The sequence below is a fragment of the Pseudomonas sp. FSL R10-2189 genome (genome assembly GCF_009600325.1).
GTDB classification, from domain to species: Bacteria; Pseudomonadota; Gammaproteobacteria; order Pseudomonadales; family Pseudomonadaceae; genus Aquipseudomonas; species Aquipseudomonas helleri.
This window is the reverse complement of sequence record NZ_WIVZ01000012.1, coordinates 1-57,671: the sequence shown is the minus strand read 5'-3', so window position 1 is coordinate 57,671 and position 57,671 is coordinate 1. Positions and strand designations below refer to the sequence as shown.

50 protein-coding genes (1 of these 50 running past the window's edge) are annotated in these 57,671 nt (G+C 60.7%); 16 read left to right on the top strand and 34 right to left on the bottom strand.

Going from position 1 to position 57,671, the window contains the following annotated elements; all coding sequences use genetic code 11:
• The 3 genes from GHO32_RS11280 to GHO32_RS11270 form a co-directional block, all read left to right on the top strand.
• Nucleotides 1-107 carry the end of an APC family permease gene (locus GHO32_RS11280; protein WP_048369132.1) on the top strand. It extends 1,576 nt beyond the left edge of the window, so only the last 107 of its 1,683 coding nucleotides appear in the window; its start codon lies beyond the left edge, outside the window; its stop codon occupies nt 105-107.
• 33 nt (nt 108-140) lie between these two features.
• Entirely contained in the window at nt 141-1,091 is a 951-nt protein-coding gene (gene folD / locus GHO32_RS11275; RefSeq protein WP_153336456.1) for a bifunctional methylenetetrahydrofolate dehydrogenase/methenyltetrahydrofolate cyclohydrolase FolD, read from the top strand.
• Between the two features lie 257 nt (nt 1,092-1,348).
• The gene (locus GHO32_RS11270) at nt 1,349-1,627 is read left to right on the top strand and encodes a hypothetical protein (protein WP_153336457.1); all 279 of its coding nucleotides are present in this window, start codon (nt 1,349-1,351) and stop codon (nt 1,625-1,627) included.
• Here GHO32_RS11270 and GHO32_RS11265 read toward each other — a convergent pair.
• Nucleotides 1,624-3,984, bottom strand: a complete 2,361-nt coding sequence (locus GHO32_RS11265; protein WP_371924532.1) for a DNA polymerase II — start codon at nt 3,982-3,984, stop codon at nt 1,624-1,626. The two genes, GHO32_RS11270 and GHO32_RS11265, sit on opposite strands and share 4 nt — an antisense overlap.
• A gap of 13 nt (nt 3,985-3,997) precedes the next feature.
• Nucleotides 3,998-4,351, bottom strand: coding sequence for a hypothetical protein (locus tag GHO32_RS11260; protein ID WP_153336459.1), 354 nt, complete (start codon nt 4,349-4,351; stop codon nt 3,998-4,000).
• Between the two features lie 295 nt (nt 4,352-4,646).
• Between GHO32_RS11260 and gudD the strand changes: the two genes are divergently transcribed.
• Nucleotides 4,647-5,996, top strand: a complete 1,350-nt coding sequence (gene gudD / locus GHO32_RS11255; protein WP_153336460.1) for a glucarate dehydratase — start codon at nt 4,647-4,649, stop codon at nt 5,994-5,996.
• Nucleotides 5,997-6,036: 40 nt separating this feature from the next.
• Nucleotides 6,037-7,620, top strand: a complete 1,584-nt coding sequence (locus tag GHO32_RS11250) for an aldehyde dehydrogenase (NADP(+)) (protein WP_153336461.1) — start codon at nt 6,037-6,039, stop codon at nt 7,618-7,620.
• Nucleotides 7,621-7,883: 263 nt separating this feature from the next.
• Here the strand turns inward: GHO32_RS11250 and GHO32_RS11245 are convergent, their stop codons facing one another.
• The 10 genes from GHO32_RS11245 to GHO32_RS11200 form a co-directional block, all read right to left on the bottom strand.
• Nucleotides 7,884-8,717, bottom strand: coding sequence for an amidohydrolase (locus GHO32_RS11245; RefSeq protein ID WP_153336462.1), 834 nt, complete (start codon nt 8,715-8,717; stop codon nt 7,884-7,886).
• 28 nt (nt 8,718-8,745) lie between these two features.
• Nucleotides 8,746-10,035: an MFS transporter gene (locus tag GHO32_RS11240; protein WP_153336463.1), complete on the bottom strand. Its 1,290-nt coding sequence runs from the start codon at nt 10,033-10,035 to the stop codon at nt 8,746-8,748.
• Nucleotides 10,036-10,157: 122 nt separating this feature from the next.
• The gene (locus GHO32_RS11235) at nt 10,158-10,889 is read right to left on the bottom strand and encodes a GntR family transcriptional regulator (protein WP_153336464.1); all 732 of its coding nucleotides are present in this window, start codon (nt 10,887-10,889) and stop codon (nt 10,158-10,160) included.
• 129 nt (nt 10,890-11,018) lie between these two features.
• Complete coding sequence (locus tag GHO32_RS11230) at nt 11,019-11,324, bottom strand: NIPSNAP family protein (RefSeq protein WP_048369143.1); 306 nt, start codon at nt 11,322-11,324, stop codon at nt 11,019-11,021.
• A gap of 1 nt (nt 11,325) precedes the next feature.
• Nucleotides 11,326-11,538: a hypothetical protein gene (locus tag GHO32_RS11225; RefSeq protein WP_153336465.1), complete on the bottom strand. Its 213-nt coding sequence runs from the start codon at nt 11,536-11,538 to the stop codon at nt 11,326-11,328.
• Nucleotides 11,539-11,709: 171 nt separating this feature from the next.
• The gene (locus tag GHO32_RS11220; RefSeq protein ID WP_153336466.1) at nt 11,710-12,042 is read right to left on the bottom strand and encodes a copper-binding protein; all 333 of its coding nucleotides are present in this window, start codon (nt 12,040-12,042) and stop codon (nt 11,710-11,712) included.
• Nucleotides 12,039-15,197 (bottom strand): efflux RND transporter permease subunit, encoded by a 3,159-nt coding sequence (locus GHO32_RS11215; protein WP_153336467.1) that lies wholly within the window; start codon nt 15,195-15,197, stop codon nt 12,039-12,041. The genes GHO32_RS11220 and GHO32_RS11215 overlap by 4 nt, the downstream gene beginning before the upstream one ends.
• The gene (locus GHO32_RS11210) at nt 15,194-16,432 is read right to left on the bottom strand and encodes an efflux RND transporter periplasmic adaptor subunit (protein WP_153336468.1); all 1,239 of its coding nucleotides are present in this window, start codon (nt 16,430-16,432) and stop codon (nt 15,194-15,196) included. Before GHO32_RS11210 ends, GHO32_RS11215 begins: the two co-directional genes overlap by 4 nt.
• Nucleotides 16,422-17,684 (bottom strand): TolC family protein, encoded by a 1,263-nt coding sequence (locus GHO32_RS11205; protein ID WP_153336469.1) that lies wholly within the window; start codon nt 17,682-17,684, stop codon nt 16,422-16,424. Before GHO32_RS11205 ends, GHO32_RS11210 begins: the two co-directional genes overlap by 11 nt.
• A gap of 96 nt (nt 17,685-17,780) precedes the next feature.
• On the bottom strand, nt 17,781-18,122 hold the full coding sequence (locus tag GHO32_RS11200; protein ID WP_153336470.1) for a hypothetical protein: 342 nt from the start codon (nt 18,120-18,122) through the stop codon (nt 17,781-17,783).
• A gap of 208 nt (nt 18,123-18,330) precedes the next feature.
• Between GHO32_RS11200 and GHO32_RS11195 the strand changes: the two genes are divergently transcribed.
• Nucleotides 18,331-20,043: an amidase gene (locus tag GHO32_RS11195; protein WP_153338222.1), complete on the top strand. Its 1,713-nt coding sequence runs from the start codon at nt 18,331-18,333 to the stop codon at nt 20,041-20,043.
• A 65-nt stretch (nt 20,044-20,108) separates the two neighbouring features.
• Here GHO32_RS11195 and GHO32_RS11190 read toward each other — a convergent pair whose 3' ends face one another.
• The 5 genes from GHO32_RS11190 to glnT form a co-directional block, all read right to left on the bottom strand.
• Entirely contained in the window at nt 20,109-21,434 is a 1,326-nt protein-coding gene (locus tag GHO32_RS11190; RefSeq protein WP_153335701.1) for an ammonium transporter, read from the bottom strand.
• Nucleotides 21,435-21,546: 112 nt separating this feature from the next.
• The gene (locus tag GHO32_RS11185) at nt 21,547-22,884 is read right to left on the bottom strand and encodes an FMN-binding glutamate synthase family protein (protein WP_048369151.1); all 1,338 of its coding nucleotides are present in this window, start codon (nt 22,882-22,884) and stop codon (nt 21,547-21,549) included.
• A 19-nt stretch (nt 22,885-22,903) separates the two neighbouring features.
• Complete coding sequence (locus tag GHO32_RS11180; protein WP_153335702.1) at nt 22,904-23,587, bottom strand: protein glxC; 684 nt, start codon at nt 23,585-23,587, stop codon at nt 22,904-22,906.
• 11 nt (nt 23,588-23,598) lie between these two features.
• Nucleotides 23,599-24,504 carry a glutamine amidotransferase family protein gene (locus GHO32_RS11175; RefSeq protein ID WP_123749477.1) on the bottom strand — a complete coding sequence of 302 codons (906 nt, stop codon included), beginning with the start codon at nt 24,502-24,504 and terminating at the stop codon, nt 23,599-23,601.
• A 48-nt stretch (nt 24,505-24,552) separates the two neighbouring features.
• Nucleotides 24,553-25,887, bottom strand: coding sequence for a type III glutamate--ammonia ligase (gene glnT / locus GHO32_RS11170; RefSeq protein WP_153335703.1), 1,335 nt, complete (start codon nt 25,885-25,887; stop codon nt 24,553-24,555).
• Between the two features lie 283 nt (nt 25,888-26,170).
• On the opposite strand from glnT, the gene GHO32_RS11165 reads away from it, so the two are divergent.
• From GHO32_RS11165 to GHO32_RS11135, 7 genes are all read left to right on the top strand, one after another.
• Complete coding sequence (locus GHO32_RS11165) at nt 26,171-26,770, top strand: helix-turn-helix domain-containing protein (protein WP_048369155.1); 600 nt, start codon at nt 26,171-26,173, stop codon at nt 26,768-26,770.
• Between the two features lie 270 nt (nt 26,771-27,040).
• Nucleotides 27,041-27,907, top strand: coding sequence for a formyltetrahydrofolate deformylase (purU, locus tag GHO32_RS11160; RefSeq protein ID WP_153442833.1), 867 nt, complete (start codon nt 27,041-27,043; stop codon nt 27,905-27,907).
• On the top strand, nt 27,904-28,809 hold the full coding sequence (folD, locus tag GHO32_RS11155) for a bifunctional methylenetetrahydrofolate dehydrogenase/methenyltetrahydrofolate cyclohydrolase FolD (protein ID WP_368668448.1): 906 nt from the start codon (nt 27,904-27,906) through the stop codon (nt 28,807-28,809). Before purU ends, folD (GHO32_RS11155) begins: the two co-directional genes overlap by 4 nt.
• Nucleotides 28,791-30,032 carry an FAD-dependent oxidoreductase gene (locus tag GHO32_RS11150; protein ID WP_048387478.1) on the top strand — a complete coding sequence of 414 codons (1,242 nt, stop codon included), beginning with the start codon at nt 28,791-28,793 and terminating at the stop codon, nt 30,030-30,032. The genes folD (GHO32_RS11155) and GHO32_RS11150 overlap by 19 nt, the downstream gene beginning before the upstream one ends.
• Before the next feature lie 13 nt (nt 30,033-30,045).
• Entirely contained in the window at nt 30,046-30,348 is a 303-nt protein-coding gene (locus GHO32_RS11145; RefSeq protein ID WP_048369159.1) for a sarcosine oxidase subunit delta, read from the top strand.
• On the top strand, nt 30,345-33,242 hold the full coding sequence (locus GHO32_RS11140; RefSeq protein ID WP_153335705.1) for a 2Fe-2S iron-sulfur cluster-binding protein: 2,898 nt from the start codon (nt 30,345-30,347) through the stop codon (nt 33,240-33,242). Before GHO32_RS11145 ends, GHO32_RS11140 begins: the two co-directional genes overlap by 4 nt.
• 3 nt (nt 33,243-33,245) lie before the next feature.
• Complete coding sequence (locus GHO32_RS11135) at nt 33,246-33,797, top strand: sarcosine oxidase subunit gamma (protein ID WP_153335706.1); 552 nt, start codon at nt 33,246-33,248, stop codon at nt 33,795-33,797.
• Nucleotides 33,798-33,984: 187 nt separating this feature from the next.
• Here GHO32_RS11135 and GHO32_RS11130 read toward each other — a convergent pair whose 3' ends face one another.
• The 10 genes from GHO32_RS11130 to GHO32_RS11085 form a co-directional block, all read right to left on the bottom strand.
• Nucleotides 33,985-35,583 carry a GMC family oxidoreductase gene (locus tag GHO32_RS11130; RefSeq protein WP_153335707.1) on the bottom strand — a complete coding sequence of 533 codons (1,599 nt, stop codon included), beginning with the start codon at nt 35,581-35,583 and terminating at the stop codon, nt 33,985-33,987.
• Complete coding sequence (locus GHO32_RS11125; RefSeq protein ID WP_153326407.1) at nt 35,570-36,400, bottom strand: shikimate dehydrogenase; 831 nt, start codon at nt 36,398-36,400, stop codon at nt 35,570-35,572. Before GHO32_RS11125 ends, GHO32_RS11130 begins: the two co-directional genes overlap by 14 nt.
• Nucleotides 36,401-36,404: 4 nt before the next feature.
• A complete protein-coding gene (locus GHO32_RS11120) occupies nt 36,405-37,889 on the bottom strand; it encodes an aldehyde dehydrogenase family protein (RefSeq protein WP_153335708.1) in 1,485 nt (494 codons plus the stop codon).
• Between the two features lie 369 nt (nt 37,890-38,258).
• Nucleotides 38,259-38,987: a UTRA domain-containing protein gene (locus tag GHO32_RS11115; RefSeq protein ID WP_153335709.1), complete on the bottom strand. Its 729-nt coding sequence runs from the start codon at nt 38,985-38,987 to the stop codon at nt 38,259-38,261.
• On the bottom strand, nt 38,977-39,576 hold the full coding sequence (pnuC, locus tag GHO32_RS11110) for a nicotinamide riboside transporter PnuC (protein WP_048369167.1): 600 nt from the start codon (nt 39,574-39,576) through the stop codon (nt 38,977-38,979). Before pnuC ends, GHO32_RS11115 begins: the two co-directional genes overlap by 11 nt.
• A gap of 48 nt (nt 39,577-39,624) precedes the next feature.
• Complete coding sequence (locus tag GHO32_RS11105; RefSeq protein WP_153335710.1) at nt 39,625-41,847, bottom strand: TonB-dependent siderophore receptor; 2,223 nt, start codon at nt 41,845-41,847, stop codon at nt 39,625-39,627.
• Between the two features lie 127 nt (nt 41,848-41,974).
• Entirely contained in the window at nt 41,975-42,853 is an 879-nt protein-coding gene (locus GHO32_RS11100) for a sulfurtransferase (protein ID WP_153335711.1), read from the bottom strand.
• A complete protein-coding gene (locus tag GHO32_RS11095; RefSeq protein ID WP_153335712.1) occupies nt 42,850-44,016 on the bottom strand; it encodes a phosphotransferase enzyme family protein in 1,167 nt (388 codons plus the stop codon). Before GHO32_RS11095 ends, GHO32_RS11100 begins: the two co-directional genes overlap by 4 nt.
• Nucleotides 44,016-44,933: an ABC transporter substrate-binding protein gene (locus tag GHO32_RS11090; RefSeq protein ID WP_048387459.1), complete on the bottom strand. Its 918-nt coding sequence runs from the start codon at nt 44,931-44,933 to the stop codon at nt 44,016-44,018. The genes GHO32_RS11095 and GHO32_RS11090 overlap by 1 nt, the downstream gene beginning before the upstream one ends.
• A gap of 400 nt (nt 44,934-45,333) precedes the next feature.
• Nucleotides 45,334-46,248, bottom strand: coding sequence for a LysR family transcriptional regulator (locus GHO32_RS11085; RefSeq protein WP_123749491.1), 915 nt, complete (start codon nt 46,246-46,248; stop codon nt 45,334-45,336).
• Between the two features lie 119 nt (nt 46,249-46,367).
• Between GHO32_RS11085 and GHO32_RS11080 the strand changes: the two genes are divergently transcribed.
• Nucleotides 46,368-47,789 carry an MFS transporter gene (locus tag GHO32_RS11080; protein ID WP_153335713.1) on the top strand — a complete coding sequence of 474 codons (1,422 nt, stop codon included), beginning with the start codon at nt 46,368-46,370 and terminating at the stop codon, nt 47,787-47,789.
• A gap of 5 nt (nt 47,790-47,794) precedes the next feature.
• Here GHO32_RS11080 and GHO32_RS11075 read toward each other — a convergent pair whose 3' ends face one another.
• Complete coding sequence (locus tag GHO32_RS11075; protein ID WP_153335714.1) at nt 47,795-48,670, bottom strand: LysR substrate-binding domain-containing protein; 876 nt, start codon at nt 48,668-48,670, stop codon at nt 47,795-47,797.
• Nucleotides 48,671-48,773: 103 nt separating this feature from the next.
• On the opposite strand from GHO32_RS11075, the gene GHO32_RS11070 reads away from it, so the two are divergent.
• On the top strand, nt 48,774-49,967 hold the full coding sequence (locus tag GHO32_RS11070; protein WP_153335715.1) for an MFS transporter: 1,194 nt from the start codon (nt 48,774-48,776) through the stop codon (nt 49,965-49,967).
• Here GHO32_RS11070 and GHO32_RS11065 read toward each other — a convergent pair.
• Both GHO32_RS11065 and GHO32_RS11060 read right to left on the bottom strand, forming a co-directional pair.
• Complete coding sequence (locus tag GHO32_RS11065) at nt 49,944-51,215, bottom strand: cell wall metabolism sensor histidine kinase WalK (RefSeq protein ID WP_153335720.1); 1,272 nt, start codon at nt 51,213-51,215, stop codon at nt 49,944-49,946. The genes GHO32_RS11070 and GHO32_RS11065 overlap by 24 nt on opposite strands.
• A 77-nt stretch (nt 51,216-51,292) precedes the next feature.
• Nucleotides 51,293-52,003 carry a response regulator gene (locus GHO32_RS11060; protein WP_123749495.1) on the bottom strand — a complete coding sequence of 237 codons (711 nt, stop codon included), beginning with the start codon at nt 52,001-52,003 and terminating at the stop codon, nt 51,293-51,295.
• A gap of 145 nt (nt 52,004-52,148) precedes the next feature.
• Between GHO32_RS11060 and GHO32_RS11055 the strand changes: the two genes are divergently transcribed.
• Complete coding sequence (locus tag GHO32_RS11055) at nt 52,149-52,409, top strand: hypothetical protein (RefSeq protein WP_153335716.1); 261 nt, start codon at nt 52,149-52,151, stop codon at nt 52,407-52,409.
• Here the strand turns inward: GHO32_RS11055 and GHO32_RS11050 are convergent.
• The 4 genes from GHO32_RS11050 to GHO32_RS26460 all read right to left on the bottom strand — a co-directional run.
• Nucleotides 52,406-53,056: a DUF6708 domain-containing protein gene (locus GHO32_RS11050; protein WP_371924570.1), complete on the bottom strand. Its 651-nt coding sequence runs from the start codon at nt 53,054-53,056 to the stop codon at nt 52,406-52,408. The two genes, GHO32_RS11055 and GHO32_RS11050, sit on opposite strands and share 4 nt — an antisense overlap.
• Nucleotides 53,057-53,277: 221 nt before the next feature.
• Nucleotides 53,278-53,928, bottom strand: a complete 651-nt coding sequence (locus GHO32_RS11045; protein WP_323368910.1) for a DUF6708 domain-containing protein — start codon at nt 53,926-53,928, stop codon at nt 53,278-53,280.
• A gap of 221 nt (nt 53,929-54,149) precedes the next feature.
• Nucleotides 54,150-54,965, bottom strand: coding sequence for a DUF6708 domain-containing protein (locus GHO32_RS27195; RefSeq protein WP_368668451.1), 816 nt, complete (start codon nt 54,963-54,965; stop codon nt 54,150-54,152).
• Between the two features lie 156 nt (nt 54,966-55,121).
• A partial coding sequence (locus GHO32_RS26460) for a T6SS effector BTH_I2691 family protein (protein ID WP_178113873.1) occupies nt 55,122-57,671 on the bottom strand: 2,550 nt, incomplete at its 5' end.

Below are 57,671 nucleotides of genomic sequence, written 5' to 3'. Positions count from 1 at the left end.
ATATCGAGGCCGACTCGGGGCAAAAACGCGCGGGCTGGTTGCCCTACGCCACGTTGATCGCGGGTGTGCTCGTGGTCTATGGCTGCCATCAACTGGCGGTGATCTGACGTTTACGGCTGAAGCATCGGGGCACGTCCCTGATGCTCCAGCCCCTTTTAAACCTCAAGACAACGGTGATTCGATTGAACCCTTCAGCCCAGACACACGCCCGCATCATCGACGGCAAAGCGCTGTCGGCGCAGGTCCTCGACGAGGTTCGCGAAGACGTCCGCGCCCTCGCCGCGCAACAGATTTACCCGGCGTTGGCGGTCCTGCTGATCGGCCAGGACCCGGCCAGCGAAGTCTACGTGCGCAACAAACTGCTGCGGGCCAAAGACGTCGGCATCCGCTCACTGGAGCACCGCCTGCCCGACAACGTCAGCCAGCAGCAGGTGCTGCAACTGATCCAGCGCCTCAACGCCGACCCGGGCGTGAACGGCATTCTGGTGCAACTGCCATTGCCTGCGCACATCAATGAACAAGCGGTGATACAGGCCATTGCGCCGATCAAGGACGTGGACGGGTTTCATCGTGAAAACGTCGGCGGGCTGGTGCAAGGCGACGAGGTCCTCACACCTTGCACACCCAGCGGATGCATGCGCCTGCTGCACGAAACCCTCGGTGACCTGAGCGGCCTGCACGCCGTGGTGGTGGGTCGCTCCAACATCGTCGGCAAGCCCATGGCGACCTTGCTGTTGCAGGCTAATTGCAGCGTCAGCGTGGTGCATTCGCGCAGCGTCGATGCTGCGGCGCTGTGCCGTCTGGCGGATATCGTGGTCGCGGCCGTGGGCAGGCCGCAGATGATCGATGCCCGCTGGCTCAAGCCGGGCGCAGTGGTGATTGATGTCGGCATCAACCGCATCGACACCAGCAGCGGGCCCCGACTGGTGGGCGACGTGGATTTTGAGAGCGCGAGTCGCGTTGCCAGCGCCATCACCCCGGTGCCGGGCGGTGTGGGGCCGATGACGATTGCCTATCTACTGAAAAACACCCTGATCGCCAGTGAACTGCAACGCGCAGAGCGCCCGATCAGCTACCCGGCTGTCGGCTGAAACACTCATTTGTAGCCGCTGCCGAAGGCTGCGATCGGCGACACAGTCGTCGTAAATCAGCCAACGCGCTCATCCAGACAGATTCGGGCCACAGGTTTCGCGATCGCTGCGCAATCGATCGCAGCCTCGCGGTGCTCGTCAGCGACTACAACCCCGTGGGAGCCGCCTCTTATCACCCCGGTCGTTTAAATAAAGGGGTTTGTGGCGAAAAGGAGTACCCTGCCGTCCGGCTTTTACTTTCCACCCCAGGACCCTCTATGTTTCCCAACGCTGAACGCTATAACCCTTCCACTGAATACGCCAACAAGCTGGTAGACCGCATCGGCCAGACCCCGGCCTGGATTGCCCAGCGCATCGGTGTCACAGAAAAACGCATGCGCTACATTCTCGCCGGTTCGCGCACGATCAAAGGCGATACTACCGAGATCCTGATGAGTTACGCCGAGCAGTTTTGTCTGGAAAGTCTGGCCGCTGAAGCCAAAGCCGCGAAAGACCGTGCCCGTTCCAAAGCCGCGACGCCTGCCAGCGACGCTTAAAACAACCCCATCTGCCCGCCCACCAGCGCGCTGAAGTCATCGTCGACAAACACCAGAATCGCATCGGCCACGGGCTGCAATTGCCGGGTCAGGTAGTGATCGTAGTCGACCTCGGCGGTGCGGTTTTCCAGCGGCTGCGGACCCGCCACAGTGATGACGTAGCTGATATAGCCGCCATTCTGGTATTGCCGGGGTCGGCCTTGCTGGTCGTTATATTCGTCTGCCAGCCGCGCCGCGCGCACGTGCGGCGGGACGTTGCGCTCGTAGTCGCTCAACGGCCGGCGCAAGCGTTTGCGGTAGATCAGCCATTCGTCATGCTGGCCCGCCAGGGTGCGCTGCACAAAATCGCGCACATAATCCTGATACGGCTGGCGGTTGAAGATGCGCAGGTACAACGCCTGCTGAAATTGTTGCGCCAGCGGCGACCAGTCGCTGCGTACGGCTTCAAGGCCCTTGTAGACCATTTCTGCCTGCCCCTCAGGGCGCATCACCAGCCCGGCATAGCGTTTTTTGCTGCCCTCTTCGGCCCCGCGAATGGTCGGCATCAAGAACCGGCTGTAGTGCGTTTCGAATTGCAGTTCCAGCGCACTGACCAGCCCGTACTCATCACGCACATGGGTTTGCCACCATTGGTTGACGTGCTGCACCAGTTCACGGCCGATGCGTGCGGCATCGGCTTCGCTGTGTTCGCTGCGCAGCCAGACAAAGGTCGAATCGGTGTCACCGTAGATCACGCTGTAACCTTGCGCTTCGATCAGGGCGCGGGTCTTGAGCATGATTTCATGGCCACGCAGGGTGATTGACGACGCCAGCCGGGTGTCGAAAAAGCGGCAGCCACTGGAGCCCAGCACCCCATAAAACGAGTTCATTATGATTTTCAGCGCTTGTGACAGCGGTGCGTTTTTCTCGCGTTTGGCCACTTCCCGGCCATTGGCTATCTGCTCGATGATCGCGGGTAAACAATGCCGCGTACGGGAGAAACGCGCGCCACGAAAGCCCGGAACCGAGTGTTCATCGTCAGGCTCTCGCAGCCCTTCGATCAGCCCCAGCGGGTCGATCAAGAACGTGCGGATGATCGACGGATACAGGCTCTTGTAGTCTAGCACCAGCACCGACTCATACAACCCCGGCTGCGACTCCATGACAAAGCCGCCGGGGCTGGCCTGCGGCGGGTTATCGCCAAGGTTCGGGGCAACATAGCCCTGGCGGTGCATCAGCGGCATATATAAGTGGTAAAACGCTGCCACCGAACCACCGCTGCGGTCGGCTTCCAGCCCGGTGACCGAGGCACGTTCCAACAAAAAGGTCAGCAGCTCGGTCTTGTGGAAGATGCGCGTCACCAGCTCGCAGTCCTTGAGGTTGTAGCGCGCCAGAGCGGGCTTGTCCTCGGCAAACATGCGGTTGATTTCGTCCATGCGCTGGTATGGGGTGCTGATGTCTTTGCCTTCACCCAACAAGGTTTGCGCGACGTTTTCCAGGCTGAACGAGGTAAACGACCAGGTCGCCGAACGCAGCGATTCGATACCGTCGATGATCAAGCGCCCCGCCGCGCTGGCGAAGTAATGATTGTTGCGCGAGCCGTGCTCACGCCACTGCATTTCGCTGCCCCCACGCCCCAACAGCAACGGGATGCCCAGGCGTCGGGCATGCTCGTGCAATATGCGCATATCGAATTGCACTACGTTCCAGCCAATGATCGCGTCAGGATCGTGCAGCGCCATCCAGTGGTTCAGGCGCAGCAACAGGTCGCCACGGGTCGCGCAAAACTCAAGATCGAAATCCACCGGTGTGTCGGCGTCCGTCGCCTTGCCCAGCATGTACACCTGGCGCTGACCACAACCTTCGAGGGCAATCGAATACAGGTCGCCCTGGGCGCTGGTTTCAATGTCCAGCGAGACCAGTTTTAAACGCGGCCGATAATCCGGGTGCGGTTTCATCCGCGTATCCAGCAGCGGGCCATCCGTTTGGGTCTGACCGCTAAAGCTCACCGGGGCGGTGATAAAACGCTCCATCAAATAGCGTTCAGGTGGCCGAATATCGGCCTCGAACACCTCAACCCCGGCGCGGCGCAGGCGCTGGGCGATGTCGATCAATTGCCCATGCTGCTGGCTGTAAAGGCCCAGCACCGGCCGCGAGTGGAAGTCGCGCAGGGCCAGCTCACGCAACTCGATATTGCGCTCATCCTGCACCAGCGCTTCGACCTGAGCACGTTGCGCCTGCGGCACAAACGCGACAGACGTCTGCACCGGCAGGCGCACGTGCTGCGGCCCCTCATCGGTGGCCAGCCAGAACTCCACTTCAACCCCTGACGGCGTATCACGCCAATGCCGGGTCAGTACAAAGCCATGTCTCAGCACAACAAGGTGCGCCTTACAAACACGTGGCAACCATGGCCAAACGGCGCAACGCAGCGCTGTCGTTTGGCTGCTTGGCGTAATAGCTCAAGGCGGTGCCGGTGCCCTGCGGCTGCAGGTCGACAAACGACTCGGCGCCACGGGTATAAACCGTCAAACGACCGGGTTTGTCTTTGTCGATATAGGCACTGGCGTCCACCCCGAATACACCCTCGTCTTCCCAGGTGAACTTGATGCACTCGGCCACCTTCGGCGCCTCTTTGTCAGAGATCAGGGTCCGCGTGGGGGCCTGGTTGCGGGCTTCATTCATCGCCGGTGAGACACACCCCGCCAGCAAGGCCAGGCCTACAGCGCCAATCAGCATTCGCATTGAATATCCCCTCAAAAAAAGTCGCCCACGATAGCACGCGGGTACAACGGATTCATTGACTGACAGCCAAGCCACAACACATACGATGACTTGATAGCATTTTTTAAAACCGTGCGTTTATCTACGGGCTCACGCGGACGTAAAAAAGGCGATCCGCTTATAGAAATCACCGTTTCCAGGTCTTTTTATAACTGATTGGTTTGATTGAGGCATTGCGAGGTGAAAACTCAAGTCATATGATGTCTGTCAACTTGATTCGCCCAGCCCTGACTCTAATTCTAATAAGGACCCTGCCATGACTGCCGAACACCCTCATCACGCCAGCAAAACGCCCGTGGTCACCAGCCTCCAGGTCATCCCGGTGGCCGGCCACGACAGCATGCTGCTCAACCTCAGCGGTGCCCACGGGCCTTTCTTTACCCGCAACATCGTGATCCTCAAGGACAGCAGTGGCAATGTCGGCGTGGGTGAGGTGCCGGGCGGTGAACGCATTCGGGAAACCCTGGAGGACGCCCGCAGTCTTGTGGTCGGCCAGGCCATCGGCAACTACCAGCGGGTGCTCAACAGCATGCGCAGCACCTTCGCCGCCCGTGATGCTGGTGGCCGTGGCCTGCAAACCTTTGACCTGCGCATCACCATTCACGCCGTGACGGCCATGGAGTCTGCCCTGCTCGATCTGCTTGGCCAGTTCCTTGAGGTGCCGGTGGCGGCTTTGCTCGGCGAAGGCCAGCAGCGGGATGCGGTGAAGATGCTCGGCTACCTGTTTTATATCGGCGACCGCCAGCAAACCGATCTGGGATACCGCACTGAAGACCGCGCCGATGACTGGTTTCGCCTGCGCAATGAACACGCCATGACCCCCGAGGCCGTGGTACGACTGGCTGAAGCCGCGCAGGCCAAATATGGCTTTAACGACTTCAAGCTCAAGGGCGGCGTGCAGCGCGGCGCTGAAGAAATCGAAGCCGTAACCGCCCTGGCCGAGCGCTTCCCCAACGCACGTATCACCCTGGACCCCAATGGCGCGTGGTCGCTCAAGGAAGCCATCGCCCTGTGCCGCGACCAGCATAAAGTGCTGGCCTATGCCGAAGACCCGTGCGGCGCCGAAAACGGCTTTTCCGGGCGCGAAGTGATGGCCGAGTTCCGCCGCGCCACCGGCCTGCCGACCGCCACCAACATGATCGCCACCGACTGGCGCGAAATGGGCCATGCGATCCAGTTGCAATCGGTCGACATCCCGCTGGCCGACCCGCATTTCTGGACCATGCAAGGCTCGGTGCGGGTCGCGCAAATGTGCCACGAATGGGGCCTGACCTGGGGCTCGCACTCCAACAACCACTTTGATATTTCGCTGGCCATGTTCACCCAGGTCGCTGCCGCCGCGCCCGGCGAGATCACCGCCATTGATACCCACTGGATCTGGCAGGACGGCCAGCACCTGACCCGCGACCCGCTGCAGATCATTGACGGGGAGATCCAGGTGCCGGCCAGACCCGGCCTGGGCGTGGACATCGACATGGACGCCGTGGCCAAGGCCCACGAGCTGTACAAAGGCATGGGTCTCGGCGCACGGGACGACAGCATCGCCATGCAATACATGATTCCCGGCTGGAAATTCGATAACAAAAAACCGTGTCTGGTGCGCTGAGCCGCGCTGCACGCACGCCTAATGAGTAAGGATTGAACACATGTCGACAGTTGCAGGCCACAACTTTATCGCCGGTCGCCGCAGCGCCACAGGCACCACCCTCCTTCAAAGCCTTGATGCGACCACGGGCGAAGCTCTGCCTTATCACTTTTATCAAGCTACCGCCGAAGAAGTCGACCTCGCCGCCCAGGCCGCCGATGAAGCTTTTGCGAGCTTCCGCCAACTGAGCCCCGAGCGCCGCGCCGAATTCCTCGACGCCGTCGCCGATGAAATCGACCAGTTGGGTGACGATTTTGTCGCGCTGGTCTGCCGCGAAACTGCGCTGCCGGCCGGGCGCATTCAAGGGGAGCGTGGCCGCACTAGCGGGCAGATGCGCCTGTTTGCCAAGGTGTTGCGTCGTGGTGACTTTTTAGGCGCACGCATTGACTTGCCGCTGCCGGATCGTAAGCCGCTGCCCCGCGTAGATCTGCGCCAATACCGGATTGGTGTAGGGCCGATTGCGGTGTTCGGCGCGAGCAACTTTCCGCTGGCGTTTTCAACGGCGGGTGGCGATACCGCCGCGGCCTTTGCCGCAGGCTGCCCGGTAGTGTTCAAGGCCCACAGCGGGCACATGGCAACGGCTGATCAGGTCGGTTGCGCGATTATCCGCGCCGCCGAAAAAACCGGCATGCCCGAAGGCGTGTTCAACATGATTTTTGGCGCAGGCGTCGGCGAGCCGCTGGTCAAGCACCCCGCTATCCAGGCCGTGGGCTTTACCGGGTCGCTGCATGGCGGCAATGCCCTGAGCAAAATGGCCGCCGAGCGCGAACAGCCGATCCCGGTGTTTGCCGAGATGTCGAGCATCAACCCGGTCATCCTCCTGCCTCAAGCCCTGGCCGCACGCGCGGCAAGCATCGCCAAAGACCTGGCCGCTTCGGTGACCTTGGGCGGCGGCCAGTTCTGCACCAACCCGGGCCTGGTCATCGGTGTGCGCTCACCTGAATTCACCGCATTTGTGCAACAACTGACCCAACACATGAGCGAACAGGCGCCGCACACCTTGCTCAATGCCGGTGGCCTGCGCAATTACGCCAAGGGCGTCGAGCAGTTGCTCAACCACGCGGGCATCAGCCATCTGGCGGGTCATGACCAGAGCGGCACGCAAGCGCAGCCACAACTATTCAAGGCCGATGTCAGCCTGCTGCTGGACAAGGACCCGTTGCTGCAAGAAGAAGTGTTTGGCCCGGCGACCTTGATCATCGAAGTGGCTGATGACGCGCAGTTAAAAGAGGCCTTGCTGGCCTTGCGCGGGCAACTGACTGCCACCCTGATTGGCGAACCGGGCGACCTGCAGCACTATCAGTGGCTGGTGCCGATCCTTGAACAAAAGGTCGGGCGTATTCTGGTCAACGGCTACCCGACCGGCGTCGAAGTGTGCGATGCCATGGTCCACGGCGGCCCTTACCCGGCCACTTCGGATGCTCGCGGCACGTCGGTGGGTTCGCTGGCGATTGATCGCTTCCTGCGCCCGGTGTGCTACCAGAACTACCCGGACGCCCTGCTTCCCGCAGCGTTGCAAAACAGCAACCCGCTGGGCTTGCAGCGCTTGGTCAATGGCGAGTGGAGTGCGCGGGTGATCGATTAAAAGATCGTCACTCTGTAGGAGCGAGCTTGCCTCGCGATCTTTTGATCTTTTAAAGATCGCGAGGCAAGCTCGCTCCTACAGTTTTGATGTACAGGCCAAATTTCAGGCAAAAAAAAGCCCAAGTAGCTGATGGAAACTTGGGGCTTAAAAATGCATAAACCGTGGTAGGTGAACGCAGGGCGATAATACCCCAGTGTTACGACAGGTAACAAGAAATTTTGCGCGATTTTTCTCCGGGCGGTACTGACCCAAATCAATAAACGCTACTCGAACCCGAACAATGCCCGTGGCGCCTCGACCAGCAGTGCATGCCTGACCTCAGCCGGGCACTCCAGTGCGTCCAGTTGTTGGACCACCGAGGTGTAGCTGACACGCTCTTCGTGTTGCGTATGCGGCCAGTCGCTGCCCCACACCAACCGCTCTGGACCCAGGCTTTGCTGCAACAGGCGCAACGCCGCCCTGGCGAAATCGAGGTTCTGCTGCTCAGTCCCGGCCAGTCGATAAATGCCCGAGACTTTCATCCACACCTGCCCGCCCTGCCCCAGTTCAAGCATCTGGCGAAAGCCCGGCTGTTCTAGCCCCAGCCGTGCATCCGGGCGACCGAAGTGATCGATGACCACCTTGATCCCGAACGGCTTGAGTTGCCGGAGCAAACCCGGCAAGTCTTCAACCTGACGGTGCAGTTCGATGTGCCAGCCTAACGCCGCGATATTGCCTAAAAATGCTTTCCAGACCGGCTGGTTAAAATCAGGCAATGCACAGCCCATCAGGTTCAAGCGTGCGCCCACCACGCCCTGGCCAGCTAGCTCACGCATCTGCGCCCGTTCAGTGCCGGGGTCCAGCACCACGACCCCGCGCAAGTGTTGCGGCGCTTGCTTGAGCGCCGCCAGCAGGTAGCGGTTGTCAGTGCCGAGAAAACTCGGCTGCACCAGCACGCCATGACTGAAGCCATTGGCCTGCAATTGGCTCTGGTACTGCGCCAGAGTGGCGTCGTAGCCCGGGGTATAGCGCCGTGCGGCCGCCAGGCTCAGTTCGCGACTGAACACATGAGCGTGGGAATCAATGCCGCTAATCGGCGTAAAGCGGGTATCAGGCATGTCGTTCATCTATCAAAAGTAATGGGCATCAGGCACGTGCGGTGTCGTTGCTGCTACCACTGGCCGGTTGCGCCTGGTTGGGCGCTTCAAGGTTGCGGCCACGGGTTTCCGGCAGGCACAGGGCGGCAATCACTGCCACGCCATAGGCAATCCCGGCGTCGATACCAATCGCCGAACCCAAGGACATGGATTCACTCATGTGCCCGACCAAAAACGGGAACACCGCCGACAACACGCGCCCGAAGTTGTAGCAAAAGCCGACACCGGCACCGCGTACATCCGCCGGGTACAGTTCGTTGAACAGCGCCCCGAGGCTGGCCGGAATCCCCGCCGCGAAAAAACCCAGCGGGAAGCCGAGGAACAGCATTTGCGTATTGCTCAGGGGCAGAAAGACGTAGCACTGCACGGTGATCACGCAGCACAGGGCGAACAGGATGATATTTTTGCGTCGCCCGATACGGTCGATCAAAAAGCCGCTGACCACGCAGCCGCACCAGAAGGCCGCAATGATCACCGCCAGATAACCGCCCGAGTTCAACACCGACAGGTTGCGTTCGGTTTTCAGGAAGGTCGGCAACCAGGTCATGACCGCGTGGTAGCCGCCGTGGGCACCGAGGCCCAACAGCCCGCCAAACAAGGTCACGCGCAGCAGTTCAGGGCGGAAAATACCCGATAGCGATTTGAAGAAGCTTGGCGGGATGGCGTTTTCTTTTTGCAGACGCTGAAAGCTGTCGGGCTCTTGCACGTTGCGCCGCACCCAGATGATCAGCAGCGACGGCAGCAGCCCGACCAGGAACATCACTCGCCAGGCCATGTCTTGCGGCACCAGCGAATAGATCAGCGTAAACACCCCCACGGCCAGCCCCCAGCCGACGGCCCAGGCGCTTTGCACGGTGCCCATGACCTTGCCGCGATAGTTCGGGTTAATGGTTTCGGCCATCAGCACCGCACCCGCGGCCCACTCGCCGCCGATACCAAAGCCTTGCAGCGCCTTGACGATCAACAGTTGGTTGAAGTCGGTGACAAAAGCCGAGAGGAAAGTGAAGAACGAAAACCACAGGATCATCCACTGCAACGTGCGCACTCGCCCGTAGCGGTCGGACAACGTGCCGCCGACCCAGCCGCCGATGGCCGAAGTCACCAGGGTCACGCCGCTGATCAGGCCGGCGTCGCCCTTGGTCAAGGCGAAAGCGGCAATCAGTGCCGGAATCGCCAGACCAAACATTTGTACTTCCAAAGCGTCGAGCGACCAGCCGCCGAAGCAGGCCCAGAACGTTTTGCGTTCCCGTGAAGTGATCTGACGATACCAACTGAACATGTTTTTTATCCTTATAAGTCAAACGCAAGGCGGCCGGATGCGGACCGTGCCGCCGTCAGGCCAGTCAAAAGCAACACACAAAAAAGCCCACGGTCCGCAGGCAGCGGGCCGAAGGCTTGGGGTTAGCGGATGTCCACGCTGTAACGGAAGTGCTCGGCATGCCCGCGCGAGCGCCGCCACTCCAGCGGCGTACCGGCGTAATCACGGGCCAGGCGCTCAATCACCACCACCGGGCTGTTGACCGGCACTTGCAGCAGGCGCGCATACACGTCATTGACCGATTCGGCGGTCAGGGTCTCTTGCGCACGGGCGACGACCTGAGCGCAGACATCTTCATAGATGGGATAGAGCAACGGCCCCTGCTGGCTCAAGTCGAGCTGCAACAAGGGCGCAAACAGTGCGTGAGGCAGCCAGATTTCTTCGGCCAGCACCGGCTGCTCATCCAGCAAACGCACACGCATGATACGAATGACCTGCGCATCGGCGGGCAAGCCCAAGGCTTGAGCCACGGCCGAAGGCGCGGCGACCGGCTCTACTGAGAGGATGCGACTCTGCGGCACCTGGCGCTCGCCGGCAGCGGTTTGAAAACGGAAAAAGCGAAACAGCGACGACTGAAACTGAGGCCGCCGAATAAACGTCCCGCGACCTTGCTGGCGCTCCAGAATACCCTCACTGACCAGCGCATCAATGGCTTTGCGCACGGTGCCGGTTGAGAGCAGGTATTGCGCCGACAGCGCGGCTTCAGTAGGGATCGCCTCCCCCGGACGCCAGCGATTTTGCGCGATCTGCTCCGCCAAATGATCACGCAAGCGTTGGTACTGCGGCAGGCGGGTATCACCGGATAGAGAATTCATTGACCTTATTCACCTTGTTATCTAGTCATATATATGAATATTGCTGGCGAGTATTTCCCCGGACGGGTTGGCTGTCAAGCACCGAATGGCGGCGGGCGCTGTCAGGCACCCGCACATTTGAAGCAGGGCTTATTCGAACACGGGGCGGAAGAAGCTGCGCTCGTAGCTAAGGATGCAACGGTTGTCTTCGGCCAGCTTGAACGCGGCGATGCATTCGGCATCGGTCTTGGAGCGCTCACGATAGTCTTCGTAGGCGGTCAGACTGGGGAAGGTAAACATCGCCAGGGCGATATTGTTGGCCCCTTCCGAAGGCAGGAAATAACCGTGATGGGTGCCGCCGAATTTCTCCACCAGCGGGATCCAGATGCGTGCATACGCTTCGAATTCTGCCAGTTGGTAGGGGTCGATCACATAACGCAGGTAACACGTAACCATTTCATCGTTCCTTTGAAGGGTAGAGTCTATTCAGCACGCCCATCGTGATAACCACCGCAGGGATCATCAGCAGCACGGGGTTGAAGGGTATCGGGATAAACAGCGTGATCAGCCATGCGATAAAAAAGCCTGCGGCGACCAGACCAAAAACCCAGGTCGGGATCCGCTTTGCGAAGCGTTCACACGCCTGATTGAAGCGCTTAAACCATTGCATCTAAACAACATCCTTGTGAATCGGCCCGCAGAATACGACAAAAACTGACGCTATCTATATTGATGAATCACATAACATTGTGGGAGCGGGCTTGCTCGCGATGGCAACACCTCGGCCATGCGGGTACACCGCATCAATCCAATCGCGAGCAAGCCCGCTCCCACCCTGCCTCTATTTGTGAATGGAGACAATCGTCGCTTTGCTGCCTTCCATGCGGAAGCTGAACGCCACGTTGTCACCCACCGCCAGCCCGGCCAATTGCGCGTCGGTCACGGCAAAGCCCATGGTCATGGGTGGCCATTGCAAGGCCGGGACCGGGCCGTGGGCCAGGGTCACGGTGTGCCTGGCCGGATCAATCGCCTTGATCACGCCTTCGGCACTGGCAGCCGGTGCTTGCTGCTGAGCCTGCATGCCGTCCATTGGCATGCCCGACATGTCTTCTGCATGGGCCGCAACATTGAACGCGGCAACAAGGCTGGCTACGACGACGAGAGGGAATTTCATAGGGGGTTTCCTTGAGAAGATTGGGTTTCAACAGGTAAATGGCGACGGCGCATCACGCGATACGCCGCCGGGATAACAAACAGGGAAAGCAGAGGCGCGGTGAGCATGCCGCCGACCATGGGCGCCGCGATGCGGCTCATGATTTCACTGCCGGTGCCGCCGCCCAGCAAGATCGGCAACAGACCGGCAATGATCACGGCCACGGTCATCGCCTTGGGCCGCACACGTTGCACGGCGCCTTCGCGAATGGCGCCAACCAGCCCTTGCTCGCTGCCCTCGCCCGCCTGCTGGCGCTCGGCCCAGGCGTTTTTCAGGTACAGCAGCATGATCACGCCGAACTCGGCAGACACCCCGGCCAGGGCGATAAACCCGACTCCGGTGGCCACCGACAAGTTGAAGCCCAGCAGGTACAAAAACCACACGCCCCCCGTGAGGGCAAAGGGCAAGGTCGCCATGATCAGCAGGGCTTCATCGAAACGGCTGAAGGTCAGGTACAGCAGCACAAAGATGATCAGCAAGGTCGCAGGCACCACCAGCTTGAGCCGTGCGTTGGCCCGTTCAAGGTATTCAAACTGCCCCGAGTAATTCACGCTCATGCCAGGCTGCAAGTGCACCTGCTCGCTGATGGCCTGGCGCAAATCCCTCACCACCGATGCCAAATCGCGGTCGCGCACGTCGATATACACCCAGCCGGAAGGCCGCGCGTTTTCACTTTTGAGCATCGGCGGGCCCTCGCTGATGCGTACAGTGGCCACGGTGCCGAGGGTGATCTGGCTGCCCTGCGGGGTGTAGATCGGCAACTGTTGCAGCGCACTCAGCGAGTCCCGCCAGGCACGCGAGTAACGCACATTAATAGGGAATCGCGCCCGCCCTTCGATGGTTTCACCAACGTTTTCACCGCCAATCGCCCCGGCCACAATCGCCTGTACATCGGCAATGTTGAGCCCGTAACGGGCCGCTGCTGCACGGTCGATATCGACGTCAATGTAACGCCCGCCCGTGAGCCGCTCAGCCAGCGCCGAGCTGACCCCCGGCACGCCCTTGGCCACGCGTTCTATGGCTTGGGCAACGCTGTCGATTGCGGCCAGATCACCGCCGTTGACCTTGACCCCGATAGGGCTCTTGATGCCGGTGGCGAGCATGTCGAGGCGGTTGCGGATCGGCGGCACCCACAGGTTGGTCAGCCCCGGCACCCGCACCACACGGTCCAGTTCCTCCACCAGCTTTTTCGGGGTCATGCCGGGACGCCATTGCTCACGAGGCTTGAACGCGATGGTGGTTTCAAACATCTCCAGCGGCGCCGGGTCGGTGGCACTTTCGGCGCGCCCGGCCTTGCCCGACACGTGGGCAACCTCCGGCACGGTCTTGATCAACCGGTCGGTGAGTTGCAGAAGTTGCGCGGCCTTTTGCGCCGACAACCCTGGCAGCGCTGAGGGCATGTACAGCAAATCCCCTTCATCCAGCGGCGGCAAAAACTCCCCGCCCAGCCGCGACATCGGCCACAAGGCGCTGACGAACACCAGCAAGGCAACCGCCAGAGTGGTTTTCGGGCGGCGCAATACCGCGTCCAGCGCCGGTTGATACAGCCGGATCAAACCACGGTTGAGCGGGTTCTTTTTTTCGTCGGGGATGGGCCCGCGAATCCAGTAGCCCATCAGCACCGGCACCAAGGTCACCGACAATCCGGCAGCCGCGGCCATCGACCAGGTTTTGGTGAACGCCAGCGGGCCGAACAGCCGCCCTTCCTGCGCCTCCAGGGTGAACACCGGGATAAACGACAAGGTGATGATCAGCAGGCAAAAGAACAACGCCGGCCCGACTTCCGTCGCGGCCTGGGTGATCACCTGCCAATGATCGGCACCCTTCAGATCTTGGCCAGGATACGAGTGGTGCCAGGCTTCGATTTTTTTATGGGCGTTCTCGATCATCACCACCGCCGCATCGACCATGGCGCCGATGGCAATCGCGATACCGCCCAGCGACATGATGTTGGCGTTGATGCCCTGATAACGCATCACAATAAAGGCCATCAACACCCCCACCGGCAACGAGATAATCGCCACCAGCGAGGAGCGCAGGTGCCACAGGAAGACCCCGCACACCAGCGCCACCACGAGGAACTCCTCCAGCAGCTTGTGGCTGAGGTTGTCCACCGCCCGATCAATCAATTGGCTGCGGTCGTAGGTGGTGACGATCTCTACACCCGCGGGCAGGCTGGCTTTCAGCTCCTCGAGTTTTTGCTTGACCGCAGCAATGGTCTCGCGAGCGTTTTTGCCGCTGCGCAGAATCACCACGCCGCCCACGGCCTCGCCTTGACCGTCGAGTTCTGAAATGCCCCGGCGCAATTCCGGCCCCAGCTGAATGTTTGCTACGTCCCCCAGCGTGACCGGTACCGCACCGACGCCAAGCTTGAGCGGGATTGCCCGGAAGTCCTCCAGGGTCTTGAGGTAGCCCGACGCCCGCACCATAAATTCGCTTTCGGCCATGGTCAGCACCGCGCCGCCGGTTTCCTGATTGGCCTTGCCGATGGCCTCAGTGACTTCAGCCTGAGTAATGCCCAGCGCGGCCATTTTTAAAGGATCGAGTTGCACCTGATACTGCTTGACCATCCCGCCCACGGTCGCCACTTCCGCCACATTGGGCAGGGTTTTGAGTTCGAACTTGAGAAACCAGTCCTGCAGGGCGCGCAGTTGTGCGAGGTCATGCTTGCCACTGCGGTCCACCAGCGAGTACTGATAAATCCAGCCCACCCCCGTGGCATCCGGACCCAGCGCCGGTTTGGCGCTGGCGGGCAAGCGGCCTTGGATCTGGCTCAGGTACTCCAGCACCCGCGAGCGCGCCCAATACAGGTCGGTGCCGTCTTCAAACAACACATAGACAAAGCTGTCGCCAAAAAATGAATAGCCACGCACGGCCTTGGCGCCAGGCACCGAGAGCATGGTGGTGGTCAACGGGTAAGTGACCTGATTTTCGACAATCTGCGGGGCTTGCCCAGGGTACGGCGTGCGGATAATCACCTGCACATCGGACAAGTCCGGCAGGGCATCAATCGGCGTATTTTGCACCGACCAGATGCCCCACGCCGTCACAAACAACGTCGCCAGCAACACCAGCATCCGGTTGCCGACAGACCAGCGAATCAGCGCGGCAATCATGGCTGGCTCCCGGTTGGCAGGTTTGGCGCCAGCGGCGTGACGTCCAGCCCCTTGAGGCTGGCCTCGGAGTCAAGCAGAAACTGGCCTGAACTCACCACATGCTGGCCTTCTTGCAACCCTTGCAGGATCGCGGTCTGGCCGTCGTTTTCAGGCCCGGTACGCACCTCAACCGGACGGTAATGCCCGCCCTCCTCAGCCAGCATGACCAAGGCTTGATGGCCGGTACGAATCACTGCCTCGCTTGGCACCCACAGCACATGCTGATCGATGCCCTGTTCAAGGCTGACCTGCGCGGTCAACCCCGGTCGCAGCCGTGCACCGGGGTTGGCCAGTTCGACCCGCACCTGCAACGTGCGGCTGTCGGCGTTGGTTTGCGGCAGGATCGTGCTGACCGTGCCCTTGAACACTTCCCCGACATAGGCCGGTAAACGTGCCTCGACGGTTTGCCCCGGCGCAACGGCTGCGGCTTGCGCCTCAGGCACCGCCACGGTCAGCCAGACGCTGCCCAGTCCATTGACCTGGGCCAAGGTTTCACCTAGCCCCAAGGTCATGCCCTGACGCACATTCAACGTTTGCAGCACGCCGCCCACCGGGCTGGTGACGGTCAACACGGGCTGCACCTTGCCACTGCGCTCGACCTGCGCAATCAATGCCGACGGCATCCCCGTAAGGAGCAGACGCTGACGCGCCGCCGCCAACAGCGCGGAATCACCCACGCGCTTGAGCGCCAGAAACTCTTCCTGCGCCGCCGCCCATTCCGGCACCAGAACATCCGCCAGCGCAGCGTCGGGTTTGAGCACATCACCGGGCGCAAGAGTGTAAACGCGCTCGACAAAGCCCGGCGTGCGTGCCTGAACCACCGCCACATCACGCTCATTGAACCCCAGCACCCCGGACGCCATGACACGGGTCGCCAACATGCCGCGACTGACCGTGGCCAGGCGCACACCGAGATTTTCGGTCTGCCCCGGATCAACCCGCAGCGTTTGCGCGTCGGCTTTATCGTCGGCGTACTGCGCCACCAATTGCATGTCCATAAAAGGCGACTTGCCCGGTTTATCGAACTTTTGCTGCGGGAACATCGGGTCATACCAGTACAGCGCCTTGGGCGCGCTGGCTGCCATTGACGGCGCCATGCCGGTGTCACGCGGTTGACCCGCCCACCAGCCTGCTGCCACGCCCAACGCCAGCGCAGCGACTACCAGCCCGGTTACTTTGGTTTTATTAAATGTCATGTGCGCCTTCCCCATAAGCGAAATACAGACGGGCATTGACCGCTGCGCGCTGCTCTTCAACGTCCACCTGTTTGAGGCGGGCCTGGATCAACTCGCGACGTGCTGTGACCAGCGCATTCAGATCGCCCTTGCCTGCGCGGTAACTGGCCATGCTCAACGCGACCTTCTCTTGGGCCAGCGGAATCAGGCTGTCCTGACCGCGTTGCACAGCGCGGTTAAGGCGCTGAAAATCGGCCAGATCATCGTCCAGTTGCCGGGTGTGCTCGCGGGTCATGTCTTCGCGCTCGGCATCCAGCTGGTCGAGGTCGGCTTGCCGGGCGGCAATCACCGGGTTTTGCCGGCGACCGGGAAATATCGGTAAATCCCAAGAAAACTGCACGCTGACCATGTCACCGAATTGCTGCCCCCGGTGCTGGTAATCGAGCTCCCAACTCCAGTCCGAATGCTTCTGGGCCTCGGCCTCATGCAGCTTGGCTTGCGCCTCGCGGCTCATGGGTTCAAAGGCGGCGAGCTGCGGATGGTGCTGCACGTTATGGGTGTACATCCCGCCTTCGACCGGCCATTCGGGCAAGCGCCCCAAGGGGGTGTCGTTGCCCGCCGGGCCAATCCAGCGCTTGAGTGCGGCATGGGCCTGGGCACGCTGTTGCTGCAACTCATCCTGCTGCTCAGCCAACAATGCAGCTTCCTGTTTGGGGGTGACGGCATCAGAGGGTTGCGCGCGGCCGCCCGCAATCGCCGCACGCACGGCATCGCCAAACAGGCGGTTTTCAGCGTATAAATCCTTAAACAGCGCGTCTTTGCGCTCCACTGAATAACTGTTGATCCACGCCAGCGCGGTGGCCTGACGCACATTCAGCCGCGCCACCCGGCGCTGGGCAATGGCGGTGTCCACGGCGGCATCGGCCACTTCAATGCGCGCCTTGCGCTTCTCGCTATTGGGCATGTCCTGACGGATGCCGACCATTTGCATGGTCATGAAATCGCGGTCCAGGCTGCCGCGATCGGGGCCGCCCACCGGGAAGTTCTGCACCCCCAGCACCAGTTTCGGGTCGGGTAATTCGCCCGCCGGGATCGCGGCACTGCTGGCCGCTTGCACGCTGGCATTTTGGGCCGCCAGCGCAGGCGCCGTATTGTCGGCCAGGCGTAGCGCTTCATCGAGGGTCAGACCACCCGCGAAACTCGGCCACGCCAGCACACTTGCCACCAGGCCGACGCATACGCGCAAGCCGGTGCCAAAGCACATGGGTTTCATGTTTTAGATTCCTGTGAAGATCCCGTGCACGCTGCAAACACAGCGCACAACTGTGCCTCGCGCTAATGCGCAAGACGGTTCAAAGAGGGACAGGAATCAAACCCGTGGCGGGCGCCACACCCCGGACGGGGCTGAGGTGGGTACAGCATCGCTGAACAGTGCCAGCGTGAGCGGATTGGGCAAGGAAAGTGCGGGCTTGATGACCGAAATTTGCAACATCGTCCCGGTTTTGCATTCCTGGCCGGGTTTGCACGACTTGCTATGTTCGGACGGCGCCTTGCTGTCGTCGCAGCAGTCCATGCCCATGTCGTTCATCATCTTCATGCCCAACACTTGCATGGGGCACGGGTCTGCCGGTGCCTGCACACCCGCCATCCCACTCAAGGGAAGCGCGAGGCTCAAGACAAAAACAAGGCAAAGCCGCAGATAGCGTTTCATGGGGCGTGAGTTTAATCGTTAAAAATGACGGTTACAATTAGCCGACTCGCGCTATCAGAGCGTGCTGGAATTAAGCGCAGATTATGTTCAGCGTTTTATTCGGTAGGCGCGAGCCGCTTAATAATTACGGATAAATATCGATTAACGAAAACGGTTTCGCTAAGCTGCACACAGTCCACATCCACCCTTAACCTTCGGCGGTGAGCGCATGATCGAAGTTACTGAAGTTTCCATTGCCCAACTGCGTGAAGCGCTCGATTCGGGCCAGACCACCGCGGTTGAGCTGGTCAAGTCGTACCTTGCACGCATCGAGGCCTATGACGGCCCGCAAACGCCGACCGCGCTGAACGCGGTGGTGGTGCGCAACCCCGAAGCCCTTAAAGAAGCCGAAGCGTCGGACGCCCGTCGCGCCAGGGGTGAAACCCTCGGCCCGCTGGACGGGATCCCCTATACCGCCAAAGACAGTTACCTGGTCAAGGGCCTGACAGCCGCCTCCGGCAGCCCGGCCTTTAAAGACCTGATCGCTTATCGCGATGCGTTCACCATTGAGCGTTTGCGCGCCGCCGGAGCCATTTGCCTGGGCAAAACCAACATGCCGCCGATGGCCAACGGCGGCATGCAACGCGGCGTGTATGGCCGCGCCGAAAGCCCGTACAACGCTGACTACCTGACTGCGCCCTTCGCGTCCGGCTCGTCCAATGGTGCTGGCACGGCCACCGCTGCGAGTTTCTCGGCGTTTGGGCTGGCCGAAGAAACCTGGTCCAGCGGGCGCGGTCCGGCGTCCAATAACGGCCTGTGCGCGTACACGCCATCTCGCGGAGTGATTTCAGTGCGCGGTAACTGGCCGCTGACACCAACCATGGACGTGGTCGTGCCCTATGCCAGAACCATGGCCGACCTGCTGCAAGTGCTCGACGTGGTGGTTGCCGAAGACCCGGACACCCGTGGCGACCTGTGGCGCATGCAGCCCTGGGTGCCGCTGCCGAGTGTTGAATCCGTGCGCCCGGCGTCGTACCTGGACTTGGCCGCCAGCGCTGAAACCCTGGCAGGCAAGCGCTTTGGCGTGCCGCGCATGTACATCAATGCCGATCCGCTGGCCGGCACCGCAGAGAACCCCGGCATCGGCGGCCCGACCGGGCAGCGCATCACCACCCGTGCGTCGGTCATCGACCTGTGGCAAGCCGCGCGCCAGGCCCTTGAGGCCAAGGGCGCCGAAGTGATCGAGGTCGACTTCCCGCTGGTGTCCAACTGCGAAGGCGACCGTCCGGGCGCGCCAACAGTGTTCACCCGCGGGCTGGTGTCCAAGGAGTTCATGCACGACGAATTGTGGGAGCTGTCAGCCTGGGCCTTCGATGACTTCCTGCGTGCCAACGGCGACCCGAAACTCAACCGCTTGGCCGACGTAGATGGCCCGCAGATTTTCCCGCACGATCCGGGCACCCTGCCCAACCGCGAAGATGAACTGGCTGCGGGCATGGATGAGTACGTGCGCATGGCCCAGCGCGGGATCACCCCGTGGGACCAGATCGCGAGCTTGCCGGACGGCCTGCGAGGCCTGGAACAGACCCGCAAGATCGACCTTGAAGAATGGATGGATGATCTGGGCCTGGATGCCGTGCTGTTCCCGACTGTCGCCGATGTAGGCCCGGCCGACGCCGATGTTAATCCGGCATCGGCCGACATTGCCTGGAGCAACGGAGTGTGGGTGGCCAACGGCAACCTGGCGATCCGTCATTTGGGTGTACCGACCGTCACCGTGCCGATGGGCGTGATGGCAGACATCGGCATGCCGGTGGGCCTGACCTTTGCCGGGCGCGCTTACGACGATTCGGCGTTGCTGAGCATTGCTTCGGCGTTTGAAGCACTGGGCAGCAAACGCCAGATCCCACCCCGCACCCCGCCGCTGAATACCGCTCTGTAGGCTTGAGTATGCTCGCGATCTTTTGTCAAAGATCGCGAGCACGATCACTACAGGATGCTAATGCTTCAGTGGTTATAAGCCCGCTCGTTATGCTCAGCCAGATCCAGCCCCAGCTCTTCCACAGCATCGTCGGCACGTAAACCGATCACGCGGTCGATGATTTTCAGAATCACCCAACTGGCGGCAAAGCAATACACCGTGGTCAGCAATACGCCCTTAATCTGCGCCATCACTTGCGCGCCCATGCTCACGCCGTCCACCAGACCGCCCAACGACGGCACACAGAACACCCCGGTCAGCACTGCACCGATCATCCCGCCAATGCCATGCAAGCCGAATACGTCCAGGCTGTCGTCATAACCGATACGGCGCTTGAGCACGGTGACGCTCAAGTAGCAGAACACCCCGCACAACAAGCCGATGGCCAGCGCACCGCCGACGCCGACATAAGCACACGCCGGGGTAATGCCCACCAGCCCGGCCAGTGCACCGCAGGCCAAGCCTTGAGCACTGGGTTTGCCGACCTTGAACCACTCGGTGAACATCCAGCCCAGAATGCCTGCGCATGCGCCCAACTGGGTGTTGAGCATCACCATGCCGGACAACCCGCTCAAGCCGCCGCCCGAACCGATATTGAAGCCAAACCAGCCGACCCACAGCATCGCCGCACCGGCCATGGTCAGGCTCAGGTTATGCGCGGGCATCGGGGTGTTCTGGTAGCCCTTGCGCTTGCCCAGAATCAGGCAGGCGGCCAAGGCGGCAACCCCAGCATTGATGTGCACCGCCGTACCACCGGCATAATCCAGCACGCCCCAGTTATGCATTAATGCACCGGGCCCGCCCCAGACCATGTGCGCCACCGGGGCGTACACCAGGGTGAACCACACCGCCATGAACAGCAGTGCCGCCGAGAACTTCATGCGCTCGGCAAAGGCACCGGCGATCAGCGCCGGGGTGATGATGGCGAAGGTCATCTGGAAGGTCACGTACACCCCTTCCGGGATGTCACCCACCAGGCTGTCGGCGTTAATGCCTTTCAAAAAGGCTTGCCCCAGGCCACCGACAAAACTGTTGAAGGTCACCTGCCCCTCCACCATGCCCGTGGTATCCACCACCATGCTGTAGCCATAGATCACCCACAGCACGCCCACCACCCCGGCAATCCCGAAGCACTGGGTAAACAGTGAAAGCATGTTCTTGGCCCGCACCAGGCCGCCATAGAACAGCGCCAGACCGGGCAGGCACATAAACAACACGAGCGCGGCAGCGGTGATCATCCAGGCGGTGCTGCCGGTGTTCAAGACGGGGGCATCGGCGGCCTGAGCCAGCGGTGCCAACAGCATGGCTGTGCACACCATCAAAAATGATTTGCCGAGAGGGCGATTGACCATGTTCAAAGCTCCTGCAAAAGAACGTTCGAAATTGTAGGAGCGAGCTTGTCTCGCGATCTTTTAAAAGATCAAAAGATCGCGAGACAAGCTCGCTCCTACGAGGTGGGGTCTATCAGTAGCCGGAGCCCGGTACCCAACTGGTGCCCGCCAGCGGCACGCGGGCCATGGCGGCCGACTCCACGGTCAGGGCGACCAGATCTTCGGGGTCAAGGTTGTGCAGGTGCGATTTACCACAGGCCCGGGCCATGGTCTGGGCTTCCAGCACCATCACCCGCAGGTAGTTGGCCAAGCGCCGACCGCCTTCGACCGGGTCCAGACGCTTGGACAGTTCCGGGTCTTGGGTGGTGATCCCGGCGGGGTCGCGGCCGTTCTGCCAGTCGTCGTAGTAACCCGCTGCCGAACCGATTTTCTTCAGCTCAGCGTCCAGCCGCGGATGGTTGTCACCCAGGGCGATCAAGGCTGCCGTACCAATGGCCACGGCGTCTGCCCCCAGGGCCATGGCCTTGGCCACGTCGGCGCCATTGCGGATGCCGCCCGAGACAATCAACTGCACTTTGCGGTGCATGCCCATCTCTTGCAGGGCCTGAACCGCTTGCGGGATGGCCGACAAAATCGGGATGCCGACGTGTTCGATAAACACTTCCTGAGTGGCCGCCGTGCCGCCTTGCATGCCGTCAAGCACGATCACGTCGGCCCCGGCTTTGACTGCCAGTTTGACGTCGTAGTACGGACGGCTGGCGCCGATTTTTACGTAGATGGGTTTTTCCCAGTCGGTGATTTCCCGCAGTTCGGCAATTTTGATCGCCAGGTCGTCCGGGCCGGTCCAGTCCGGGTGACGGCAGGCGCTGCGTTGATCGACGCCAATCGGCAAGGTGCGCATCCCGGCCACCCGCTCAGTGACTTTCATCCCCAGCAGCATGCCGCCACCGCCCGGTTTGGCGCCCTGCCCGAGGACAATTTCAATCGCGTCGGCCTTGCGCAAATCGTCCGGGTTCATGCCGTAGCGTGATGGCAAATACTGGTACACCAGATGCTGCGACTGGCCACGCTCTTCCGGGGTCATGCCGCCGTCGCCGGTGGTGGTGCTGGTCCCGGCGATGGTCGCGCCACGGCCCAGGGCTTCCTTGGCATTGGCGGATAAAGCACCGAAACTCATCCCGGCGATGGTAACCGGAATTTTCAGGTGAATCGGCTTCTTCGCGAAGCGATTGCCGAGGATCACATCGGTGCCGCACTTCTCGCGATAGCCTTCCAGCGGGTAGCGCGAGACGCTGGCGCCGAGCAACAGCAAGTCATCAAAATGCGGCAGTTTGCGTTTGGTGCCACCGCCACGAATATCGTAGATACCGGTTTCGGCCGCGCGCTGGATCTCCTGAATCGTCAGGCGATCGAAGGTGGCCGATTCGCGCAGTACCGGCGTGGTTGGCGTTGGGTTAGTGGAATCGCTCATGGGGTTCTCCTCGCGCGGATCAGTACGCGGACGCGTTATCGACTTTGAAGTTGTACAGCTGACGGGCCGAGCCATAGCGCTTGAACTCGGCGGCTTTGTGCGCAAAACCGGCTACATCCAGCAGCCCTTGCAGCTCTTGCAAATGTTCGGCGCGCATCTCTTTTTCAACACAGTCCGACCCCAGCGACTCGACGCTGCCGCGCACATAGATGTGGGTTTCGTACAGCGAGTCGCCCAGCGCATCACCGGCATCGCCGCACACCACCAGACGCCCGGCCTGGCCCATAAAACAGCTCATGTGGCCAATGCTGCCGCCGACCACAATGTCGATGCCTTTCATGGAAATCCCGCAGCGCGCCCCGGCATCGCCCTCAATCACCAGCAGGCCGCCATGGGCAGTGGCCCCGGCCGCCTGCGAAGCGCTGCCTTTGACCCGCACCACGCCCGACATCATGTTTTCGGCGCAGCCCACGCCGACGTTGCCGTGCACGGTAATCGTCGCCTGCTGGTTCATGCCCGCGCAGTAGTAACCGGCGTGGCCTTCAATATCGATGGACACGGCCTGATTCACGCCCACCGCGAGGTTGTGCTTGCCGTTGGAGTGCGTCACCCGCCATTCGGCGTCGATAACGTTATGAACCTGGTCGTGCAGCGCCTGATTGAGTTCGCGCACGCTGGCAATGGAAAGATCGATGGTTTTCATGTGTGCGCTCCTTAAGCTGACTCGCGTTCCCAGATGTACAACGTGGCCGGTGCCGGTTCCCAGATCCGTGCGTGTTCAATGCCCGGCAGGCTCGACAGCGCCTGATACTCAGAAGCCATGGCCACGTAATCGTCGGTTTCGGCCAAAATCGCCGGCTTGCAGGCAATCGGATCGCGGATCACCGCAAAACCGTTACGGGTGCCGATGGCGAAGGTGTAGAAACCGTCGAGGTCTTCCAGCGCGTGGTCCAGCGCATCTTTCAGCGAGTCGCCCTGTTGCAGGCGCCAGGTCAGATAACCGGCCGCGACTTCGGTGTCGTTATCGGTTTCGAAATGAATCCCTTCGCGCTTGAGCTCCTGACGCAAGCGGAAGTGATTGGACAGCGAGCCGTTGTGCACCAGGCACAAGTCGGCGCCGGTCGAAAACGGGTGGCTGCCTTCCATGGTCACCGCACTTTCCGTGGCCATGCGGGTGTGGCCGATGATGTGGCTGCCCTGCATGCCGGCCAGGCCGAAGCGCCGGGAGATGTCCTCAGGCAGGCCCATGCCCTTAAGGATCTCGATGCTCTGCCCGGCGCTCATGATGCGCACCGTCGGCGCCAGCTCAGCCAGTGCGGCACGCACTGATGCCTCGTCGGCATTGACCTTGAGCACCGCAGCGCTGGCGTTCTGGAACCAGTCCAGCGAGCAGCCCAGGCGCCCTTCCAGCGCGCCCATCAGGTTGTTCCAGTCAAAGCTTTCAGTGGTTGCCTGCAACGTCAATTTGACCCAGCCTGCCGCCACTTCGTCGCCGTAGATAGCAAAGCCGGCACTGTCCGGACCGCGATCCGTCATGGCCTGCAACATGGGTTCAAACAACGTGCCGAGCCGGGCTTCCAGCTGCGGGTTTTTCAGATACAGACCTACGATTCCACACATAAGAGCAGTCCTCAGGTTGTTCGGGAGCGGCTGTGCCGCCAGACATAATCAGAAGAATTCGGTGTAACGCTTGATTTCCCAGTCGGAGACGTGGCGGCTGTACTCCACCCATTCCATGCGCTTGAGCTTGATGAACTCGCCAACGATTTGCGGGCCGAGCACCTCGGCAAACAGCGGGTCGGCTTGCAACGCGTCACAGGCTTCCTTGAGCGATTGCGGCAAGGTCTTGATGCCCCGGGCGGCAATTTCTTCGAGGCTCAGGCTGTAGAGGTTTTCGTTGCAGACGTGGTCGATTTCCAGTTGGCGATCGATGCCGTCGAGCCCGGCCGCGATGATCGCTGCGCTGACCAGATACGGGTTGCACCCGGCATCCGGCAGGCGAAATTCCAGACGCCCGTATGGCACGCGGACCATGGCCGAACGGTTGTTGGCGCCGAAGGCGATAAAAGCCGGTGCCCAGGTGGCGCCGGACAAGGACTGCCCTACCACCAGGCGCTTGTAAGAGTTGACGGTCGGCGCAGCGAAGGCACACAGGGCCGGGCCGTGGGCGAGCAGACCGGCAGCAAAGTGATAAGCCATTTTCGACAGGCCCATGCCGCTGGGATCGCTGGCGTCATGGAACAGGTTTTTGTTCTCGGCGCTGCTGATTGACAGGTGAAAGTGCATGCCGTTGCCCGCCCGCTTGGGGTCCGGCTTGGGCATGAATGAGCAAATCATGCCCAAATCGTTGGCGATCTCACCAGCCGCCATGCGAAAGAACGTGAAGCGGTCAGCGGAGGTCAGCGCATCGCTGTAGGTGTAATTGATTTCGAATTGGCCGTTGGCGTCTTCGTGGTCGATTTGGTAGACCTCGAAGTCCACCGCTTGCAGGGCTTCGGTGAGCTTTTCCAGAAACTCCCGGGAGCGCGACAGGCCTTTGTAGTCGTAGCAAGGCTTGTCGAGGTTGTCGCTGGGGTCGACCAGTTGCAGGGTGCCGTGCTCGTCACGGCGCATCAGGTTGAACTCAGGCTCCAGCCCGGTGTTGAGGGTCCAGCCCTTGTCCGCCAGGCGCTGAACCTGTTGCTGCAACACATAACGGCTGTCGTAAGGGTGCGGCTTGCCATCCACATGCCCCACGCACACCACTCGCCCGTAACCTGGCTGCCAGGGCACCGGGGTCAGGGTCGACAAATCGCCACGGGCCATAAAATCCGCGCCGTGGGGCTCCATGCCCATGCCACTAATGGCAAAACCGGCGAACCCGGCGCCCTCTTCGGCGACGGTCTTGAGGCCACAAATAGGCACCGACTTGGTTTTCGCCGCACCGTGAATATCGACAAACTGCGCAAGCACGTACTTGATCCCGTGCTTATCGATGATGCGCTGGGTTTCTGCTGGCAGCATTACTCGTCACTCCTGGCGAAAGGCAAAACAGTGAGGGTTGGCCTTAACCGTCTTTTTATTCCTAAAAAGAAAGTTAGTTTCCCAATAGGAATGCAAAGCCCTTGCCAGAGTTGTCAGCGCTGCGTCAAAACGCCTCCAGGGGCGTTTTCGTGCTGTCTATATGGGAAAAATCTTTTCCCGGTGGGAATATGGCCAATGATCCGCTAGCCTGTAACCAGCTTTTTGCACTTTCTCAGTGCGAAACTATTATTACTGAACGGAAAGTGTGCAGGACTGAATGACGATGCCAACCGAACCCGCTCCACGGCTCAAGCTTGAGCAATACTTGGGCATGCAGATAAAGCGCCAACGCCAGGCTCAGGATTTGAAGTTGTCCGACGTGGCCAAAATTGCCGATATCAGCCAGGGCATGTTGAGCAAAATCGAAAACGCCCAGGTCTCTACCAGCCTCGATACCTTGAGCCGCCTGTGCGACGTGCTCGGCTTGCCGATGTCCAAGCTGTTCAGTGAATACGATCAGCAGGACGGCAGCGCGCTGCTGGTCAAGGCCGACCAAGGCATGGAGGTGGTGCGCCGGGGCACCGAGAAAGGCCACACCTACCACTTGCTCAACCACACACGCGGCCCGAAGAAGAGTTTTGAGGCGTACATGGTGAGCATGGACGACGCCAGCGAAGAGTTCCCGACCTTCGCCCATCCGGGCACCGAGTTTTTGCATTTGCTGGAAGGCGAATTGATTTATCGCCACGGCAACCAGTTGTACCGCATGCAGGCGGGGGACAGCCTGACCTTCGAAGGCGACATCCCCCACGGGCCGGAACAGCTGGTGCAAGTACCGATTCGTTTGTTGTCGATCATGAACTACGGCAACGACAAGGAATAAGCCCCCTGCCCCCTCGCGATCTTTTTTGAAGATCAAAAGATCGCGAGGCAAGCTCGCTCCTACAGATGCGTATCTTTTCCCCGCATAAAATTCCTGTCAGTTAAAAAACTTTCTTAAAACCTCTGGACGCGGCGCGGGCATTCCCCTATAAAGCCAACATTCAGGAATATTTTATTCCCTTCAAGAAAGTACGTTCCACCTCGAGAACGGCTGTGCTGATGTCTTTTTTCGCCCTGCGATGAGCTGCCACTACCTTCCCGAGGATGTGTCATGCAACACGAAAAAAACCATTTCATCATCAAGGTCACGTGTCCGGCGGTGTCTGGCATCGTTGCTGCCGTGACCACGTTTCTGGCGGACAACGGTTGCTACATCGGGGAGATGGCGCAATTTGACGATGAGTTCAGCGGGCGCTTTTTCATGCGGGCCGTGTTTCGCTTCAACGATGAGCAGGCCGCTGACCTTCAGCAGATCAAAGACGGGTTCAGTGACGTTGCCGCCGCCTTCGACATGACCTGGGAACTCCACGACACCCGCCAGCCTATGCGTGTGTTGCTGATGGTGAGCAAGTACGACCATTGCCTGGGTGACTTGCTGTACCGCTACCACAAGGGCGAGGTCGACATGACCATCACCGCCATTGTTTCCAACCACCTCGACCTGCGGCCCATGGCTGAGCGTGAGGGTATCCGCTTCATTTACCTGCCCGTCAACAAAGACACCAAGACCCGGCAAGAAGCCGAACTGATGAAAATCGTCGACGACACCGGCACCGAGCTGGTGGTGTTGGCGCGTTACATGCAGATCCTCTCCGACGACCTGTGCCAACAGCTGTCAGGTCGGGCGATCAATATCCACCATTCGTTCCTGCCCGGTTTCAAGGGCGCCAAGCCGTATCACCAGGCCTGGCAACGCGGGGTAAAGCTGATCGGGGCCACCGCGCATTACGTGACCAGCGACCTGGACGAGGGGCCGATCATTGAGCAGCAAGTGCAACGGGTCGATCACGTCCATTTGCCGGAAGATCTGGTGGCAATCGGGCGCGACACCGAAACCGTGGCGCTGTCCAGGGCGGTCAAATACCACCTTGAACATCGGGTGTTTCTCAACCAGGACAGAACGGTGATTTTCCGGTGAATACGCCCCTTTTGATTGACGGTAAAGCCGCCGCCACACGCGTGTTGCAGCAAGTGCGCGAAGATGTAGCCAGCCTCTACGAGCAGGCCATTGAGCCCACCCTGGCGGTGATTCTGGTGGGCAACGACCCGGCCAGTCAGGTGTATGTGCGCAACAAGGTCCTGCGCGCCGAAGAGGTTGGTATTCGTTCGCTGGAACATCGCCTGCCGAGCGATACAGAGACTGAACACTTGCTGCAGTTGATCGCCAGCTTGAATGCCGACCGTTCGGTTCACGGTGTGTTGCTGCAACTGCCCCTGCCCGCGCATATCGACGAACTGCGCGCCCTGCAGGCGATCAGCCCGGACAAGGACGTCGACGGTTTCCACAGTGACAACGTCGGCGGGCTGAGCCAGGGCCGCGCGGTGCTGGCGCCCTGCACACCCAGCGGCTGCCTGTATTTGCTCAAGCAGGCTTGCGGTGATTTGCGCGGCAAGCACGCGGTGGTGATTGGGCGCTCGAACATCGTCGGTAAACCCATGGCCGCCCTGCTGTTGCAAGCCGACTGCTCGGTGACCGTGCTCCACTCACGCAGCCAGGACCCGCAAGCGCTGTGCCGCCAGGCCGACATTGTGATCGCCGCCGTGGGCCGCCCGCGCCTGATCGACGCCGATTGGCTCAAGCCCGGCGCCGTGGTGATTGATGTCGGCATCAACCGCATCGATGACAACGGTCGCAGCCGCCTGGTCGGTGATGTGGATTTCGACAGCGCACTGACCCGCGTCGCGGCCATCACCCCGGTGCCCGGCGGTGTCGGCCCGATGACCATCGCTTTTCTAATGAAAAACACCGTGACCGCCGCCCTTAATCAATCTCAGGCGCAACGCAGCCTGTCGGAGGCCGTATGCCTTTCAATCTCTTGAAATACGGGCTGAGTTCGGAGTACCCGGTAGAGGTCGACTTACCGCCGCCCAAGGCGCTCAAACCCAGCTATGACGTGGTCATCATCGGCGCGGGCGGGCATGGCCTGGCCACCGCTTATTACCTGTCCAAATACCACGGCATCAGCAATATCGCGGTACTCGAAAAGGCCTATCTGGGGGGCGGCAATACGGCGCGCAACACGGCAGTCATTCGCTCCAACTACCTGACCAGCGAAGGCGTGAAGTTTTACGCCGAGTCAGTGCGGATGTTCCAGTCGCTGTCCAACGAATTCGACTTCAACATCATGTATTCGGAGCGCGGCCAACTGACGCTGGCCCACACCGATGCCACCGTGCGTTCGTTCCGCCAGCGGGCCGAGGTCAACAAGCACTTTGGCGGGCGCAGCGAGATGATCGACCGCCAGCAGATCCGCGAACTGGTGCCCACCCTCAACCTCGATCCCGGCCACCTGCCGGTGCTCGCCGGGCTGTGGCACATCGACGGCGCCACCGCCCGCCACGATGCCGTGGCCTGGGGTTATGCCAAGCAGGCGGCCAAGCGCGGGGTGGAGATTCATCAACTGACCGAGGTTCAAGACCTGGTGATCGAGAACGGCGCGATCACCGCCGTCAAAACCAACCGCGGGACGATCCGCTGCGGTTGCGCCGTGCAGGCCATTGCCGGGCACAGCTCACTGCTGATGGCCAAAGCCGGGATCCGCTCGCCGATTCAGACCTTCCCGTTGCAAGCCATGGTCACGCAACCTTTCAAGCCGTTTCTCGACCCACTGGTGAGTTCGTCAGCACTGCACTGTTACGTGCAGCAAACCAGCCGTGGCGAAGTGGTATTCGGTGGCGGCTCCGACCCCTACCCGCTGTACAACACGCGCTCGACCCTGGACTTGAAAGAAAGCCTGCTGGCCCACGCCATCGAGATGTTCCCTTTTTTGGCCAACGCCAAACTGATGCGCCAATGGGCCGGGAGCACCGACATGACCCCCGACTACAGCCCGATCATGGGTTTGTCGCCGGTGAAAAATTACTACCTCGACGCCGGCTGGGGCACGTGGGGCTTCAAGGCCACGCCCATCTGCGGCAAGACCATGGCCGAGCTGGTTGCCAGCGGCGGCAAGGTGCCCGAGCTGATCAAACCGTTCGCCCTCGAACGTTTTTCAACCTTCCAGCAAGTCAACGAAATGGGCGCCACGGCGGCCAGCCACTGACCCGGAGCACGCAATGAAAATCATGATGTGCCCGCTCAACGGGCCGCGCAATATCAGTGAGTTCACCTACGGCGGCGAGTTCAAGGTCATGCCAGACCCAACCACCTGCAGCGATGGCGAATGGGCCGACTACGTGTTCAACAGCGAAAACCTCGCCGGGGTGGTGCGCGAATGGTGGATGCACACGCCGTCCAGCTACTGGTTTATCGCCGAGCGCCACACCGTCAGCGATGAAGTACTGCGCACCTTCGACCCCAAAGAGCTGTTTACCCGCCGTGTCGAGTTCAGCACCGCCGCCAAGGAGATTGCAGGATGAACCGCCTCCCCGCCCCGATGGGCCTGCTGATCGACCGTCATCAGCCGCTGGACTTCACCTTCGATGGCGAGCGCTACCAGGGACTGCAAGGTGACAGCATTGCCAGTGCGTTGCTGGCCAACGGCCGGTTTCTGCTCTCCCGTTCGTTCAAATACCACCGCCCCCGTGGCCCGCTGACCATGGCCGGGCAAGACGCCAACAGCCTGGTGCAACTGCCCAAAGAACCCAACGTGCTGGCCGATGCCTGCCCGTTGACGTCGGGTTTGCAGGTCAGCGCGCAAAACGTCAACGGCAGCCTGGACCATGACCGCGACGCCTGGCTGGGCAAGTTTTCCAAATTCATGCCGGTGGGGTTCTACTACCGCTCGTTCTACAAGCCCAAGGGCATGTGGAAGCTCTGGGAGCCGATGATTCGCAAAAAAGCCGGGCTGGGTGTGCTCGATCTGAACTTCACCCCCGAGTACTACGACAAGGCGTACCTGTTCACGGATCTGGCGGTGATCGGCGCCGGGCCTGCCGGTTTGCAAGCCGCGCTGACGGCCGCCAATGCCGGGGCCAAGGTGCTGCTGATCGAGCAGCAAGCGGTGCTCGGTGGCTCGCTGACCTATGCCCGCTTCGACATTGAAGGCATCCAGGCCAACGCTGTGCGCCATTCGCTGCTGGCGCAAGTGGTGCAGCACGCCAATATTAAAGTGCTCACCGAGGCGACCTGTAACGCCTGGTTCACCGACAACTACCTGCCGGTAATTCAGGGCAAACGCCTGTACAAGGTGCGGGCCAGCCAATGCCTGGTGTGCAGCGGCTCGTTCGATCAGCCGGTGATCTTTCGCAACAACGACTTGCCGGGGGTGATGCTGAGCAGTGCCGCCCAGCGCCTGATGAAACTCTATGCGGTCAAGCCTGGCCAGCGGGCCGTGGTACTGACCGGTAATGACGACGGGTATCTGGCCGCGCTGGATTTGCATGAGCAAGGCGTGGCGGTTGCATCGCTGATCGACCTGCGGGCCGCGCCGGGTAATCCGGCGCTGCGTGAAGCCTTGCTGCAACGCAAGATCCCGTGCCTGAACAACAGCACCGTGTACGAAGCCCTGCACGAAAAAGGCATGCGCCACGTGACCGGGGTCGAGGTGCGCACCATCCTCGCCCAAGGCCGCGTGGCCGACAGCGGCAAACGTCTGGACTGCGACCTGTTGTGCATGTCGGCAGGCTATATGCCGGTCTATCAACTGCTGTGCCAGGCGGGCGGCAAACTGGCCTATGACGACCAGCGCGCCGAGTTCACCCTCAGCGGGCTGCCACAAAACTTGCTGGTTGCCGGGTCCGTCAATGGCCGCCACTCACTGGACAACGTACTCGCCGACGGCGCCCGTGCCGGTGCCGCTGCGGCACGGGCACTCGGTCTGAGCGCAGACGCAGCCCCTGAACGGTGGCGGGCAGAAGCGCCAGTCAACTTCAGTTGGCCGATTTTTCCGCACCCCAAGGGCAAAGACTTCGTCGACTTTGACGAAGACCTGCAAGTGGCCGACATCGTCAACGCCACACGCATCGGCTATCGCGACGTGCAACTGGTCAAACGCTACTCCACCGTGGGCATGGGCCCGTCCCAAGGCCGCCACTCTGCACTGCCCACCGCACGCCTGGTGGCGTGGGCGACGCAACGCAATATCAGCGAGACCGGGGTCACCACCGCGCGGCCGCCGTTTGTGGCAGAAAAACTCGCCCATGTGGCCGGTCGCGCGTTTGACCCGTATCGCCAAACACCCATGCACATCCGCCATGTGCAGGCAGGCGCGAAAATGATGCCGGCCGGTATCTGGCAACGCCCGGCCTACTACGGCGCGGTCAAAGACCGCGAAGCCTGCATGCAGGCCGAAGCCCTGCACGTGCGCAACAAGGTCGGCATCATTGACGTGTCGACCCTGGGCGGCCTCGATGTGCGCGGCCCGGATGCGGCCGAGCTGTTGAACCGCCTGTACACCTTTGCCTTCATCAAGCAGCCCGTGGGGCGCTCGCGCTATGCGCTGATGACCAACGAACACGGGGTGGTGATTGATGATGGCGTGTGCGCACGCTTTGCCGAGCAGCACTTTTACGTCACCGCCACCACCAGCGGCGTAGACCGCATTTACCAGCAGATGCTGAAGTGGAATGCGCAATGGCGTCTGGACGTCGACATCACCAACGTGACCGCCGCCATTTGCGCGGTCAACGTGGCCGGGCCGGACTCACGCAAAGTCCTCGAACTGCTCTGTTCTGACCTCGATTTAAGTGCCAGTGCCTTCCCGTATCTGGGCGTGCGCCAAGGCACGGTGGCCGGGATTGCAGCACGCTTGCTGCGGGTCGGTTTTGTCGGCGAGCTGGGGTATGAGATCCACGTTCCGGCCCGTCACGGGCTGGCGCTCTGGGATGCCCTGATCAGCGCTGGCGAAGCGTTTGATATTCGCCCGTTTGGCGTTGAGACCCAGCGCTTGCTACGCCTTGAAAAAGGCCACGTGATCATCAGCCAGGACACCGACGGCATGACCCACCCGGCAGAAATCGACATGGGCTGGGCGGTGAGCCGCAATAAACCCTTCTTCGTCGGACGGCGCTCGGTGGACATCCTCGAAGCCCAATCGCTCAAGCGCAAACTGGTGGGCTTCAGCTTGCCCAAAGACAGCGCGCAACCGCTTGAAGGGCATCTGGTGCTTAACGGCCCTGACATCAGCGGCAGCGTCACCTCCTGTGAATACTCCGCCAGCCTGGGCAAGATCATCGGCCTGGCCTATGCGGGCATCGACCAGAGCACGCCGGGGCAACGCATCCCGATCCGTGTTGAAGGGGGTGTGACCGTCCAGGCCGAGGTTGTCGCCCTGCCCTTCTTTGACCCTGAAAACCAGCGCCAGGAGCTTTGACCCATGACCAGCCTGAGACAACAGCAAGTGCCCTTTATTGGCTGTGCCCTGAGCGACTTGACCGACCTGCCCCGGGTCGGCTTTCGCGGGGCTGACAGCGCCGACTACCTGCGCGGCCGCGGCTTCGAACTGCCGACCAGCCCGAACCGCGCCGTCACCCAGCCTGACGGCAGCCTGGTGGCACGGCTGTCACAGACCGAATACCTGCTGATCGCCAGCCACCTGCAAGACGAACGCATCGCCGACGAAGAAGCACGCTGGGAGATGGACCATCAAGCCAACTACCTGCTGCCGCGCCAGGACAGCCACGGCTGTTTCCAGCTCAGTGGGGAGCACCTGAGCGCGATCATGGCCAAGCTTTGCGGCGTCGACCTGAGTGCCGAAGCTTTCGGGTTTGGCGCCGTGGCGCAAACCTCGGCGGCGCGTATCAACGTCATCGTGATCAATTCGGGCAGTGCGCAGCAGCCGGCTTTGCACATCCTGTTTGACCGGCCCTCGAAAGCCTATTTCCACGAGGCGCTGGTGGATGCGATGCAGGAGTTTATTGGGGGGTAAAAAGGCCTGCAGGAGCTGCCGCCCCGTCTTCGACGCCGCGCTGTCGCGCAGCAAACAGGCCACCAAATATCTTCAGCATCCCCCAATCGGTTCCCTCTCCTTCGGGAGAGGGCTAGGGTGAGGGGGCTCTTAGATCAAGATCAACATATCGCGAGGCAAGCTCGCTCCTACCGTTGGGTGACGCTTTTCAATGCAGCGAAGCCGCTTCCAGAATCAGGTCCGCACCGCGCTCTGCCACGGCCATGACCGCGCCCTGGATGTTGCCGGAGACCATTGACGGAATCACCGAAGCATCGACCACGCGCAACCCCGTCATGCCCCGCACCCGCAGGGACGAGTCGACCACGGCATCGGCATCTTCGCCCATGCGGCAGGTGGCGATGGGGTGATAGATTGTCTGGCCGTTGCGTTGGGCAAACTCAAGCCATTGTTCATCGGTCTGCACGTCAATACCCGGTCCGGTTTCCAGCTCGACAAAGGCTTGCATGGCAGGCCGCTGCATGATCCGCCGGGCGATTTTCATGCCCTCGATCAGGCTTTGGCGGTCTTCTTCGACGCTCAAGAAGTTTGGCCGAATGGCCGGCATAATCTGGGGGTCGGCTGACTGGATATGGATGCTGCCCTTGGACTTTGGCCGCAACTGGCTAACCCCGATGGTCATGCCCGGGTGCTTGTCGAGAATCCGCTCGGCCGCGTTGGCGTAGCTGGCGTGCACCACAAAGTACTGCACGTCCGGGGTTGGCATCTGCGCCTGGCTTTTGACAAACCCGTGCACCAGCCCGGTACCCAGGGTCAGAATCCCGGTGTGCTGGGTGAAGTACTCGAACACCGCCATGCCCAAACGCCAGCCACGGGCCATTTGGTTGAGGGTGATCGCGTTTTTGAGTTTCCAGTTCAGGCGGGTGGCAAAGTGATCGATGTAGTTTTCACCGACCCCGTCCAGCCGGTGCTTGACCGCGATGCCGACTTTTTCGAGGACATCCGGGCGACCGATCCCGGACAACTCAAGGATCTGTGGCGACTGGATCGCCCCGGCACAGAGGATCACGTCCTGTAACGCGTTGACAGTGATTTCCCGGCCATTCTGGCGGTAAGTGATGCCCGTGCAGCGATTGCCCTTGAGCTCCAGGCGCAACACATGGGCATGGGTTTCAATGGTCAGGTTGGGCCTGCGCCGGGCCGGATTCAGGTAACCGTCAACCACGCTCCAGCGCCGCCCTTTGTGCTGGACCACCTGGTAGTAGCCGAAACCGGTCTGCTGATCATTGTTGTAGTCACTGTTGAACGGCTGATTGTCTTGCTTGGCCGCCAGCATGAACGCATCGGCAATGGGATAGCGCTCAGACACCTGGCTGAGGTGCATCGGGCCATCATGACCGCGGCGATGATCGCCCAGCGGGTAGTTTTCGATTTTCTTGAAGTATGGTTTGAGGGTGGTGAAGTTCCAGCCCTTGGCGCCAGCGGCCTCCCAGGCGTCGTAATCACCCGGCTGACCGCGCACGTAGATCATGCCGTTGATCAAGGTCGAGCCGCCGAGGCCTTTGCCGCGCGGCACGGCAATTTCGCGGCCTTGGGTGTTCTCTTCGGCCTGGGTCTTGAAACGCCAGTTATAGCGTTTGTCGACCAGCAGTTTGCTGAAGCCTGCCGGAATCGGAATCCAGAAACCCTTGGGTTCACCCCCGGCTTCCAGCACCAGGACACGGTACTTGCCGGAGGCAGTCAAACGGTTGGCGAGAATGCAGCCTGCGGTGCCGCCGCCGACGATGATGTAATCAAACGCACTCATGACAGGACTCTTTCTTGCTCGACGACATCGCTGCTGCCATCAACTCAATCTGACAGAGCAGCATAGGCAGCCCTTCGTGGATCCGGCAGCCAACTTTTTGCGCCGCCGCCAATAATGGGGTGATGACAGGTTTCATGATGATCTCGGCAACCACTTGATCGGCCGTGAGCAGCGTGACGTCACACGGCAGCGGGTCGCCCTCCTTAAGCCCCAGTGACGTACCGTTGACCACCAGGTCGTAGCCTGAAGGGTCGGAGGTTCCGACCGTGACTTGCAGATCAGGAAACGCCTTGGCGAGACGGTCAACCAGCGACGTGGCTTTCTCGCGACTGCGGTTGGCGATGGTCAGCCAGCCAATCCCGGAGGCTGCCAGGGCAAAAGCGATGGCATTGGCCGCACCGCCTGCGCCCGCCAGGTACACCGCGCGGCCTTCAAGTTCGATGCCCGCCTGGCGCAAGCCGCTGACAAAGCCTTCGCCATCGAGAATTTCACCGTGCAATTTGCCGTCGCAGGTACGGGTCACAACGTTCACCGCACCCACCAGGCGCGCGGCCTCGGAAACGCTGTCGCACAGATCAACAATGGCGGTTTTGTGTGGCACCGTGACGATAAAACCGTCAAGGCTCTTGATACCGCGCAGGCCGTTGACTACCCGTTCAAGGTCGGACGGCGACACATGAAACGGCACGAGCACCTGGTCCAGCCCCATCGAGGAAAACAGCCGGTTCATGGCCTGCGGGGTCTGCACGTGGTGGATCGGGTCGGCAAGGATGGCGAACACCCGTGTGGTGCCGCTTATTTGAGTGATGTCAGTCATTGCTTCAGGCCAGGGTGTAGGCGGTTTTTACGCCTGTATAGAATTCACGGGCATAGCTGCCCTGCTCTCGTGTGCCGTAACTGGAGGCCTTTCGGCCGCCAAACGGGGCGTGATAGTCGACGCCTGCGGTGGCCACATTGACCATCACCATGCCCGCGCCGGAACGCTGCTTGAAGTCAGCGGCGTATTTCAGCGAGGTGGTGCAGATGCCTGAGGACAAGCCGAAATCAGTGTCGTTGGCCAACTCAACGGCCTGCTCGTAATCCTTGACCCGAATCACGCTGGCCACCGGACCAAAGACTTCTTCGCGGTTGATGCGCATGTCGTTGGTGGTCTCGGTAATCAGCGCCGGGGACAAGTAAAAGCCCGGTGTTGCGCGTTCCAGCCGTTCGCCGCCAAAGACCAGATTGCCGCCTTCACTGCACGCAATGTCGATGTACTCGCAGTCCTGCTTGAGTTGCGCCTGGGACACCACCGGGCCCATGTCGCAGCCGTCGGCCAGCGCATGGTCGACCCGCAGCCCGGCGAGCCGTTGTTTCACGGCCTCGACAAAGCGGTCGTGGATGCCGTCTTGCACGATCAAGCGGCTGGAAGCGGTACAGCGCTGGCCGGTCGAGAAATACGAACCGGACACCGCGACTTCCACGGCTTGCTGCAAATCGGCGTCATCCAGAATCACCAGCGGGTTTTTACCGCCCATTTCCAATTGCACCTTGGCGCCCCTTTCCATGCAGGCCACGCCCACCTGGCGGCCGGTGAAGGTTGAGCCGGTAAAGGTCACCGCGCGCACTTTGCGCGAATGGGCCAAGACGTCACCCACTTTCGAACCCGGCCCCATGACCAGGTTAAACACACCGGCCGGCAGCGCCCCGGCCCGCACAATGATTTCGGCCAGCGCCCAGGCACTGCCCGGCACCAGATCTGCGGGTTTGAAGACCACGGTATTGCCGAACGCCAATGCGGGGGCGATCTTCCACGCAGGGATCGCCATGGGGAAGTTCCACGGCGTGATGATCCCGATCACCCCTTCAGGCTCACGGCGTACATCGACCTCGACGCCAGGGCGAATGGAAGGCAAACGCTCACCTGACATTCGCAAGGCTTCACCGGCGAAAAATTTGAACACGCGCCCGGCCCGCACCACTTCCCCGACGCCTTCGCCGAGGGTTTTCCCTTCTTCACGGGCCAGCAAACGCCCGAGTTCTTCGCGACGCGCGAGGACCTCGCTGCCGATACGGTCCAGCGCGTCACTGCGTTGTTCTGCGGTAAATTTTGCCCATGCGGCCTGCGCATCAAACGCTGCTTCAACCGCCGCTTGCGCCTGCGTGGTATCAGCCCGCGCATACTCGCCGATTACATCGTTGGTGTCTGACGGATTGATGTTCAGGTTCACATCAACGCCGCTAACCCACTCTCCGCCTATATAGTTTTTATTCACGCGTAGTGCTCCAGCGAGGGAATAAACACGTTCCAGGTTCACTATGAACATGCGGCCTTGAGGACAGCCGAACGCCTTGACCATGACGCAGGGCGCCAGCTTTTAGGGGGCGAAATACCCTGGAAAGTGCAGTCAATCGCTACTAAGAAGGTGATGGCAAAAACATACGCTGAAGGCCGGACAGCGTCTATGAATTGGCTATGACGGGGGTTCATACCCGCTGTGCCAGGACGGCACAGGGCTATTGGTTTGCTGCCACCGTCTTCGACGCCGCGCTGTCGCGCAACAAACAGGCCAGCGAATATCTTCAGCATCCCCCAATCGGTTCCCTCTCCTTCGGGAGAGGCGTGGTGAGGGGGCACTTAGATCAAGATCAAAAGATCGAGAGGCAAGCTCGCTCCTACAGAAGCCTGTTTACGGTTAACCCGGATACCGGGTTTCCATGACCACGGACAAGGCGTCCGGGCGCCAGAATTCCTGGTCAAACTCAACCGGCTGGCCGACTTCACCAAAGTTCAGGCGTTCGAGGTACAAGCTGCTGGAACCGACACTGAGTTGCAGCAGCTCGGCCTGATGCTCGTCCACGGTGCCGGTGTGCATGGCCAGTTCGCAGCGCGACTGGACACGGCCAAAACGCTCTCTCAGCACCGTGGTCAGAGAGGTGTTGAGGTCGGCATCAAGTAACCCCGGGCACCAACTGGCGACCAGTGCGTTGAATTCCAGAAGCACCGGACGCCGATCTACCCAGCGCCGCCGTTGCAAATAAAACACCGGTTCGTCAGCCGATGCCAAGCCCATCCGCCGTGCCAGCCAACTGCCCGCCGGGCGCAGTTCGGCGTGCAGGCATTCGGTTAATGGCGTACGCCCTTGGGCGGCAACGTAGTCCATAAAGCCGGTGATGCGGGTCGGGTCGTAGCGAATGCGTTGGGGGCTGACGAACCAGCCCCGGCGGTTTTCCCGGTACACCACCCCTTCGGCTTCGAGCTGCTGCAACGCTTGGCGCAATGTCACGCGGGTGCAGCCAAAACGCTCGGCCATCTCACGTTCGGACGGAAATTTGTGGTCAGCCTGGGGCGTCCCGCTGGCGACGTCAGCGGCAATTTCGTCACGAATACGCAAGTAATGAGGAGACACAGGATCAAATGGCATTGGCACATCCACGGGCTTGGGTCTGCGCTTCCTGGCTCAGCAGGTCACGCTTCCAGCTACGGTAGCCATAGAACGCCAACAGCACAAACCCGGCATACAGGCCTGCCGTCAGTTGCAGGTCTTTGCTCAAGTACATGCCCACGTAGACAACGTCCAGGGCTATCCATAACGCCCAGCTGGCCACGTATTTTCGGGCCGCCCAGACGCTGGCGACCAGGCTGAACGCGGTCAATGAAGCGTCCAGCCACGGCACAGCGGCATCGGTAAAACTGGACATCAGGCCGCCTAGCAACACGGTGCCGATGACACCGGCAATCGCGCCCAGTACGGCATCGCGTAATGGCAGCCGCGCCACGTGCACTTTGCCGTGATCCAGCCCGCCCTGGCTCCAGCGCCACCAGCCGTAACCTTGCAGAAAGGCAAAGATGATTTGCAGCAAGGTGTCGGAATACAACTTGGCGTCGAAAAAAATCCACGCATACAACAACACGGCCACGACACTGACCGGCCAGCACCAGCGGATGCGCTGGGTGGTTAGCCAGACCCCGAGGACATTGATCAGCACGGCGACGATTTCCAGATTTGACATTCTTGCGCCCTCAATAAAGTGGTGCAGCACGCAGGGGTGCTGCCCGAATCAGAAGTTCACCGTGGCGGACAAACGCGCGGTTCGCGGCGCACCCTGGAATACGTAGTCGTCGCCCATGTAGGCACCCACGTCACGCCAGTAGCGTTTGTCGAACAGGTTGTCGACCGTCAGGCGAAACACCGTGTCGTAGCCTTCGATGCGGGTGCTGTAGCGGCTGCCGACATCGAACACGGTGTAACCGGCGGCTTTGACGCTACCCTGCTGATTGGCATATTTGCTGGCGCTGTATTGCCCACCGCCCAGCAAGGCTAACCCTGGCACCCCCGGGATGCTGTAGTCAGCGTGCAGGCTGGCGCGCAGCTTCGGGACGTTGATGGCTTGATGCCCGTCATAGGCGTCGGTGCCGCTGTCGCTGACCCGGGCGCGGATGGCGGCAACACTGGCGGCGATTTGCAGGTTAGTGCTCACGTAGCCATTGGCCGATAACTCGATCCCGGTGTTTTTCTGCTTGCCCTGCTGCACGAAGGTGAAGCTGCCGTCGCCGTTGGGCTTGTTGTACTGGTAGTCCTGGCTGATCTGGAACAGCGCGGCAGTCAGGCTCAGGTTTTGCCAGTCGTGCTTGACCCCCAGCTCGATTTGGCGCGAGGTGGTGGGCGCGAGGATTTCACTGGCATTGGTGCTGAACCAGGCCGCCTGGCCGCCCAGTGACAAACCCTTGCTGTAGCTGAGGTACACCGAGGTATCCAGCCATGGCTTGTAGATCAAAGCCGCTTGCGGCAAAAACTCCGAGCGTTGGGTATGTCGATTGGTCGACCCGTCGCTGTCATAGGCTTTTTCGTCGAGGTGAATCTGCCGCCCGCCGAGCACGGTTTGCCACTGCTCGTTGAAACTGATGCGGTCGGTCACGAACACGCCGTATTGGCGGCTGTCGAGATGGCGGTAAGTGTGGCCCGGGGTGCCGTCATACGGCTCCAGTGGTTCAGGGGTGGTGCCAATCGTGCCAGAACCGATCATCTGGTTGAACTCAGGGCGGCTGTCGAGCACCCGGCGAAATGCGCTGCTGCCCACCGTCAGTTCATGCTTGAGCGAACCGGTGTCGAACTGGCCGCTGAGTGCCAGTTGCGCCTCATCATTGCGCCGCGTGTCATCGGGGTTGCGGTAGTCATAAATGTCGTAGTTGCCTTCTGGGCTGAAGGTGTTCGGCACGGCGGCGTCGGCGCAACTGGCCGAGCCATAGCAGCCCCAGGCGAAGGTGCTGTAGTCATCAATCACCACCCGGCTGCGCGAAGCGCTGAAGCTGGCTTTCCAGTTCTCGTTGAAGCGGTACTCGTACAAGCCGTCCATGTTCAGCGAGTTGATGGTCACCGGCTTCGACCAGCTTTGATAAGCCAGCAGATCGTGAGGGTTGACGTGATGAGGCAGCTCAGTGCCGCCCAGCAACTGATAACCCGGCACCGAGCGCTGTTGACGGCGCTGGTACTCGGCATTCAATTGCAACGTGCTGTTGGGGTCGATGTTCCAGTCCAGCGCCAGCGAGGCAAAATCGCGCTTGCCGTCGGCATGGTCGACATAGGAATGGATGTCTTCATGGGCCAGGTTGGTGCGGATACCCACCTGCTGCTCGCTGCCGAACCAGCCACCCAAATCAGTCGCCAGATAACTGCCGCCCTGATCGGTGGTCGATACCGTCACCGAGTGCACATTTTCCGGGCGTTTGGTCACGTAGTTAACAAGGCCGCCAGGCTCGGACACGCCACTTTGCAGGCCCGCCAGGCCTTTCAGCACTTCGACCTGCTGCTTGTTTTCCAGGCCGACGTTTTGCTCGCCGGTGATGGTACGGCCATTGATCTTGTAACTGCTGGCCGAATTCAAAGAGAAGCCGCGCACATCAAAGTTTTCGTAATAACCAATCGGCGCATAGCTTTCGCCCACGGAGGCGTCATTGCGCAGCACTTCGCTGAGCAGGCGCGCTTGCTGATCCTTGATCTGCTGATCGGTGATCACGCTGATTGCTGCGGGCGTGTCGAGCAGCGGCGCCGAGTCAAAGCCGCCGACCGAGGCGGAGGTGGCCTGATAACCGCTGTCGTGCTCGCCGACTACGGTTACGGCATCCAGTTGAACGCTATTGGATGAAGCCGCCGGGCTGTCGGCCCATGCCCCGGCGGGCAGCAAGGTCGTACCCACGCCACAGGCCATCAACATGCCTGCGCGTAACAGATTTGGCGAAAACCGAGGGAGGGATAACTCGGCAGTTCGATACAACATGACCATGAAAGCTCCTTAACGGGCACCGCCGTCACCGGCGCTATTTGCCAGGCACGGTGCCGCAAACGCGCCAGAACTGCAAAGCCCCGGTACTACTTGGATTGATTGGCCAGTGCCCGAAGGCCCGTGGACGTCAGGCCGGAGCTGCTCCGGTGGTCATTGGCAAGCGCGGGTCGGCGGTCCATTCCTGGAGGGAACCGTCGTAGATATAGACGTCGCAGCGACCGACTAATGTAAGGGCCAGGGCCTGCGCGGCGGCAGAAATACCGCCGCCGCAGTACACCACCACGGGTGCCGTGGCCTGCAACAGCGGCGCCAGCACCTCACGCAAAGCATGGGGTTCGAGGTAGCGACCGTGGTCATCGAACACACTGCGGGCTGGCACATTGAGGCTGCCCGGAATATGCCCGCGACGGGCATAACGGGTCACGGCGCTGCCCTCGAACAAACCGGCAGACAAGGCGCAGACCAGGGTCGCGGAGCGCTCCCCGGCGAGCACGGCCTCAACGCCTGCACGGTCGATCCACAAGCCTTCGACAAAGGCTGGCAGCCACTGGCTTGGCTGCGACACCTGCGCCCCGCTCTGCTCGGGCAAACCAGCGCGCTGCCAGGCCCTGAAACCGCCGTCCAGCACCTGGCTGTACAGGCCGACACTGCGCAGCATCCACCACAGCCGCGCCGCCCAGAATCCGTCATTACGGTCGTAGATCACCACCCGCCTTTGCGGGCTGATGCCCAGTTGCGTCAAGCCGTCCGCCAACTGCGCAATGCCCGGCAAGGCAAAACTGAACGACGCTTGCTGATCTGCCAGAGCGCCGTACAAGTCGGCATGCAACGCCCCCGGAATGTGTGCCTGCAGCCAGCCATCGCGACCGCTGCGCACTTGATAGTCGCCATCAAAACGCGGTGCAGGCAGTTCAACCGTGGCGTCAATGATCAACAGATCCGGGTCGTTCAACGCCGCATGCAGGGCCTGCGGGCTGATCAACGGGCTGTTCGCGGCGTCGCTCATGGTTGCTCACCCTCTTCGGCGCGGGCGGCCAAATCGTGCAGATGGGCCAGCAGGCGTTGACCTTCTGCGCCGTTAAACCAGCGCGTGTGGCCGATCAAGTAAGCCTCGTAAGCCACCGTGGCATTGGCCTCGGAACCGACGATGCCCTGGTAATAGGCGACTTCTGACAACGCAAAATCGGTGTGCACCAACGGCAGCAAGGCCGCCAGGGTCAGCAAGTCCTGGGCCGACAAGGGCCGTACGCTGTGGTAGCCCTGCAAGATAGCGTCGACGGACTCCAGCGAGGCGGCAGCGCTGCCGCCGATGTCCAGGTCCAGCCAGGGAATGCTGTTGCGCTCCACAGCCGTGGCCAGATCGAACAAGGCAAAGGTCTGATCGGCCAAACCAAAATCCAGCACGCTGCTGACCTGGCTGTCTGGCTGCGTGGTATCCCAGAGCAAATTGGAGGCATGCCAGTCGTTGTGGGTCCACAAGGGCTGTTGCGTAGCGAGCAACGGATACAACTGCTGATGAAAAGGCAGGTGCAGGCTTTGCAGGTCAGCACGCCAATCGCGCTGGCTCAAGTACGCCGCCAATGCCGGATCATTCACGCAGGCCGCTTCAATGGCCGCAATCGGGTCGGGTTGGCTGAACAGACGGAAGTTGGCCAACAGCACCGGCGCCTGACGCGGCGGCGCAGTAAAACCGCTGGCAGCGTCATGCAAACGGGCCAGGCTCTGCCCGGCTGCCCAGGCATGTTGATACGCCTGAAACGGCGTCCACGACAGCGCCTCACGATAGAGGTCTTGCCCGGCAGCGATCTGGTGCACTTCATACGTCCACTCGCCAAAGGCAATGGCCGTATCGCCCTCAGCACTGCTCAGCACCTGGGCCACCGGCGCGCCGTTGCCACGCAGATGGGCCATAAAGCGATGCTCTTCGCGCAACCACTCCGGCTCACGCACCGAGCGGTGATGACGTTTGACAAACAGCGGCTGCTCACTGGTGGTGATCAGGCAGGCCGCCGAAAAAGGACGCGGGCTGTGCCAGTTGACTTCACGCAGGCTGCCGACCGCCGGGTAATGACTGAGCAGTTGCTCAATCGCCGCATCGTCAATCGCTGGCCAGTCGGCTTGTACCGGCTCCAGCCCCACGCCATGGGCACTGCTGCGCGCGTCTGCCATCAGAGCGTCTCCGGCAGGTAGGCATTGGTGGTTGCACCACGCCAGGCATCCGCGTCGTTCAGCACCTGATGCTCATGCAGCCACTGGGCATAAGGTTGCAGCAGGCTTTCACGCTGCTCACCCCAACGGCCCTGGTGCAGCCAGGTCGGGGCGATGTGCTGCAAAGACTGCGCGAGCAGTTCACGGGGGAAATACGGTGTGGCGAGTTCGTAAGCCTGCAACGCGCTCAGCGGGTCTTGCGCGGCGGCCAGATAACCGCGAGCGGTGACGGCCAGGAAGGCGCGGGTCAATTCAGGGTCCGCGGCCAGGGTGTCTTCGTGAGCGCCGAGCAAATAGCTGTGATACGCCGGGGCACCGATGTCATCCACCGGCCACACCACGCGACGCTCTTCGGCAACCGGGCTGGCCATCAACGCTTCCCAGGCCCAGTAACCGCCAAAACTGGCATCGGCGGCACCGGCGGCCAACTCTTCGGGGCGCAGTTCGCGCACGCCGCTGTCGACGATGATGACCGCATCCGGATCGCCGCCATCGGCTGCCACCAGGTGACGCACCATGGCCAGACCGCGTGGGGTCGGGTTCAACGCCAGGCGGCGCCCGGCCAGATCACGGGGCCGGGTAATGCCCGAATCGGTGAGGGTTTGAATCGACTCCAGGCCGCGATGGTTGATCGCCGCAATGCCGCGCAATGGCTGGCCCAAGGCGCGACGCACCAACAAGCGGTTGCTGGGGAACAGACCGAAGTGCACGGCTTTGCCAAGCAAGTGATCCAGCGTGTCGCCACGCCATGGGTCATGCACCACCAGTTCGACGTCCAGACCGGCGTCGCTGTACCAACCCTTTTCACGGGCCAGATAAAGCCCGGCTGAGTTCGGCCAGGGGTGGAAATATTCGAGCATTACGCGTACGCCAATCATTACCGCGCTCCTGCCCTGCCACTCAACGGTGAAGGGCGCTGTTTTTTGAGTAGGCGATTTATAAAGGTGAAATCTGGTCTATACCAATATCGTTTTTTGCTATGGATATAGCTGTTTTGGTGTCGTGCTGCGATGGATGCGCGGGATCAAGATCAAAAGATCGCGAGGCAAGCTCGCTCTTATCAAAAATAAAATAACTTATGGACTCCTAAGGCCCTGTAGGAGCGAGCTTGCTCGCGATCTTTTGATCTTGATCTAACAGCCCCCTCACCCTAGCCCTCTCCCGAAGGAGAGGGCACCGATTGGGGGATGCTGAAGATATTCGATGGCCTGTTTGATGTGCGGCAGCGCGGCGTCGAACACGGGGCGGCAGCTCGGGGGGTTGAGGCGCGCCTGGTACTCATACAGGCGCTCGACCCGGCAGCGGTGACTCGCGCAGCAGGTCTATGACGATGCGAACCCGAGCGGTCATCGCCGGGGACGCTGGCCATACCGCATGAATCGGCAAACCCGGTGCCTGATACGCTTGCAACAACGCCACCAAGGCACCCGTCTTGATCTGTGCATCGACCAACCAACCGGGCAACTGTGCCACTCCGTGGCCGTTGAGAGCCGCAGCTGCAACGGCTTCCATATCCCCCAGACGCAATCGCGCAGGTAGTTGCAACAGGCTCGTGCGGCCCGGCAAGCCGCTAAAATGCCAGCCCTCGACACGCCCGTTGCGCAGCGTTCCGATGCAGGCATGGCTGGCCAGGTCTGCGGGAGATTGCGGCTGACCATGCGCCTGCAAATAGGCCGGTGACGCACATACCACCAGGCTTTGGCTGCCTATATGTCTGGCCGCCAAGGTGGTGCTGTCTTCCAGCGTGCCAATGCGAACCGCCAGGTCGTAACCCTCTTCGGCAAAGTCCACCGCGCGGCTGGAGAAGACCATTTCAAGTTCAAGTGCCGGGTACTGCGCTGCCAATTTCAAGAGCAACGGCGCAATCCAGTAGCGCCCCAGCAAGACCGGAACAGCCACGCGCAATCGCCCGGAAGGCACGCGACGACGCTCACTTAAAGAGGACTGCGCGCGCTGTAATTCCTCCAGCGCCAGCACGCAGCTGTCATAAAACGCCAGCCCTTCATCCGTCAGCGACAGGCTGCGGGTGGTGCGGTGCAGCAGTCGCGCGTCCAGCCGTTGCTCAAGACGCGACACCGCTTTGCCAATGCCCGAAGGTGTCTGCCCCAATTGGCGGGCAGCGCCACTGAAACTGCCGGTTTGCACAGCCGCGACGAACGCTTGAATACCGGTCAATCCTTCTACTGAAACCATGGCTGAGGCCTTTTCTATTTGAGACTTCTAGTCCTGAGAGCTTGGTATTTATAGCTGAACTGCGGATTAAACCTCACAGATAAAATACGCAAATTACTTTTGCACGAGTCTTGTCTGCCATGTCTTCTGCTATCAAAACCCACAGCCGCTGGCTGGCGTTGGGGGGCATTTCCATTGCCAGCTTTCTGGGCTGTATCGACTTCACCATCGTCAACACCGCGATACCGGCGATTCAAACCGAGTTGAATGCGAGCATCGATCAAAGCCAATGGGTGGTGACGATGTTTGTCATGGCGCTCTGTTCATTCATGGTCGCAGCCGGGAGGCTGGCGGATCTGTATGGCCGCCGTGGCGCGCTGTATACCGGCATGCTGGTATTTGCCCTGGCGTCATTGGGTGCTGGCTTGTCGACTTCAATCGGCATGCTGATTGCCTGGCGCTTTGTGCAAGGGCTGTCCTGCGCCGTGCTCTACACCACCTCGGCCAGCCTGGTGGCCGATGCGTTCGCGCCCCGGCAGCGCGGCATGGCCCTGGGGCTTCTGTTTGCCGCCAATGGCCTGGGGCTGGCAGCGGGCCCGGTTGCCGGCGGGTTACTGGTGGCGGCATGGGGCTGGCGCTCGGTGTTTTTGCTCAATGTGCCCTTGATCGTGCTCGCCTTTGCGCTGTGTCTGGGGCAGTTGCAAGCCTCGCGCCCACCTGCAACGACGCAAAAGCTCGACATACCCGGCTTGCTCCTGCTCATGCTGGGCATCCCCGGCCTGCTGCTGTTGATCAGCCATGCCGGTGAATGGGGCTGGGGGTCTGTTCAGACGCTGCTGCTGGCGGGGGGCACGGCGGTGCTGCTGGCCCTGTTTATTCGCATCGAGCTAAGGGCTGAACAACCGTTGGTAAACCTCGGGATTTTTACTAACCGGCGCTTTATAGCGGCCAGTATTGCGACGTTTTGCCTGGCGTTTTTTTACTGCGCGGCGTTTTTTCTCATGCCGTTGTATCTAGGTTTTATCCGCGGGCAGGACAACGCGGGCATTGGCTGGATGCTCCTGCCGACTACCTTGGTGATGGCTGCAGTATCCCCGCTCGCCGGACGACTGGTTGATCGCTACACCACCACGCCGGTGTTGATTGCGGGCCTGCTGTTTCTGGCGCTGTCGGCGCTGATTCAGTCGCGTTTTACCCTGAACAGTGATCTGTCCACGGTGTTGCTGGCATTTGCCAGTATGGGCATCGGTTGGGGATGCATGCTCGGCCCTTCGACCATGGCGGCCTTGTCTTCGGTGCCAGAGCAACTGGGCGCAGTCGCGATGGGCACGTCATGGACCTTGCATAACCTGGGCGGCGCGCTGGGCGTGACGATTGCCACGGCGCTGTATACCTCGGCCACATCGTCCGCAGATGTGTGGACACAGACGGTTTTTTTGTCGGGTTTTCAGGCGGCGATGGGCTTGCTGGTCGGTGTTTCACTAGCAGGAGGGCTGGCAGTGCTGGCCTTGAGCCGTCGACCGGACATGACTGCGCCAGCGCAGACGCGGTCTGGTGAGTAGAACACTCACTCCAGCTGCTGCTTGATTGCCTGCAAAACGATGCGTGACAAGCGCTCAACAGCCACGGATCTTTCCGCCTGCTGATAGCGCAAGGTCAAGGCGATGCTCGGCAGTTCCGGCAATCCGAGGGGCTGCTCATCGAGCACGCAGGTGCCGGCTTGCAAGCCCAGGCGGGTTCTGATGGTGTAGCCCAGACCTGCCTGGGTGGCGGCTGCCAGGCCGGGCAAACTGGAGCTGGTGAACGCCACGCGCCAGTCGATGCCTTGACGGCTCAGCGCCTCGGTGCCCGCCGTGTGGAACGGGCAAGGGGTGTCAAACATGATCAGCGGCAGAGGCTCCGCTGAATGGGCTCTCCAGGCGAGCGACTGCTGTTCGGAGCCGATCCAGCGCATGGGCAAACGGGCGATGGTTTCACTGCGCCGGGCGACCTCGCCCCACACCACTGCCATGTCCAGCGCACCGGACTCCAGGCGGCTGAGCAAATCGGCATTGCGGGCAATTTGCGCCTCGACCCGAACCTGCGGATGGGCACGGGTAAATTGCCCCAGCACCGAGGGCAGAAAACCGCTCAAATCTTCTTGCAGGCCGAATCGCACCCAACCTTGCAGGGACGCCTCTGAAACCGCAAACAGCGCTTCGTCATTCAGGCTCAGCAAGCGCCGCGCATAGTCCAGCAATTGCTCGCCCGCCTGAGTCAACTCAAGCCCCCTGCCCGCCTTGCGCAGCAACGGCGCACCCACTTGGGCCTCGAGCTTTTTCATCTGGGCGCTGATGGCCGATGTCGAGCGCGCCAGCTTGTCCGCCGCTGCCGCAAAGCTGCCGGACTCAACCCCGCAGACAAAGCTGCGCAACACATCAAGGTCGAAACTGACTGGCCGCATAATCATCCTGCTTTTCGGGATTATTTTAAAAATTAATTGATTTTGCGCACGATCATGGCATGGGACGCTGGCCGCTCACAAGTCACCCAACGGGAGAGCGTCAATGCCACTCAATCAACAACATCGCTGGAAAGTACTGGCTGCGGGAGTTGGCGCGAACGTCAGTTTTTCCTGCGTGGTCGGCGGTGTACCGGCCACGGCGGTGTATCTGCGCAGCAGCTATCAGTTGTCGAACAGTGAACTGGGGCTGGCACTGGGTATTCTCGGGCTCGGCATTGCCGTGAGTGAAATCCCCTGGGGTTTGCTGACCGACCGCTGGGGCGACCGCCCTGTGCTGCTGACAGGCTTGTTGAGCGCTGCACTGTCCTTACTCTTGCTCGCGGCTTTTGCCGGGCATGCCCCCACCGCGCTGGGATTGTGTCTTGGGCTGTTCGCCACCGGCGTGTTGGGCAGCAGCGTCAACGGCGCCAGTGGTCGGGCGATCATGCTGTGGTTTCAGGAGCGCGAACGCGGGCTGGCCATGAGCATTCGGCAAACCGCCGTGCCCAGTGGTTACGCATTGGGCGCAATCGTTTTACCCTGGCTCGCCCACACCTATGGGTTCAGCGCGGTATTTGCAGCTGCCGCAGTGTTGTGCCTGCTGTGCAGCGGCCTGGTCTGGTGCTGGATTCATGAGCCAGAAATCGCCCAGGCCAAGCCTGCGCTCCAGCGTGTCAGCCCGCTGCGGGACCTGAACGTATGGCGCGCCGTGCTCGCCATCAGCCTGCTCTGCGCACCGCAATTCACTCTGGTGACCTATGCCGTGGTGTTCTTCCACGATGGCGTCGGCCTGAGCGTGGCGACGGCTTCGTTGGCGCTGGCGGTGATCCAGGCGGGGGCCATTGTCGGCCGTTTGTGGAGCGGCCACTGGACCGATCAACGCAATAACCGCCCGACCTTTCTAAAAGCCTGCGCCTTGTTCAGCGCCGCAGCGTTCCTGGGGCTGAGCATCGCCAGCGGCGTACTGCCAGTCCCTTCTTCATTGGCCAGCGTTGTGCTGCCCGTCGTGTTGATCGTTGCCGGTACGCTGGTGTCGATCTGGCACGGTGTGGCCTACGCCGAACTGGCCACCCTTGCCGGGGCCCAACGCTCAGGCACCGCCATCGCCATGGGCAACAGCGGCGCCTTCCTCGGTTTGTTCCTCGCGCCCCTCGTTGCGTCTGCCGCCGTGAGCCAGTGGGGATGGGGAGCGCTTTGGGCACTCTGCGCCGTGTGCGCGCTGGTGGCGGCCTTGTTATTTGCCGTTCAAAACCGGTAGCAGCACTTTCACTTCGAGCCCGCCGTCAGGGCGATTGCAGAGGGTTAGTGTGCCGCCCTGCCCCAACACAATCGCTCTGGCGGCCGACAAGCCCAAGCCCACGCCGCCGGTGTTTTTATTGCGCGAACCTTCAAGGCGAAAGAACGGTGCGAACACCTGTTCCTGGCTCTCAGGTGCAATCCCCGGGCCTCGGTCAAGTACCAGCAGGGTCACCTGCTGGTCGTCTGCGCTCAGTTCAATCGTCGGTTCTTGAGCGTATTTGACGGCGTTGTCCAGCAGGTTGCCCACCACCCGCTTGATGCCCATGGGCCGACCAAAAAAGACCAGATGCTGCGGGCTGCTGATCGCGATGTCGATGGACTGATCGCGGTAGTCGTCCGTCAGGGTTCGCAGCAGTTCTGCCAGATCAAATGAAGTCGCCTGCTCAAGGCGGGCGTCGTCGCGAAAGAACTCCAGGCTGGCATTGATCATGGCCTGCATCTCGTCGACGTCGCGAAACAGCCGCTGCTGTTGCTCGGGGTCTTCGATGAACTCGCCGCGCAGACGCATGCGTGTCAGCGGCGTGCGCAAGTCATGGGAAATGGCCGCCAGCATTTGCGTACGGTCGTTGATGAAATGCTGCAATTGCCCCTGCATGGCATTGAACGCAACGATCACCTGGCGGATTTCTATGGGCCCGACCGGCTCAATCGGCGGAGCGCCAAAGTCTGCACCGAAACGCCGGGCACCTTCGGCAAAATGGCGCAACGGTTTGGCCAGATGACGCGTCGCAATCAGCGCGACCAGCACGGTAGAGATCAGCACCAGGACGATCAGGATCAAGTTGCGCTGCCACTCCCCCAACCCCCAACTGCGCGCTGCTGCGCTGAACATCAACCAGGAGCCATCTGACAACTGCACGACCAAGGCGTAATAGCCGTGTCCCTGCGGCCAATCATCGGGGTTGTAGACCTCCAGTTGCTGTTCAGGCTTGCCCAACAGTTGCCTGCCCTCGGGCGTGACGGTTCGACGCAGATCATCATGGAGCACTGGCAAGTGCATTTCTTGATGCGTGGCGTGCCAACTGACGGTGGACTTGGCGTTACTCGCCGTGGCGGCCAGATGCGCACGCAACTCAGGGGGCGAGGCTTCGATCATATGAGTGGTTAACGCGGTACGTTCGAGCAAGCCTATTTCGCTCAAGGGCGGGTAAGCCCAAACACCTGCCAGTTGGGTAAACAGGGCATTGAAGGCCAGCGCTGTGAGCATGGCGGCAAGCGTGGTCAGGGCGATCCAGCGCGTGAGGGTGTCGTGCCTGCGCAGGCTCCAGCCTGACAACCAGCGCTTCACTTACGAACCACGCCGAGTGTGAACAGGTAGCCGACGTTGCGTACCGTACGAATCATCTCTACCCCGTTGCTGTCGAACTCCAGCTTGCGCCGCAAGCGGCTGACCTGAACGTCGATGCTGCGATCAAACGCTTCGTGGGCAGGGCCACGGGCCAGGTCCAGCAACACTTCACGGGTCAAAATGCGCTGCGGGTGCTCCAGAAAAACCAGCAGCAAATCAAACTCGCCTGCCGACAGCGGGATCATTACTTGCTGCGGAGAGCGTAACTCGCGGCGCGTGAGGTCCAGTTGCCAATTGGCAAAAACAAGGATTGGCCGCGGCACTTCGCCGGTCACCGGCTGGCTGTCGGCCGCCCGGCGCAGCACCGCACGCACCCGGGCCAGAAGCTCGCGGGCGTCAAAAGGTTTGCTCAGGTAATCGTCGGCCCCCATTTCCAGGCCAACCACCCGGTCACTCAGCTCGCCCATGGCGGTCAGCATGATAACGGGCGTGGAATACTGCTGGCGCAGGCGTTGGCACAGGGCCAGACCATTTTCTCCGGGCAACATCAAGTCAAGAATGATCAAGTCGGGTGGCTGGATCGCTACGGCCGCCCACAGCGCCGCGCCATCGATGGCGACCTGCACCGAATAGCCGTGCTGCTCAAAGAATTTTTTCAGTAGTGCAAGGACCTCAAGGTCATCGTCTACGATCAACAGACTGCTCACCGGCGCATCACTTAAGTTCTGTAAGAATTCATATCTAAAACTATTCAGCGCGCCCCGTCATATATTTCAACGTGGCAACAAAGCAGACATACACGCGCAAAACGCGGGTGCGAGCATCGACCTCCCGCGATCGAGAAGGTGTGCCATGTCTGCTGATAATTCGCCCATGCTGCTGGAGCAACGCCTGGTAAAAAGTGACACCGCCACCCTGCAATGCAGTGAAACCAGCCTGTGCCTGTCGGATGATCGGGATGAAATCGTGCTCACTCGCTACATTGAGCATTACAGCCTCGACGACGTGCACTGGGTTGAGCGCACTCATCGGGTGCCGGTAAGCGCACTGCTCAAATGGATGATGTCGCAGGGTGAAGCGCTGACCGTAAGTCAGGGTCAGGACGGGGGCTAGCCCTCGTCTGGCGGCGCCGAGCGTGACTCCAGGTCGATAGCCTCTGGCCAGTGCACTTTGGGCGCGAGGCGGCGGGCGAGGTTGAAGCGTATTTTTTCGTTGTTCCAGTCACGGGGCGGGCGCGGGAACGACGGCAGCGCTCGCGGGCCTTGCTGCATAAAGAGCTGGGCCATGGCCCAGTACATTTCACCTTGCTGCAGCTCATGGGCGAAATGAAAGCGATCAATCACCTTGCGGGTGCCAGGCTCCAGAACGGCCAGAGTGACCGTCTCAATCAGACCACCGCTCCCCATCGCGCCATAAATGCTGCAGGCCTCGGCGTGCAGATTGTCCCAGTCATACACTTCAGGGTGTGCCCCCCAGGCGCTGCGGCTGAAGGGTTTGAGGCCGTTGTGACGGAAGCGGTAGACATAGACCTTGCCTCGGGCGCGGTTGAAGCGGATGGGTTCGTCGCGTGGGGCTGAAGTGTCCATTCGCCAGATGTAGATACCCGACCATAGAGCGACAGCAAAAGCTATTAATAAGAGGATGCTTGGAACTAGAGGCGGTGTGCTTTCAAGTTTGAATATGTCTGAGATCAAAAAGATTGGTGCGATGGTTGAGAGTAAGAAAAAAAAAGGAGCAATACATACACCAACTCCACGCATCCTCATCGTGGCGCGCGCCAACTCAAGGTACACATCATCAACATGATTGGGTGGATTAGTGAGTACTGGCGGGTAAGGCTCTATGGATGGAGGCTCGTTTGGCCCAGGTAAATCACGCTTCCAGCCCGGAGCCGGTTTATCGAGTAGAGGTGTTTTAAATAGCATAAGTACGTTCCAGTTCTCAGTGAGCAGGCAGCCACAGGGCGAACGAAATATGAGGGTTAGCCGTGCATCGACGGCGCCGAGCGTGACTCCAGGTCGATAGCCTCTGGCCAGTGCACTTTGGGCGCGAGACGGCGGGCGAGGTTGAAGCGTATTTTTTCGTTGTTCCAGTCACGGGGCGGGCGCGGGAACGAGGGCAGCGCTTGCGGGCCTTGCTGCATAAAGAGCTGGGCCATGGCCCAGTACATTTCACCTTGCTGGATATCGTGGGCGAAGTGAAAACGGTCGACTACCTTATGAGTACCGGGCTCCAGTACTGCCAGCGTGACTGTCTGGGTCGAGCCGCCGCTGCCCATGGCGCCATAAATGCTGCAGGCTTCGGCGTGCAGATTGTCCCAGTCATACACTTCAGGGCGTGCCCCCCAGGCGCTGCGGCTGAAGGGCTTGAGGCCGTTGTGACGGAAGCGGTAGACATAGACCTTGCGTCGGGCGCGGTTGAAACGGATGGGCTCGTCGCGTGGGGCTTCAGTGTCCATTTTCCAGAAGTACATGCCCGCCCATAGGGCTGTAATACACCCGCACAGGCCAACTAAGACTAGAGATAGCGAAGGCGCTCTATGTTGTGTGACTGCATACACAATCAGAATGGCCGGGAAAGCTATGGACAGCAGGAAATTAAAAGGAGCTAGCCAAACGCCTACCCCACGCATCCTCATCGTGGCGCGCGCCAACTCAAGGTACACATCGTCAATATGATTGGGTGGATTAGTAAGTACTGGCGGGTAAGGCTCTATGGATGGAGGCTCGTTGGGACCCGGTAAATCACGCTTCCAACCCGGAGCCGGTTTATCGAGTAGAGGTGTTTTTAATAGCATAAGTACGTTCCAGTTCGGAGTGAGCAGGCAGCCACAGGGCGAACGAAATATGAGGGTTAACCGTGCATCGACGGCGCCGAGCGTGACTCCAGGTCGATAGCCTCTGGCCAGTGCACTTTGGGCGCGAGGCGGCGGGCGAGGTTGAAGCGTTTTTTTTCGTTGTTCCAGTCACGGGGCGGACGCGGGAACAAGGGCAGCGCTTGCGGGCCTTGCTGCATAAAAAGCTGGGCCATGGCCCAGTACATTTCACCTTGCTGCAGTTCATGGGCGAAATGAAAGCGATCAATCACCTTGCGGGTGCCGGGCTCCAGCACAGCCAAGGTGACCGTTTCGATCAGTCCGCCGCTGCCCATGGCTCCATAAATACTGCAGGCCTCGGCGTGCAGATTGTCCCAGTCAAACACTTCGGGGCGTGCTCCCCAAGCGCTACGGCTGAAGGGCTTGAGGCCGTTATGACGGAAGCGGTAGACATAGACCTTGCCTCGGGCGCGGTTGAAACGGATGGGTTCGTCGCGAGGGGCTGAGGTGTCCATTCTCCAGATGTAAATACCTAGCCATAGAGGTGCAATGGAGGCGAACAAAAGAGCCACACTGATGGCAAGTGAGGGGAAGGAAGCTCCGCTTGCGATAGAGTCGATCCACGTAGCCGGGGGGATCAATGAAATCAAAAGAAGAAAAGGAGCTAACCAAGCACCAGCGCCCCGAGTTCTTACCGTGGCGCGGGCCAACTCAAGGTACACATCGTCAATATGATTGGGTGGATTAGTGAGTACTGGCGGGTAAGGCTCTATGGATGGAGGCTCGTTTGGCCCCGGTAAATCTCGCTTCCAGCCCGGAGCCGGTTTATCGAGTAAAGGCGTTTTAAATAACATGTGTACTTTCCAGTTCAGGTAAGTGCCATCTACCTCTTCGATCTTTCGAGGAGGTGCCAGCAGTAAATGGTCAAGTTCAGTGTTAATGGTTTTCAGCAAAGTTTGCCGTAGGACAGATACGCAATAAGCGCACTAACAGCAGACAGGCCATGTGGTTTACTGGTGATCCATTAAGGTGAGTTCCGCATAGGCATCGAGAATGTCGCGATTTGGCCAGTAGGTCAGGGACAAAGTGGCCGCTTCGATGTTGTGTCGACGGCTATCGGGCAGCAGCTCAATCGCGCCTTTGATGTCTTTTATTTGCAGCGTGCGGGCATCGGCGGACGTAACTGTCCGAATATTCAGGGTGGGTGTGGTGCTGCTGGCCTGGTAATCCGGTTTTTTTGGCAGTTTGGGTGCGGCCAGTGCTGTTTGACGCTTGCTCGCCGGCGTCGCCAGTTCGGGCGGGTTCAAATTGCCTTGCGCCACGACTTCACCGCCCAAGTGCTGATCGGCCGCACCATCGCCGTGGCGATGGACCGTAAGTGACCAGCGATACGCCGAACGCTCGGCATCGAAGAGCGGCAGGACTAGGCGATATTCCAATTGTCGCCTGAGGATTGCCGAGCTCTTGCCCATGTTGCCGGGTGAGTCGGTTTCGACGAGTCGCAAGCTGAAGTTGACGCCCGCCTGAATACCCATGGTCGCGGCGTTGAGTTCGGCAACGGCTTGGGCGGCATGTTCAGGTTTGTTCCAATGAATGGGTGGTGTTTCATTGTGATAACCGAAGTAGCAGCGGCGGGCCCAGCGCTCGAGAGGTGTTGATTCCTGCCCTTCGGCCCATTTGAGGAATGCGTATCCGGACAGGCTGAGCAGTATCGCCACCCCAAGTGGACCAAGCAGCGCGCTAGAACCTACAGCAGCCCAAATACCAGCCACAGCACCGGCTCCTGAGACCACTGCAGCGGCGCGGTATAGATTTGAAGCGGATGTATCCCCCCCCTTCAAACTACGACTAGCAGCAAACCCCGCTTGAGTCGCATCATAAAGACCCGACACAGCACTGATACTGCCCCCAACCCTTATAACAATGTTGCCAGCGTGTGCCGTCGCTTTGGCGGCTGCGGATGCCCGGGCAGATAATCCGCCGATCTTTTGCGCCTGCTCCGCTCCTTTTTCCAGTGCAATGCCCACAATCTCAACCCCGCCACCCAACACCCCCAAACTACTCCCGTACAGCGCCAACCTGGCCTCATCGGATTTATCCCCAATGGCCTTTTCCGCTTCTTCAATGTTCTTCTTCAATGAGTCGCTGGCAAAGTAGAGGCCGCCAATGGCCAGCAGCAGTTCGCTGCTGGTGGCGACACCGCGCAGCCCGGTAAAGCCGGTGCGCACCCAGTGCGCCGCTTGTTGGGTTGATACTTTGAGGCCTTGCAGCAGCTTGCGCGTTTGCGGGTCGAGGGTGCCCAAACCGACGGTGACGTTCACCAGCAAGGCGTGTGCGCTTCGGCCCAGATGATCCACGCCCAGGTTGGCCTGGCGCATCAGGCTGTCTTGCAGTTCGGTGACTTTACCTTCGACCCAAACGCTGATGGTCACGGTATGGTCAGCTATTTTGGGGTGCAATACCGCCAGGCTGAGCAGGCCGTTCTGGATGATCGGGCGTACCTGTTTGCGCGCTTGGCGGGCCTCATGGTCGATCTCGCCCAGCTTGTCTTTCGCGCTGTCCCAGGTGCGGTCGATGGCATCAGCGGCTTTTTGTTGCAGGCTGCGCAGGTATTCGGATTGCAGGGCGTAGTACTGACCCAGAGTCATCGTCACTTTGAGCTGGGTCAGATGCACGCCGTTATAGAGCAGTTGTACGGCACTGTTAAGACGCGACACAACGCGCGCCACAGCCGGGCTGAGTGCCGGTTGCAAGCGGGCCGCCGCGCTGTTGAGAGCCCCCAGAAGTTGCGCCATGGCCAGTTGCAGATGAGGGCGAACAGAGTGTTTGAACTCGTCGCTGCCGATGAGTGCGACAATCGTGGAATAGAGCTTTTCAGTGTCGTTCCACTCACTCTCATCTGTCTCAGCGTTAAAGCTGGGCAGCAGGTCTGCCAACAGTTTTTTGTCACGGACTAAGAGGGCGCGATAGACCGGGCTTTGCGGATTTTTAAGCCAATCGCTCCACAGTGATGCCGTGGGGCCGGTGTCTGCAGGAGGGTTTTGGGTGTGTGAGTCTTTGTCTTGCGGGGGCGGCGCCTCGCTGATGCCGCCCTCCAGGCAGCGTGCCATGGTTTGACAGTAGGCCAGCCCTGACGGGCGATTGGCCCCGTCGTAGTCATGTTGCTCGATTCGTACAAACTGCTGTGAGCGGCAGGCGGCAACGTAGGCGTGTGCGCTCTGATCGATATAGCGCTGGTAGTTAGCCAACGCCTCTTCATAAAGTCGCTGAAACAGCGCGCGGGCTTGTTCGTCGTAACGCTCTTCCAGCGCCTCATCGGCGCTCAGGGTTCTTTGCCGTACGAGTCGTTCGCGTTGTACCTCGGGGCTGGAAAAGTCCGGTGGTCCATCGCCACTGACAGGATCAATCGCTGGCGGTGTCTGATTGTCAGCGGTTTCGCGGTTTACGACGCGGATAGCCAGTAACAACTGAGAAGTCTGGTATTTGTAGGCCCGCTCTGGCTCGCTCATCCACTGCTGTCGGGTCTCGATCCAGCCATTACGCAGGCCGTTGTATTCCTG

Coding starts and splice junctions, on each gene's coding strand:
- GHO32_RS11235 (WP_153336464.1), bottom strand. CDS start 10,889: ATGAATTCTCTATCCGGTGATACCCGCCTGCCGCAGTACCAACGCTTG.
- glnT (WP_153335703.1), bottom strand. CDS start 25,887: ATGCTGCCAGCAGAAACCCAGCGCATCATCGATAAGCACGGGATCAAG.
- GHO32_RS11250 (WP_153336461.1), top strand. CDS start 6,037: ATGTCGACAGTTGCAGGCCACAACTTTATCGCCGGTCGCCGCAGCGCC.
- GHO32_RS11065 (WP_153335720.1), bottom strand. CDS start 51,215: ATGCTCACAGCGCTGGCCTTCAATGCCCTGTTTACCCAACTGGCAGGT.
- GHO32_RS11245 (WP_153336462.1), bottom strand. CDS start 8,717: ATGCCTGATACCCGCTTTACGCCGATTAGCGGCATTGATTCCCACGCT.
- GHO32_RS11150 (WP_048387478.1), top strand. CDS start 28,791: ATGCCTTTCAATCTCTTGAAATACGGGCTGAGTTCGGAGTACCCGGTA.
- GHO32_RS11070 (WP_153335715.1), top strand. CDS start 48,774: ATGCCACTCAATCAACAACATCGCTGGAAAGTACTGGCTGCGGGAGTT.
- folD (WP_153336456.1), top strand. CDS start 141: ATGCTCCAGCCCCTTTTAAACCTCAAGACAACGGTGATTCGATTGAAC.
- GHO32_RS11270 (WP_153336457.1), top strand. CDS start 1,349: ATGTTTCCCAACGCTGAACGCTATAACCCTTCCACTGAATACGCCAAC.
- GHO32_RS11225 (WP_153336465.1), bottom strand. CDS start 11,538: ATGCAATGGTTTAAGCGCTTCAATCAGGCGTGTGAACGCTTCGCAAAG.
- GHO32_RS11165 (WP_048369155.1), top strand. CDS start 26,171: ATGCCAACCGAACCCGCTCCACGGCTCAAGCTTGAGCAATACTTGGGC.
- GHO32_RS11185 (WP_048369151.1), bottom strand. CDS start 22,884: ATGAGCGATTCCACTAACCCAACGCCAACCACGCCGGTACTGCGCGAA.
- GHO32_RS11045 (WP_323368910.1), bottom strand. CDS start 53,928: ATGCGTGGGGTAGGCGTTTGGCTAGCTCCTTTTAATTTCCTGCTGTCC.
- GHO32_RS11195 (WP_153338222.1), top strand. CDS start 18,331: ATGATCGAAGTTACTGAAGTTTCCATTGCCCAACTGCGTGAAGCGCTC.
- GHO32_RS11260 (WP_153336459.1), bottom strand. CDS start 4,351: ATGCGAATGCTGATTGGCGCTGTAGGCCTGGCCTTGCTGGCGGGGTGT.
- GHO32_RS11105 (WP_153335710.1), bottom strand. CDS start 41,847: ATGGTCATGTTGTATCGAACTGCCGAGTTATCCCTCCCTCGGTTTTCG.
- GHO32_RS11175 (WP_123749477.1), bottom strand. CDS start 24,504: ATGTGTGGAATCGTAGGTCTGTATCTGAAAAACCCGCAGCTGGAAGCC.
- GHO32_RS11205 (WP_153336469.1), bottom strand. CDS start 17,684: ATGAAACCCATGTGCTTTGGCACCGGCTTGCGCGTATGCGTCGGCCTG.
- GHO32_RS11075 (WP_153335714.1), bottom strand. CDS start 48,670: ATGCGGCCAGTCAGTTTCGACCTTGATGTGTTGCGCAGCTTTGTCTGC.
- GHO32_RS11210 (WP_153336468.1), bottom strand. CDS start 16,432: ATGACATTTAATAAAACCAAAGTAACCGGGCTGGTAGTCGCTGCGCTG.
- GHO32_RS11190 (WP_153335701.1), bottom strand. CDS start 21,434: ATGGTCAATCGCCCTCTCGGCAAATCATTTTTGATGGTGTGCACAGCC.
- GHO32_RS11240 (WP_153336463.1), bottom strand. CDS start 10,035: ATGTTCAGTTGGTATCGTCAGATCACTTCACGGGAACGCAAAACGTTC.
- GHO32_RS11120 (WP_153335708.1), bottom strand. CDS start 37,889: ATGTTCATAGTGAACCTGGAACGTGTTTATTCCCTCGCTGGAGCACTA.
- GHO32_RS11180 (WP_153335702.1), bottom strand. CDS start 23,587: ATGAAAACCATCGATCTTTCCATTGCCAGCGTGCGCGAACTCAATCAG.
- GHO32_RS11200 (WP_153336470.1), bottom strand. CDS start 18,122: ATGAAACGCTATCTGCGGCTTTGCCTTGTTTTTGTCTTGAGCCTCGCG.
- GHO32_RS11050 (WP_371924570.1), bottom strand. CDS start 53,056: ATGCGTGGAGTTGGTGTATGTATTGCTCCTTTTTTTTTCTTACTCTCA.
- purU (WP_153442833.1), top strand. CDS start 27,041: ATGCAACACGAAAAAAACCATTTCATCATCAAGGTCACGTGTCCGGCG.
- GHO32_RS11100 (WP_153335711.1), bottom strand. CDS start 42,853: ATGAGCGACGCCGCGAACAGCCCGTTGATCAGCCCGCAGGCCCTGCAT.
- GHO32_RS11140 (WP_153335705.1), top strand. CDS start 30,345: ATGAACCGCCTCCCCGCCCCGATGGGCCTGCTGATCGACCGTCATCAG.
- GHO32_RS11085 (WP_123749491.1), bottom strand. CDS start 46,248: ATGGTTTCAGTAGAAGGATTGACCGGTATTCAAGCGTTCGTCGCGGCT.
- GHO32_RS11080 (WP_153335713.1), top strand. CDS start 46,368: ATGTCTTCTGCTATCAAAACCCACAGCCGCTGGCTGGCGTTGGGGGGC.
- GHO32_RS11125 (WP_153326407.1), bottom strand. CDS start 36,400: ATGACTGACATCACTCAAATAAGCGGCACCACACGGGTGTTCGCCATC.
- GHO32_RS27195 (WP_368668451.1), bottom strand. CDS start 54,965: ATGTTATTTAAAACGCCTTTACTCGATAAACCGGCTCCGGGCTGGAAG.
- GHO32_RS11220 (WP_153336466.1), bottom strand. CDS start 12,042: ATGAAATTCCCTCTCGTCGTCGTAGCCAGCCTTGTTGCCGCGTTCAAT.
- GHO32_RS11145 (WP_048369159.1), top strand. CDS start 30,046: ATGAAAATCATGATGTGCCCGCTCAACGGGCCGCGCAATATCAGTGAG.
- GHO32_RS11095 (WP_153335712.1), bottom strand. CDS start 44,016: ATGGCAGACGCGCGCAGCAGTGCCCATGGCGTGGGGCTGGAGCCGGTA.
- GHO32_RS11135 (WP_153335706.1), top strand. CDS start 33,246: ATGACCAGCCTGAGACAACAGCAAGTGCCCTTTATTGGCTGTGCCCTG.
- GHO32_RS11055 (WP_153335716.1), top strand. CDS start 52,149: ATGTCTGCTGATAATTCGCCCATGCTGCTGGAGCAACGCCTGGTAAAA.
- GHO32_RS11090 (WP_048387459.1), bottom strand. CDS start 44,933: ATGATTGGCGTACGCGTAATGCTCGAATATTTCCACCCCTGGCCGAAC.
- GHO32_RS11130 (WP_153335707.1), bottom strand. CDS start 35,583: ATGAGTGCGTTTGATTACATCATCGTCGGCGGCGGCACCGCAGGCTGC.
- gudD (WP_153336460.1), top strand. CDS start 4,647: ATGACTGCCGAACACCCTCATCACGCCAGCAAAACGCCCGTGGTCACC.
- GHO32_RS11215 (WP_153336467.1), bottom strand. CDS start 15,197: ATGATTGCCGCGCTGATTCGCTGGTCTGTCGGCAACCGGATGCTGGTG.
- GHO32_RS11115 (WP_153335709.1), bottom strand. CDS start 38,987: ATGCCATTTGATCCTGTGTCTCCTCATTACTTGCGTATTCGTGACGAA.
- GHO32_RS11230 (WP_048369143.1), bottom strand. CDS start 11,324: ATGGTTACGTGTTACCTGCGTTATGTGATCGACCCCTACCAACTGGCA.
- pnuC (WP_048369167.1), bottom strand. CDS start 39,576: ATGTCAAATCTGGAAATCGTCGCCGTGCTGATCAATGTCCTCGGGGTC.